Below are 57,671 nucleotides of genomic sequence, written 5' to 3' on the forward strand. Positions count from 1 at the left end.
TGCCCTCGCCCATTCGAATATTGCCGGTGGCGGCAATGACGAAGCACTTCGCAGCAACTACAGCGATGCTGCGTTTGCACGGCTGCGTGCCGCGCAGGCAGAGGAGCGAGAATGACAGCTGGAAACAAGCGACCCGTCGCAATCGTCAGGACGCGACCGCTCGGACAGGGAAACTACGGCGGCATCCTGCAGGCCTACGCGCTTCAACAGGCGCTCGAGGAATTGGGCGCGGAACCGCGTACCGACTTGTCACCTGGTGTTGCGCGCGATGCACGTATCTCTAACCTCATCCGGAACATCAAGTCCGCAATCAGGATTGCGCTGACGAGAATGGGCGTGCCCAGGCACGTCAGCCGAGCGTGGGTTGAAGAAGCGATTCGAAAATCGCGTGACCAAGAGTTGATGCGGTTCGTCGCCGAAAATATCTCGACGGTGAGACTATATGGTGCGTCTGGCCGCGTTGACGAAGAGGAGTTGGCACGCGCCGACCTGTTCGTCACTGGAAGCGATCAGGTCTGGCGCGCCCGGTTCGGCAGAGTGCCGACGTACCTGTTCGACTTCCTACGGGACGACGACACGCGCCCGCGCATCGCCTATGCGGCTTCGTTCGGCACGGACGAGAACGAATTCTCAGCGGATTTGGCCTCGCTCACGCGGCCTCTAGCCCAACGGCTCTCGGCGGCTTCAGTTCGCGAGACAGGGGGAATCGAGCTGGCGAGACGGCTATGGAACATTGAAGCTGAACACGTCGTAGATCCGACAATGCTGCTCAACGTCGATCGGTACTCAGCGCTAGCCGACAAGGCAATCGACCCGATCGGTGCGAAGCCACTCGTGACCTATGTCCTCGACAGACATCCCGCAACGCTCCAGTCGGTGACCGCCGTTGCTGCGATATTGGGGTCCCAGCCGATGACATTAGCTCCGTCAGTCCCCGCTAGTTTCCGCGACTATCGCAGCGCGCCGCAACAGTACGCCCGCCCGAGCATCGAAGCCTGGCTCGGCGCCGTGCGTGACTCCGATTTCGTCGTGACGGACTCGTTTCATGGAACGGTCTTCGCATTGCTGTTCAATCGACCCTTTCTTTCGATCGCGAACAAGGAGCGCGGGGCTTCTCGGTTCGAAAGTCTGCTCCGTGTCGTCGGGCTAGAGGACCGCCTGGTGTTGCCCGGGTCGACGCCATCCGTCGCCATAGTTGAGAATCCGATTGACTGGGAGGATGTCAACGCCAGAATTCGCGTCAGACAACAGCAATCCGTCGTCTTCCTGAAGAAGGCGATCGCGTCTGCATCCTTCGCGCGATAGTGTCCTAACCGACGGGATGCTCGCGAGATGTCTGTCTGATCGTGCTCCCGCCCCGCATTGCCCACCCCGGATAGACTCCCCAAAGTGACTGACGCAATGATTCGGGGGGCCCGAGGCGGGGGTGTTGCGCTCGCCGGCCAGGCGGGCAAACTGCTCGTTCAGTTCTCCTCGATCGTCTTACTCTCACGCCTGCTATCACCAGAAGATTTCGGGCTCATTGCGATGGTCACTGCGTTCGTCGCACTCGGCGAGCTGATCCGAGATTTCGGGACAAGCGTCGTAGGTTTACAGCGCCAGAACCTTTCCCACCAGCAGGCATCAAACCTTTTCTGGCTAAGCCTCGGGCTCGGCTCCAGCGCTGCTTTGCTTCTGGTCGCGGCCACCCCGCTAGTTGCCCTTCTGTATGACGAGCCGCGTCTCTTCGCAGTGATGCCAGCGTTGGCCGTCGGGGTGATTTTGAACGCAGCGGCTTCGCAGCTTCAGGTCCAGCTGGCGCGCGCGCAACGCATTCCGCGTCTCGTCGCAGCAGATCTGACTGCGCAGGCGACAGGACTGGGCATAGCCATCGTCGGTGCGGTCATCGGGTGGGACTATTGGGCCCTCGTCGCCCAGGTGCTGACAGTGGCGTTGGTCGGTCTCGCATTGAGGTGGGTAGCGGCGCGCTGGGCGCCGAGTCGCCCGCGGGGCGGCAACGACAATCGCGCCATGATCGGAGACAGCTTCGCGTTCGGCCTCGCCCAGTTCCTCACGTACATCTCGCAGAACCTCGATACCGTGTCGATTGGCGCGCGGTGGGACGCGGCGAGCCTGGGAGGCTACACCCGCGCGTTTCAGCTACTCACTGCGCCGCTCAACTCCATCATCGGTCCGCTTACCCAGGTAGTCATCCCTACGGTGAATCACGCGCGCGACGAGGGCAGGTCCGCTGATTCCGTCCTCGTACGCTTGCAGTTCGTGCTCGGGCTCCCGGTCGTCTGGCTTTACGCGATGACCGCAGCTGTCGCAGACTGGCTCATTCCTTTGGCACTCGGCCCCGACTGGGACGCTGCCATCCCGATCTTCCAGATCCTCGCCGTCGGTGGCGTGGTGTGGACCTTCTCTCGCGTGAGCTATTGGGGGTTCATCGCCGCTAACCTGGGGCGCCAGCTTGTGTACTACAACCTCGTCACAAAGACGATCGCGTCGCTCCTGATTCTGGGCGCGTCATTCATCAGCATCGAGGCGATCGCTTGGGCCGTCACGATCGGGTTGATCATCAGCTGGCCCATCAACCTCATCTGGCTCGCCAAGACCGCCCAGCAAGACTCTTGGCGCTATTGGTGGAACGGTGTGCTGCTCGTCGTCGCCGCCGGATTCGGGTTCATCGCGGCAAGTGTCCTGTCGGGCCTTCTCAGCGATTGGCCCGATGGACTCGCATCCCTCTCTGGTGTCGCGGCTGGCACAATCACTTATCTCGGCATCGTTGTGATTCCGAGAACTGGACGAAACGGACTCCGCAGCGCCGTTCGCATGCTGCCGACAATGTTCCGACGCGGCCGCGCCTAGCGTCGGAACGTCCGTCCTATGCGCCGGACGACCACACTCACTAGAGCTATGGGATCCTTCGCCGCGAGCTGCTGAGCTTTCACGATTCGCTGAACCAGCTTGTACCGCCGGGCAAGCGGAGCCATCCGACGGTCGAACGCTGCTAGTTGCGCCACCCGCACCGCTTCGACAAAGGCTGTGTGACTCTCTCGCGAATTCGCGAGCCGAACCCGCTGGGTGAGGCGACGCGCGAGCGATAATTTCGCGGGCAGAATGGTACGACGGACGGTCGGCGTACGCTCGTCGCGACGTCTCAAGTAATCGAAGCGATAGGGAATTTCGGTAACGCTCTGCCTGACCAGCGAAGCCTGAGACGCCACAATGTCACGGAGCGGAATCGTCTCCAGGTGGAGCCGCCCGGTCGTCCGCCCCTCCTCAAACAGCGGCAGCAGCCGCGCGTCGCGCACAAGGACGACGTTCGTCCCTCTTCCATCCGGGGTGTACCGCGGCAACCACGCATCGCCTAGCACGAGGTCAGCAGTCTCATTGAGGGCATCCTGCGTGAAATCGGAGAAGTTGCTCTTGAAGAATCCGAGCCCCCAGTCGGTGCCGAAGAGCTCGGTCTGCGGTACGACCTTCACCTGCTCGACGCCATTGATCACTCCGCAGAGCTCAGTGGAGTAGCGGTTCGCCGGCTCCCCCATGACCTTCTTGCGGAAGTCGATCGATCTCAAGGTGCCGGGCTGCACACCGCCGCGCCACGCGAGATACGCCGCGTAGTTTGCCGACTTCTGATGGCCGCACACCAGGCCGATCGTAAACACGATGCGTTCCTGGAACAGGGGCTCGATTCGCTGCAGGAGACGCAGCTCATAGATGAAGCTCGGAATTCCGACGACCGCGTATCGACCAGGTACTTCACGAATCTCCCGCAGAACGGCGCTCAGCTCGCCTGGGTAATACCGAGTCTTCGCCCCCGACCGCACCTGGTCGATCGTCCTCGAAACCTGATAGGTGAAGAGTTGCCCATCCGGGCCGCCGTCTCGTAGGTGGATGACACCATCGATGTCACCACGATCCATCAACTCGCACAACACCCATGTAGCGAGACCACCCGAGCTGCCCTCAGAACGAGTATCGGCCTCGGCGACCCAGCCCGCAAATGTGCCTACGTGGTAGCCGGCGATCGAATCGTGCTGGACGCCGTCCTGGTCCCCATAGCGCTCACGTGCGACCTCATCCTCGTTCGGAGCAACCCCACCGAACGCCGATACTTGCAACAACTCGCTGGAGGGACCGCGATAGTGCTCATCAAGGCCCACATACTCGTACTCACCGCGCTCATTGAGGCGCATCGACAAGCTGGGGTCAATCCCCGCGTAAACGCCACTGTTCGTCGACAGGCCTGCACCGATCACGCCGTCTAGCAACTGCCGCAGGTGTGTATCGTTCACTCGTGATCTCAACCTTGTCGAATCGCGGCCCCGCTCCGCGATCGGAGAGGAAGCAACCCCATGTCAACGCAGGTGCGCAACGATCCTTAGCCTAGATCCGGAAAGCCGCCGCGTTCGATTCAGGTCACTGCTCGGTCGACTCGGCCAGCTATCGTGGCATGGTGACTTCCGCCTCAGCCCTCCGCCGACGTAAAGCGGGGCGCGTTACGGCATGGATCCTCGCCGGAGTTCTGCTCATCGCTGTGTGCGCGATCGCATGGATCGGCGTGCGCGGCTATCTCGCTTACCAGCACCTGACGAACGCCCGCAGCGCTGCCAGCGACGCGGCATCCGTACTCTCCGACCCGGCTAAAGCTTCGGACCTCATCTCCACGATCTCCGCTGAAACGTCTGCGGCCCGAGAACTCACCAGCGACGTCGTCTGGCAGGCGGGCGAGCGCCTCCCCTGGGTTGGGCCACAGCTCGCCGCCGTATCCACCGTCGCCGACGCCCTCGACGACGTCGCGTCTCAAGCGCTGACGCCGCTCGCCTCGGTCGCGGCATCCTTCTCGCTCGACAGCATCCGTCCGAAGGACGGCGCAATCGACCTCACCATCTTCGATGGTTTGCGTGAAGCCGCCAGCGCGAGCGCTTCGGGTCTGGGAACAGCGCGTTCGGCGATCGAGGGTATCCAGACCGCGCCTCTCGTCGGGCCGCTCCGAGAGGCGATTGACGAGGTCTCAGGCCTGCTCGCACAGGTGAGCGCCGGTGCGGACACCCTGAACCGCACGACGCAGTTGCTTCCGGCCATGCTCGGCGCCGATGGGCCGCGCGACTACCTCGTCGTCTTCCAGAACAATGCCGAATGGCGCTCGCTCGGAGGCATCGTCGGGGCGATGGTGCTCGTCCACACTGATGGCGGCAAGATGACGATCGGCGCACAGGCGTCGTCATCCGATTTCTCGAGGTACGACGACCCGGTCGTGCCGCTCACGGATGACGAACTGCGGCTCTTCGGCAAGCAGCCGGCCACATTCGTGCAGAACGTCACCCAGATTCCCGATTTCACGCGCGACGCACCGATCATCCAGGCCATGTGGGAGCGTGAGCGAGGCGCCACCGTCGACGGCGTGCTCTCACTCGACCCCGTCGCGCTCTCTTATCTGCTCAACGCGACGGGGCCCGTCGAACTGCCGACAGGCGACGAGCTCACCAGCGAAAATGCCGTGCAGCTGCTGCTCAACGAGGTGTACCTGCGCTACGAGAATTCCGCACACCAGGACGCGTTCTTCGCCGCTGCGGCGGCCGCGGTGTTCTCGTCACTGACAGCCGGCGCCACCGAGCCAGCCGCTCTCGTCTCAGCGCTCGGCCGCGCCGGCGACGAGGACCGCCTGATGATCTGGAACGCCGCCGCCGAAGAGCAGAGCATCCTCGACGGGACGACGCTGCAGGGATCGCTCGCCTCGACCGATCCATCCTCAACGGAGTTCGGCGTCTACTTGAACGACGGCACGGCGTCGAAGATGGATTACTACATGGAAGCCGGCAGCGAGGCCGGCTGGTGCCATTCCGGCGAAGCGGCGCTGTCGGTCACGTTGCGTAACGCTGCCCCGCAGGATGCAGCGTCGCTGCCCTCCTACCTCACAGGCGGTGGGCTGCACGGTGTCCCGCCCGGGAACGTCGAGACCGTGAGCTACATCTATCTTCCCGAGGGTGCCACTCTGATCTCCACCGCCGCTGCGGATGCCGTCGAAAGCCCACGGCTCGGCGGCGGGACCGACGCCGACAGGCAGGTGCTGGTGTGGACGACGCGACTCGCCCCCGGGGAGGAAGCGAGCCTCGTCGTGCGTGTGAGCGCGCCGCGAACGGAGCAGATCGTTACACGGATGACACCGACTGTTCACGCTCAAAACGGAGATACGGTTGCGAGTCTCTGTGAAATGGCTGAATAATGGCTAAGGAAATCCGTGGTCGCCAGGGGATGAATCTGTGCCCAGGCGAGTTTCGGAATACAGATAATCCGGAGGGGACCTCATGAAGCACACCATCACCAAGGCGGCGGCCGTCGCCGCGATCGTCGCCGGTGCGATGCTCGCCGTTCCGGCTGCAGCATCCGCATACACTCCCACCCCGAGCGGTACGGTCAGCACGTCGACCGTAGCCCCGGGCGGCACCTTCACCTTCGCGGTCGAGGCTGACGCGTTCGTCGCCGGCGAGACCGTGACGATCACCATCACGGGTGAGAACGCCAGTGCAGCTGAGCTCGCGTTCGTGAAGTTCGTCGTTCAGACGGAGACCCTCGGCACCGCCACGGCGAACGCGGAGGGCGGCCTGGATGGCGTTCAGATCACGTTGCCGGCCAACGCCACGGGCACGTACACGATCACCGCTACGTCGGCTTCGAACCCGGTCGGCGCTTCGGCGACCGTCACGGCCGCAGCCGCAGCAGCTCCCGGTGACGACGACGACCTCGCCACGACCGGTGCAGACAGCGAAGCGCTGCTCACCCTGTGGATCGGCGGCGGAGCCCTGCTCCTTGTCGGTGGTGGCATCGCGGTTGCCGGCGCTGTCCGCCGCAACAGGCAGCACGCCGACGCAGCAGCCTGACACACAGTTCCAAGACGAAGGCCGCAGCTCCGAGCGGAGTTGCGGCCTTCGTCGTCTGTGTCGGCTTCGTCCGCTCCTCCGCGCTCAATTGCCCCGCGAAGGGCCGCTCCATGGCCCGCGATGGGCGCTCGATGGCCCTTGGAACGGGCCACTCAACGAACATTCAGAAATCTGTCGCTTTTCTCTACCCATCACGTTCGGGTTCCGCTAGTGTGAGCGATATCCGAACTGCCTGGCAGTGAGCGTCGACTGGGAACGACGCGCACATCGTGATTTGGGATCACGGGTCAAGCGACATCACAAGGGGTTGTGATGACGGATGCCCCGCACGTATGGGACGTGCGGTACTGGGGATGAAACTGGGGAAGCAATGTCGCACTGGGGTATGCGTACATGCGCCGCTCGGGGTGTTCGGGCATGACGTCCGTAGAGAACGCTCTGAGCATTACGCGCGAGGAATCGGCCGTGATCTCGGCGACCGTTCCGCGCGTCCGGGTCGAGACGACCACGGCGTCAATGCCGCGCGTCTCGGCGACGCTGGAGCACCGTCTGCACTGGGAACGGGCGCACCGCGTCCACCTCGGTCTTACGGACGCTACCGTGATCGTGATCGCCATAGGCATCACGGCCGGCATCCAGCTTCATCTAGGTGAACCGCCCGCGAATGTCGCGACGCGAAGTGCCCTTCTCGCAGCTGCCTGGTTCGCCATGCTGCTCGTGATGCGCACTCACGACGCGGCACTTTTTCGTTCGAGCGCAGACGAGTACAGAGGCATCGTGCATGCCTCCGGCCTCGCCATCGGAATGATGGCGGTCGTTGCCGTTCTTCTCGACTGGGACTCGACGCGGCTCACCGTGCTCATCACCCTCCCCTCCGGCCTGCTCGGCCTGCTGATGAGTCGGTGGTCGTGGCGGCGTTGGCTGAGCAACCAACGCCGCCATGGCCGACTCACATCGCGCACCCTCGTGGTCGGCAACCGCGACGAAGTCGAGTATGTGGCCGCAGCTCTCGAGCCGATCGGCATGGCCGGTTATCAGGTGGTGGGCGCCACTCTGCTCGACGGAAACGCCCGTGAACTCGACCTCGGCGGCACGACGGTACCGGTACTGGGCAACCTCGAGACCGTCGCGCAGGTCGCGGCCGAACTCAAGGCCGACACGATCGTCGTCGCCGGTCATCCAGAGTGCGACCCGGACTTCGTCAAACGGCTCGGCTGGGAACTCGAAGGAACCGCCGCGGAGCTGGTGCTCTCGAATCGCCTCGCTGATGTCGCAGGGCCCAGGCTGTCATTCTCGCCAGTCGAGGGACTGCCGCTGATCAAGGTTCAGATACCGACCTACGAAGGTGGCCGGCACGTCCTCAAGCGCGCCCTCGACATCGTCGTGTCAGCTCTTGCGCTGATTCCGATCATCGCGGTGACACCGGTGCTCGCGCTGCTGATCAAATTGGATTCTCCCGGTCCCGTGTTCTTCTTCCAAGAACGCGTGGGCCGGGATGGGAAGCCCTTCCAGATGGTGAAGTTCCGGTCCATGCACGCGGATGCCGAGCAGAAGCTCGCCGCACTGCAGGCGGCGAATGAAGGGGCCGGACTGCTATTCAAGATGAAGGACGATCCACGCGTCACCCGCATCGGGAGGGTGCTGCGCAAGCTGTCACTCGACGAGCTGCCACAGTTCTGGAACGTCTTCGCCGGTGAGATGAGTGTCGTCGGACCTCGCCCGCCGCTGCCGAGCGAAGTCAGCGACTACGACGGCACTGTCTCGCGTCGTCTGTACATCAAGCCGGGCATCACCGGCCTCTGGCAGATCTCGGGCCGCAGCGACCTGAGCTGGGATGAGAGCATCCGCCTCGACCTGCGCTATGTGGAGAACTGGTCGGTCATCACCGACCTGCAGATCATGTGGCGCACGGCCAGGGTGATGGTCGCGCCGAAGGGGGCCTATTGATCATCGCTTCAACACGCTGAAGATCGCGCCATCGGGGCGCCGGCGGATGGGGATCCGCTGCGAGAGACAGAAGATCTGGGGAGTTCATGGGGACACGCATCGGGTATGCCGCGGGAGCGTTCGACCTGTTCCACGTAGGGCATCTGAACATTCTTCGCCATGCCCGAGAGCACTGCGATGTGCTGATCGCCGGCGTCGTGAGTGATGAGATGCTGCGGACCGTCAAGGGCATCGAACCGGTCGTTCCGGCCGCCGAGCGCGCCGAGATCGTACGCCACATCGACTTCGTCGACGATGTCTACATCGAGACGAGACCGGCGAAGACCGATGCATGGCGTGACGTGCATTTCACGCACTTCTTCAAGGGTGATGACTGGCGAGGCACCGAGAAGGGGATGCTCCTCGAGCAGGAGCTGGCACGGGTCGGCGTTGAAGTCGTCTATTTTCCGTACACCGCGCACACGTCGAGCACCGCCCTGCGGCGAGCTCTTGACGCGCTCAACACGCCCGGCACGGCGGTGGCGCGGTGAGACGCCTGTCAACCCGCGCACCGCTGAGGAGCCCGAGCGCATCATTCGGGCCAATTGAAGACTGCGGATGCCGTAGGGGACGCGCATCCGCTCCGTGATCTGGGGGTCACGGCAGGCAGCGCCGAGGGGTCGGCGTTGTCATCACGGTCGGCCGTTGACAACGGCCGACCTGGGGAAATGGGGAGATATGTCGCACTGGGGTTTGGACACATCGAAAATTCGTGGAGCTTCGCAATGACCTCTGCAGGGGGAGTCGCAAAGCAGATCTGCGGCGGCAGGAGAGGCACTGCCGCCGCACCACGAGCCCCGCGCGCGGTGCCCGACACTGTCGTGGTGCCGCGCGCAGCCCCGACACCGAGAGCGCGGTGAGGAAATGACGACCGCGTCGCCGGATCGCTCGGTACTCTTCGTGGGCGTCAACTATGCTCCCGAGCCGACCGGGATCAGTCCTTATACGACGGGCATGGCAGAAGGTCTCGCTCAGCGCGGACATCACGTCCGCGTGATCACGTCGTACCCGCACTACCCGTGGTGGCGGGTGCCTGACGATCACGCCACGCTGCCGCCGGACGGGGACGTCAATGGTGTGCGAGTCACGCGCATGCGGCACTACATCCCGCGGCACCCGAACAGCCTCCGCCGCGCCCGGTTCGAAGTGTCCTTCGGCCTGCGCGCGCTGTTCACCCGCTGGGGCAGGCCGAGCGTGATCGTCGTGGTCTCCCCCGCTCTGCTGGCGTCGCGGGTGGTCGTTTTGCGTGCGCGCCTTCAGCGCATCCCTGTCGTCACCTGGGTCCAGGACATCTACACGCTCGGCGTCGGACAGGCGTCCGACGGACGAGGAAGCCGTGCGATCGCGCGCGTCGAGCGCAGCCTCGCCGACGCCGCCGCGCGCGTCGTGGTGATCCACGATCGGTTCCGCGGCATGTTCCTCGACGGCGTGGGAACATCCACGCCGATCGATGTCGTGCGGAACTGGTCTCACGTGCCCGACGTAGGCGATTCGAATCGCGCCGCGACCCGTGCTCGCCTTGGATGGGCTGACGACGAGATCATCGTGCTGCACGCGGGGGCGATGGGGGCCAAGCAGGGGCTCGAGAACGTCGTGTACGCCGCACGGGAGGCCACCCGCCGCGGGTCACGAGTCCGGTTCGTGCTGCTCGGCGACGGCAACCAGCGGCAGCACCTGGAGTCTCTCGGAGACGACCCGAGTCTGCAGTTCGTGGACCCGCTGCCGGACGACGAGTTCTACGACGCGTTGGCAGCTGCAGATGTGCTCCTCGCGAACGAGCGGCCCGGTCTGACGGAGATGTCCGTGCCGAGCAAGCTCACCACGTACTTCGCAACCGGCCTTCCGGTCGTGGCCGCGGTCGACGCGTCCAGCACGACTCACGATGAGATCGTCGCGTCAGGTGCCGGACCGATCGTGCCCGCCGGAGACCCGGTTGCTCTTGTCGACGCGATCGAGACGCTGGCCGACCAGCCCGCGACCGCGGCCGAACATGGGGCCGCGGGGCGCGCGTACCGAGCCGCCCATCTGACACCGGATGCCGCCGTGGACGCATTCGAACGGACGCTGGCGAGTGCAGCCGGAGCCTGAAGCGCGATAGGTTGCTCGTCGCTAGCTGTTCGCGCTCTCCGGCTCAGGCAGGTGGCTGACGATCGACTTCTGCTTGCCGCGCACGTGCGGGATGACGTCGACGATCTCGGCGGCGACAGGCAGTGAGCCGTGGAACTCCTCGGAGAGGTCGGCGAGGGCGCCGGATAGGTCGTCGAGGGTGACATTCGACCCGCTGGGGACCACCTTCAGCACGAGGGAGAAGTCCTCCATCTGATGGATTTGGTACTGGCGAATCGCCGGATGCTTCGAGAAGGCTGAAGCAAAGCTGTAGATGCTCACCAGCCCCTGCCGCGTGCGGATCACATCGTTGCTCCGCCCCAGCAACGAGAGCAGCACGGGAAACGGACGTCCGCAGGCACACGGCTCCGGATCGATCACACCGACGTCCCCCAGCCGGTAGCGGAGCATCGGCTGCGCTCTGTTGAGCAGATCCGTCACGACGATCTCGCCAGGCTCTCCATCGGGCACGGCGCGCCCTGATTCATCGACCACCTCGAGCAGCTTATGGTCCGCCTGGATGTGCATACCGCGCCGACGCTCGCACTGTCCCGCGATCAGAGAGACTTCCGCCGCACGGTAGGTCTCATAGATCGGCGCACGGAGGATGCGTTCGACATCAGCCGCCTGCGCCCGTGTCAGGGGCGCGGCTGTGGACGAGATGGCGCGCAGCGGCGGCACCTGCCACCCGTTGCGCTCCACCGCCAGCGCGAACTCATGCAGGGAATGCGCGTAGCCCCACAGCATCCTGGGTCTGATCCGTCTGATGGCGTTGGCGAAATAACGCAGGTCGGCTTCGTCCATCGCGCCGGCGTCAACGTTCACCTTGCGGGTCGGCCACCAGAAGGCGGTGTTCGCGGCCTGCCGGATGCCTTTCCACGGCAGGCGTTCGACGCTCGCCGAGTTGTCCGACGGGTCCACACCCCACCACTCCATGAGACGCCAGGTGAGAGTCGCCGGACGCACCGAGAAATCCTTCAGCACCTTCAGCGGCAGACCTGTACTCCCGCCGGTGCGGGCGACCATCGTGCGCCGCACCCCGCTGTCCCTCGCAAGAATCTCGTCGTAGTGGTCGCGTAGGTCCTCCTTCTCGAGGACAGGGATCCGCTCGAACACAGCCGGATCCGTGAGATCCTCGGACAGCAACGCGCCGATCCGCTCGCGATACCACGGTGACTTCGCGGCGGCGTAGCGAGCGAGCTCGGCGGCATCCGCGCGCTGTCGCGTGAGGAGCTCCCCCCGGCTCGACCTGTCCGCCGCGCGAGAGAGGCTGAGAAAGGAGCGGTACGCGGCACCGCCCACGATTCCTACCTTGGCGTCGAATACCCTGCGTCGAAGACTCACGCGGACTCCGTTTCTCTCATGGCGATCTCTCCCCGCGATCACTGCTCTCACTGCGCCGGGGTGAAGGTGAGGACGAGGGTGGGGCGGTACGAGGTGTTGCTGGCCTCGGAGGACCACAACCGCACGTTGTCGGACCCGCTGCTGGAGAACCGCAGCGTCTGCTGAGTGCCCAGCGCACCGGCCAGCGCACCCGCCGACAGCGACGCCGCATACGCGGTGTTCGTCGCCGGTGTCGCGCCCAGAGAACCGAGCACCGCACCCTCCGACGTCGGACGGTTCGACCACGTCACACCCGACTCCGACCACGCGCCCGAGACCAGATGCACCACATGCAGATCCGCCGACGACGCCGTCGGATCCGTCGAGGTCCGCACCTGCAGCTCCGCTCCCGTCAGCACCATCCCCGCCGGAGCATCCGGCAGATCGAACGACAAGAACGACTGAACCGGCGACGTGCCACCCCGCGACGACAACTGCGTGTTCGCACCGTAGTTCGAGTTCGGCATCACCCCGAACACCATCGCATCATCCACCACAGGCACATCCACCGTCACCGGCTCTCCCGAGCCGACCACAGCACCAGACACCTCCGCAGACGCCGCACTGGCATTCCCGGCCGCATCCACAGCCACCACCCGGTAGAACCACGTCCCCACCGGACGACCCGCATCCGTGAACGACAACGCCGTCACATCAGCGACCTTCGACGCCTCCGACACCGCAAACCCGGCCGACGAACCACGGTGCACCTGGTAACCCACCACACCGACATCGTCCGTCGACGCCGACCACGACACCACCACACCCGAACCCACCACCGACGCCGCCACACCAGACGGCACCGACGGCGCCACCACATCCACCACCGGCTCAGAGCCCGGGGTGAAGGTGAGGACGAGGGTGGGGCGGTACGAGGTGTTGCTGGCCTCGGAGGACCACAACCGCACGTTGTCGGACCCGCTGCTGGAGAACCGCAGCGTCTGCTGAGTGCCCAGCGCACCGGCCAGCGCACCCGCCGACAGCGACGCCGCATACGCGGTGTTCGTCGCCGGTGTCGCGCCCAGAGAACCGAGCACCGCACCCTCCGACGTCGGACGGTTCGACCACGTCACACCCGACTCCGACCACGCGCCCGAGACCAGATGCACCACATGCAGATCCGCCGACGACGCCGTCGGATCCGTCGAGGTCCGCACCTGCAGCTCCGCTCCCGTCAGCACCATCCCCGCCGGAGCATCCGGCAGATCGAACGACAAGAACGACTGAACCGGCGACGTGCCACCCCGCGACGACAACTGCGTGTTCGCACCGTAGTTCGAGTTCGGCATCACCCCGAACACCATCGCATCATCCACCACAGGCACATCCACCATCACCGGCTCTCCCGAGCCGACCACAGCACCAGACACCTCCGCAGACGCCGCACTGGCATTCCCGGCCGCATCCACAGCCACCACCCGGTAGAACCACGTCCCCACCGGACGACCCGCATCCGTGAACGACAACGCCGTCACATCAGCGACCTTCGACGCCTCCGACACCGCAAACCCGGCCGACGAACCACGGTGCACCTGGTAACCCACCACACCGACATCGTCCGTCGACGCCGACCACGACACCACCACACCCGAACCCACCACCGACGCCGCCACACCAGACGGCACCGACGGCGCCACCACATCCACCACGGATGCCTGCGCGGCATCCGAGGCCGGACCGGTGTTGCCCGCGGCATCGATCGCGACGACCCGGTAGTACCAGGTTCCACTCGGTGCGGCATCCAGGTAGGACACGTCGGTCACCTGGGCGATCCTGTTCTCCGGTGAGACAACGAAGTCGGCGGAGGTACCGCGGAACACCCAGTACGCCGTGACGGCGACGTCGTCGCTGGCAGGCTGCCAGCCGACGGTCACCCCTGAGGCTCCGGGCAGCGCTGCGACCCCGGCCACGAGCGACGGCGCAGACGTGTCGGCGACGATCGCCTCGGCGGTATCCGACGGGAGGCTGACGTTGCCCGCACCGTCAACCGCCACCACCCGATAGAACCAGGTGCCGGCAGGGACGGATTCCTCGGTGGCGGTGAGCCCGGTGACCTCGTCCACCATGAGCTCTGCCGAGACCTCGAAGTCGGCCGTCGCTCCGCGGTACACGCGGTAGCCCGTGACGCCCACGTCATCGGTGGATGCCGCCCACGACACGTCTGCGGTGGCGCCGTTCACATCCACCGTGACATCGGCGGGCGCGGACGGACCCGACGCATCTGCGATGACCGCTTCGATCGCGGTCGACGGGACACTGACGTTACCCGCCGCATCGACGGCCGTGACTCGGTAGAACCAGTTTCCGGCAGGGCGACCGCCGTCAAGATAGGTCGTCTCCGTCACGGTGGCCAGCAGCGAACCGGCCGTCAGCGGGAAGTCAGCGCTCGAGCCGCGATGCACCTGATAGCCGGTGACCCCGACATCATCGCCTGCCGCGCTCCACGACAGCGACACATCCGTTGCATCGACAGCGGTGGCGAGATCGCCCGGCGTGGACGGAGCGGTGTCGTCGATGTCCAGCACCTCGACGGTCGCTTCGTTGGATGCCGCGCTCGCGTTGCCGGCGGCATCCACTGCGATGACCAGGTAGTGCCACGTTCCGGGTGCGAGACCGGAGTCGGTGAAGCTCGTCTCCGTGGCAGTGCCGACCCGAGTGTCCTCGGATGGGCTGAAGCCCGCTGTCGCACTACGGTGGACCTCGTACCCCGCCACGGCGACGTCATCCGAGGATGCCGACCAGCTGAGTTGCACGTCCTCCCCCGCCGCCGCGGCGGCGAGCCCGGCCGGCGCCGTCGGCGCCGTCGTGTCGGGGATGATGACCTCGGCGGACGCCGAAGGCGCACCGGCGTTTCCTGCGGCATCGACGGCGATCACGCGGTAGTACCACGGACCCGCTGTCGCACTCTCATCGGTGTACGTCGTGCCGGTCGCGTCAGCGATCTTCGTCGCCTCCGAAGCCGAGAAGTCCGCCGACTGCCCCCTATGCACCTGGTAGCCCGTCACCGCCACATCGTCGGTCGCGCCGCTCCAAGACAGATCGACCGATCCGTCCACGAGAAGAGCCGTCACCGCGGGCGCGGTGGGCCCGGTGACGTCGGGTACCGACACCTCCGCCGATTCGGACGCGAGGCTCGCGTTGCCGGTCGGGTCCACCGCGAGAACGCGATAGAACACCGTGCCCGCAGGGCGATCAGCGTCCGTGAACGAGACCGACGTGCTCTCACCGATCTTCGTGGCCGCAGACGTCTCGAATCCCGTGGCCGAGCCTCGATGGATCTCGTAGCGGTCGACGGCGACGTCGTCGCTCGCCGCGGCCCACGTCAGCGAGACGTCATTGCCGGCTGTCGTGGCGGTGAGGTCCACCGGCACGGTCGGCGCGGTCACGTCCGCGATCTCAGCGGATGCCACCTCGGACGGCGGGCTGGTGTTCCCTGTCGCGTCGAGAGCGACGATGCGGTAGTACCAGGTGCCCGGCGTGAGTCCGATGTCGGTGTAAGAGGTTGCGGTCACGCTCGCGATCTTGGCGTCATCGGTGACGGCGAAGTCCGGGCTCGATCCGCGGTAGACGTCGTATCCGGTGACTTCGAGGTCATCGTCGGACGCGGTCCAGGTGAGCGCGATCTCCGGGTCACCGCCCGTGATCGCTGTCACACCCGTAGGGGTGGTCGGAGCCGTCACGTCCGGAACGATGGCCTCCGCGGTCTGTGAGGCGTCGCTCGTGTTGCCGGCGGCATCCACCACCACGATCCGGTAGTACGCCGTCGCAGCGGGGCGGCCGGCGTCGAGATACGACGTCTCCGTGATGGTCGCGATCCGCGTGTCGGCCGACGGCTCGAAGTCATCGGTCTCGCCGCGGTGCACCTCGTAGGCGGTCACGGCGACGTCGTCCGTCGCCGCCGACCACGACAGCGCCACGGAGTTCTCGTCGACCACCGCGACGAGATCGTCGGGCGTGGTCGGCGCCGTCGTGTCGGGTACGTCGATCTCCACCGCATCGGATGGCGCACCGACCTTGTCGCCCGGCCCGACGGCCACGACACGGTAGTAGACCACGCCCGGTGCGACGGACTCGTCCGCGAAGGTGAGCTCTTCGCTGGTTCCGATCAGCGTGTCCTCCGTGACCGCGAAGTCGGCTTCGGTACCGCGGTAGATGCGATACTCCTGCACCCCGAACCCGCTGTCGGCGGCCTCCCACGTGAGCTCCACGCCGCCCGCCGCGGTGGCCGCGTTGACCGCCGCCGGCGCCGCCGGCACATCCGCACCCGTCACGCCCATCTCGTAATGCGAGGCAGCCTTCGCCACGGACATCGACTGTGCGTACACCGCGAACTCATCGATCACACCGTCGAAGTAGTTGCTCGATGGCTGGTTCGGCCAGCCGCCGACGTTCCCGCCTCCCAGGCGCCAGTAGCCGACGCCCGTCTCGGCACCCGTGACACCGCTCTGGGCGACCTGCTGGCCGTCGACGATCAGCTTGCGTCCCGAGCTGTCGATCACTGCGGCGACGTGGTGCCAGACCCCGTCATTATAGGAGTCGGCGGAGGTCACGACGGCTGCAGACCCGATCCAGGATCCCCAGACCAGGCGACCATCGTCGGTCATATAGAGGTGCTTGTCGTAGGCGGAGCCGTCGCCCGTGGGCGTGTTCTCGAAGCCGAAGATCTTGCCACCGGCATCCGTGGTCGTCTTGAACCACGCCTCGGCGGTGAACACGGAGCTGGGCGACAGCGACTGCGAGGTCGCGACCGTTCCCGAGGAATCTCCGGAGGTGCGCACAGCTGCGTTCTCCGGCAGCACGCCGGCGACTCCGCGCTCGGCGTCGGTTCCGTAGTCACCGGGACGGAGCGCGAACAGCGACGAGTCCTCTGCGGGGCCGCTCGTCTCGTCGAACCGCCAGTACAGCTCGGGGTCATCGTTGAAGACGGTCGCGCCGTACTGATCGGTCGGAACGGTGTTGGTTTCCAGCGTCCGTCCCGAGGCCTGGTAGAGCGCGGCGACGTCGACTCGGCCGATCGCCGTCGGATAGATCGCCACCTCGTCGATGAGGCCGGAGAAGAAGTTGCTCGAGGGGCGGCTGGGCCAGGAGCTCAACTGGTCGCCTCCTGCCCGCCAGATGCCCCAGTAGTCCTGCGCGTTCGTCACGCCGTTCGACGCCACGGGCACGCCGTCGACGTACAGCTTCATGCCGCTCGACCCCTGCGTTCCAACGAGATAGTGCCAGTCGCCGTCGTTGAGCCCGGTCTGCGATGAGAGCGTCACGGTCGAGCCGTTGTACACGCCGAAGAGCACCCGACCGTCGTTCGTCATATACAGGTGACGGTCGTAGCTCCCGCTCAGACGCGAGTCGTTCGTGCCCGTGTTCGGACGCCCGTTGCCGAAGCCGACGATCTTTCCGCCCCGGTTCGTGGTGGTCTTCACCCAAGCCGAAACAGTGTAGGTCGAAGGTCCAGGACGGAGGATCTCGCTTCGGATGTAGTCGTTGCTGCCGTCGAAGCTGTACGCCGTCGTGTTGGTCGCATCCGCGCTGTCGCCGAGCACCTGCGAGGCGCCGTCGGTGAGCAGGCCGTTGATGGCATCCGATCTCGTCGATCCTGCCGACTCATCGACCACCCACGAGCCGACAGCGGCGCCCGACCATGCCGCCTCCGGCTGAAGCGCGCGAACGACGCGCCCGTAGTCGTCGGCGGGGGCGACGGCACGAGCCGAGCTCGGCGCCGATTGCCCGGAGGTGTTCGTGCCGTCGGATGCTGTGACGCGATAGGTGTAGTTGGTTCCCGGAGTCACCGCCGAGTCGACGAAGCTGACCTGCGGGCGTTCCCACCACAGCGACTTGGCGGTGCCCTGCCAGATCGGCGCGGAGGCACCCGCCCGGTACACGCTGTAGGTGAGTCGGTCGTCGTCGGGATCCACGACCGTGCGGAAATGCACCTGGATGGTGCCGTCGCTCGTGGCCTCGGCGCTGACGACCGGCGTGGGCGGCGCACCCGTGTCATCGGGGCCGAAGCGGGTGAGCCCCTGCTGCTCGTGCCCGTTGATGCGCGTGAACTCGCCGCCGGACCACAGGTACTCCTTGCCCGTCGTCTTTCCGGTGACGACGGTCAGCCCGCGAGGACCGATCCCCTCGCCGTTGCCGTCGTTGCCCAGCGGCAGCCAGCCGAAGAACTCCATCGTCTCGGTGCTCTGTGCGCCGAAGTATCGGCGGATGCCGTCGGCAAAGGCGTTGATGCCGGCGCAGTCGTGGTGGTGGCTGGCCGAGTAGATCGTTCCTCCGCGGACGAGCAGATCCTGGACGGCACCGAGACACGTGTCCCGCCAGACCTGGTCACCCGTGTCCCACGAGAACGCGGCTTTGCCGTCGAAGACGCCGCCTCCGCTACCCTCGTTGCCGATGTAGAAACGTCCGTCACCGCCGTCGACGATGGTCTTCGTGACCGACGTGTCGGGGATGAACCCGGAGGCGTACGTACGGAGGACGTCTCCACCAGCGCCGTTCGGACCGCTCGCGCCGGAGACCATGGCGATCGAATGCGAGAAGACCCCGTTGATCTCGAACAAGTCACCGCCGACGACGACCTTCGCGCCGTCCGGCGACACTTCGACGGCCCTGGCCTGAGCCACGGAGGACGGCAGGTTGGTGCGGGTGCGGACCGCGTTGGCCGTCCAGTCCAGTAGAGCGCCGGAGGTCGCGTTGAACGCGGCGAACGCTCTGCGCTCCGCGGATCCGACGGAGTTGAACAGGCCGCCGGCGTAGAGACTGTTTCCGTGGACGGCCAGTGCCGTCACTGTGGAGCTGGGCAGCGGTGCGCGGAACGGCAGCACTGTGCAGGTCTCGATGTTCAGGGCCGCGATCCGAGCGACGTTCACGCCGCCGACGTTGGAGAAGTTGCCGCCGATGTACACCACCGACTCGTCCTCGCTCGCCTCCACCGCGCGCACCGTGGGCGTGCCGCCCGAGAGTCCCATGCTGAACTGGCACTGATCCGGCACCCCGGTCTCGCCATTGAGGATCACCAGCGCGTTCTGGGACAGCGGTGTACCGGGCTGTCCTGCGGGTGGTCTCACCTGCGAGAAGGTGCCGCCGGCGACGACCTTCCCGTTGGCTGCTCCGATCGCCCAGACGGTGCCGTTGGTCTGCCAGGTAGGCAGGTCTTCGGCGCTGAAGTCGACGCCCGACGACAACGCTGCTGCCGGTGTCGGTGGCTGCACTACGAGCAGACCCATGACCACTGCCGCGACCGCAAAGGCGGCCGTCAAGTTGCGTGCGCGCACAATTCCCCAGAGTGCTCAGTCGCCGCGGACGGCGTACTCCCCATTTGACCCGCAAACGTTGCGGGGAGACGCTCTCCCACAAGCATCTCGTCGTTAGACTCTCACGCAACATACACCCGAGGCAGTCGTCACCGCCACACCCAAGATCGAAGGTGTCCGATCGACACCACCGAGGAGCAGCCCATGTCGTTCACTGAGGCACTGCAGTCGCTGCGTCTGGCCCAGAAGTCCAGCAGGGGCGTGTCGCTCTACTCGCGCTGGCTGAATCGCCCGCTGGGCAGGGTGTTCGCCGCCGGCGCGGCGACCCTCGGCATCAGCCCCAACGTGGTGACGCTGTTATCTGCGCTCGCCACCGCCGCCGGACTGGTGCTGCTCGTGCTGGCGCCGGTCTCACTCGTGACCGGCATCGGTGTCGCCGCACTGCTGGTGATCGGATTCGCCCTGGACTCGGCGGACGGTCAGGTGGCCCGCCTCACGGGGGCGAGCTCTCCGGCTGGTGAGTGGCTGGACCACGTCGTCGACGCCGGGAAGATGGTCGCCGTGCACGCCGGCGTGCTCATCGCACTGTGGCGGCACGACGCCGAACCGGGCTGGCTCGCCGTCGCGCTCGCATATCAGTTCGTCTCGGTGGCGTTCTTCGCCGCGCTGACGCTCTTCCCGCTGCTGCGCCGTGGCGAGGCGACAGCTCCCGCAGCGGCGCCGTCGACGGTGCGAGCGGTGGCGCTCCTGCCCGCCGATTACGGCATCCTGGCACTCGCCTTCGTCCTGTGGGGAATGCCGTCGGCGTTCCTCGCCGTCTATACGGCGCTGTTCGCCGCGACGACGCTGATCGCGGCGGCGCTCAGCGTGAAGTGGTTCCGGCAGCTGTCGGCTTCACCGCGCTGAACTCCGCCTCGCCTCAGAAACCGGCCGGGATCGTGCGGTCTTCATGCGGAACGTAGACGTCCCTGGTCGCGCCGACCGTGCGATCGAACCACCGCCCCTCGACCGCGGTCTTGAAGCGTGCGGGCACTCCCGCCCACAGTCCTTGATCGGAGCGTTCCGCATCGGTGAGAACGGAGCCTGCCGCCAGCACCGACCGGGACGGCAATCGGGCGCCGCCCAGCAGAAGGCACTTCGCCCCGATGAACGAGCGCTCGCCTATCACCACGGGGTACGCGGTCTGCGCATCCCTGGTCAGATCGATGCTGTGCGTCAGCACCTGCGAGCCGAACCCCGCGACGGCGGAGAACGCGCCGACGATCAGGGATCCTGAACAATCCATACCGTGCCGGCTGGTCACATAGCCGTGCTCGCCGATCTCCAGACGCGCACTCCCGGGTATCCGCGAGTACGCGGCGTGCGCGCTGATGATGTTGTTCCGGCCGATCGAGGCGTGCTCGAACAGCAGAACCTCCCGCATGCCCTTGATGACGTTGAACCGGTTGATGCGCGCATGCGGCGCCATCTCGAACGACCGCACCTTCCAGACGAGGTTCGATCGCGCGGTGGCCTCGCGTGCGATCCGGTGACCGCAGGCAGTCAGCAGGCGGTTCTTGATTCGGGATGCCGGCAGCAGCCAGAGTGCCAGCAGAATCAGATGTCTCATCATGAGCCCTTCACTTCCGTCGTTTCAGCGACATGCCGCGTGCGGACGGCGACGACCAGCTCGTACGCCGCCCGAGCGAGCAGCCCGGTCAGCAGACCGACGAACGCACCGACGAGACCGAACATCAGCGCGCCGATGACCACCAGCGGCAGTCCGACGGTCACGCTGATGAGCGTTCCCCTGGCGACAGCATCCAGCCTGCCGAAGGCCGCGAGCACCGCACGCGCCAGAATCGATTCCCATACGTTCAGACCGACGAACACCGACATGAGAACCATGACGGCGTAATCGGGCTGCACCTGACCGGCGCCCAGCCAGGCGAAGAGCCAGGGGGCCACCATCAGCACCGCCCCGGCGAGCGCCACGCAGAAGACGGCGCCGGCGAGCAGTGCCTGCCGCGCTCGACGCATCGTCACCGAGGGTTCGAGTCGGGGCACGTACCCCTGCACCACCGACACCACTGGACCCAGGGCGATGCTGAGCTGGCGCTGCAGCTTGTCCACGAGCGCATAGGTCGGTTGGATCCCCGGTACCAGAAGCGAGATCAGCACCAACGGCAGGGCGGCATAAGCCGAGGTACCAACGCCGGAACCCACACCGTGGCGCTGCGCGACGATGACCTCACGCACGGAACGCCGACTTGTCGCGACCGCCGGACCCCGGCGAAGCACCCACCATGAGGTCGCAGCGAACCCGATGAGCATCCCGCCGAGCATGCACAGCGGCCCGGCGATCACGGCTGCGCCGTTGACGAGAAACACGATCCCGGCCGCCGTGCCGAGCACCCGCGGCAGAGTCTCGAACGCGAGATAGACCCACGGTGCGCGGCGCCCGACGAAGTACCAGTCGGCGGTGAATCCGACCGCGGCGGCAGACAGGCATCCGGCGACGGCGAGGAGCGGATGAGACGGCGCGACCAGCGCGGCCAGCCCACAGCCGACGGCCGCGACCGGCGCGAAGAGCACGAGCCGCGTTCGCAGCGAATCCACGAACTCCGCACGCGCCGCGGACGCGTCGGCGCGCGCGATCATCGCCGGCCCGGTGTGCCCCCACCCGAAATAGATGAGCACGGCGGCGACAGCGCCGACAGCCTGCCCGACCGCGATGGACCCCCACGCCTGTTGTCCGCCGGACTCGAGCATCGCGGGAATCAGCAGTAGAGACGAGGCCGCGAGCAGCGCGACCGACAGGCCGAAACCGATCAGGCGCCCGCCTCCGCGCAGCACGGCCGCTCCGGAAGATCGCACAGAAACACCCGTCATGCTGTCCCCTCTCGCCGCCCCAGTCCGGCTGTGCCATACACCGTATCCGATTCTCGTTCCGCGAGAGAGAGCGAAAATGTGGTTGCGCCGTGCAGTGATTCCCCTATGATCACACTTGAGAGACGAGCGCCGTCCATGTGGACGTCATTGTGGGGATGACCGCCGGCGCTCGCCCTGGGGACGGAGACGGCCATGCTGGGAATGGCTTCGCGCTCACGCATGCCGCGTGCGCACAGGGCCGTTTTCCGCGCCGATGTGCAGGGCCTGCGGATGGTCGCCGTCGTGGCCGTCATCCTGGATCACCTGCTGCACTGGCCCGCCGGAGGCTTCGTCGGCGTCGACATCTTCTTCGTGATCTCCGGTTTCCTCATCACCGGCCTACTGCTTCGCGAGCACGAGCGAACCGGCACCATTTCGTTCTCGGGGTTCTACCGACGGAGGATCAAACGCATCCTTCCAGCCGCGACGTTGGTGGTGATCCTGACCGTCGCCGCGAGCTACCTGCTGCTGAGCAGGGTGCGCGCCACGGACACCTTCTGGGACGGCGTATGGGCATCGCTCTTCTCAGCGAACTGGAACTACGCCGCGGAGGGCACCGACTACTTCCAGCCCGATGTCGCTGTCTCACCCCTGCAGCACTACTGGTCGCTGTCGGTCGAGGAGCAGTTCTACTTCGTCTGGCCGTGGCTGATGCTGCTGATCCTGTGGCTCGGCGCCAAGGCCCGTGCAGGCAGCTCGTCCCGGTCCTCCGTCTCGGTGCAGCTGGCGATCATTGCGATCATCGTCGGCTCATTCGTCTGGTCGATGTGGGAAACGGCCGCCTCACCCACTTGGGCTTACTTCTCCACGTTCTCCCGAGCGTGGGAACTGGGCATCGGCGCCGCCATCGCCGTGTTCGCGAAGTCGTGCGCGCGCATTCCTGACGAGTGGCGGCCGGCGCTCGGGTGGCTGGGTCTGGTGGGAATCGGCATCTCCCTCTTCGTCGTCACCCCCGAGAGAACCTTCCCCGCTCCGTGGGGGCTCCTGCCCGTTCTGGCGACGGCGCTGGTCATCATCGCCGGGACCGGAGGCGAGCAGCGATTCCTCTGGCCGCTCACCAACCGTGTCTCCACGTATGTCGGCGATGTCTCCTATTCACTGTACCTGTGGCATTGGCCGGTCATCGTTCTGATGTCGACGTACCTTCCGCTCGACACGGTGCCCAATCAGGCGATCGCGATAGCGGTCATCATCGGATGCTCCATCGGCTCCTACCATCTCGTCGAGAACCCGATCCGCAACTCAAGCTGGCTGGACGGACGCGTGAAGGCCACCTTCCGCAACCCCCGCGGATGGCGGCATCGTGGGCCGGTTCCGAAGCTCGTCGCCCTTTCGCTGACGTCGGTGGTCACGGTCGGCACGGTGGCATGGGCGCTGATTCCGCAGGAGCCCCGCACTCCGATCAGCCCTCCGGAAGTCGTTTTCCTCGGGGATTCCTACACGGCCGGCATCGGCAGTGACGGCCCCGACTGGCCGACTTCGGTCTCGGAGGAACTCGGCTGGAACGCCGTCAACCTCGCCGCCGGCGGCACGGGCTACGTCACCGAGGCCGGGGTCGAGGGGTGCGGAAAGGAGCACTGCGGCGCATATCTCGAGCAGTCGGAGGCGATCACCGACGAGCCCGACATCATCGTCGTCGCGGGCGGCCGCAACGACCCCGCGGAGAGCATCGAGGCCGCCGCGCTGAAGCTGTTCACGTCCCTGCGGGACGCGCACCCGGACGCTACCGTCATCGCGCTTTCTCCCTGGGCGGATGACGACCCTCTGAACGAGGCGTTCACGGCGAAGTCTGCGGCGGTGCAGAAAGCCGCCGCAGGCGCGGATGTCATCTATGTCGACACGGGGCAGCCTTTCGTCGGGCACGCAGATCTCATCTCGTCAGACGGGGTCCATCCCAACGCCGCCGGGTACACGAAACTATCCCTCCTCCTCGCCCCGATGCTGGCCGAGGCGACAGGTCACTCCCCCACCGGAGTCGGGTCGCCGTCCGCGACCTCGGCGACCGAACGGCAGGATCAGGTGCGTGAAGCGCTGCGCGCGAAGGAATGGCCCGAGCTCACTCCGGCGGTCGACGAACTCGGTGACGACGCGCGAGTGCCGGAGTGGGTGACCGATCACTGCCTCGACGTCGATGACAGCAACGCCGACGGCTGCGCGTACGGCGACGAGGGAGCCGAGCTCATCGCGCTTCTGGGCGATTCACACGCCATCAGCTACATGCCGACGCTGCGTGAAGCGTTTCCCGATCAGCGCATCCAGTCGCTGACATTGCAGCAGTGCCCCGCCGCGCCGGTCGCGGTCCAAGTGCGCACGTCCCAGGGCTCGTCGCCCTACCCGGAATGCGATGATCATCGGGCCTGGACGATGAAGTGGATCGGGACGCACAAGCCCCAGACGGTCGTGATCGTCGACACCTGGGATACTCCTACGCGGATGCCGGGCGAAGACACGGTCGACAAACTGCGCGAATACAAGTCTGCGCTGACCGATCTCGTCGGCCGTCTCACCGAGATGGGGTCGCAGGTCGTCGTCCTCGCATCCCCGCCTCCCGGGGAGAACCTCGTGGACTGCAAGACGCCGGCGAGCACACCGGGGGACTGCCTGCGGACGATGCCACGCAGCTATTCCGAGTGGACCAAGGCCACAGAGGACGCCGTCGCCGAAAGCGACGCCGCAGACGCCCACTTCGTCAGAACCGACGCCTGGTTCTGCGCGACCGGAAGCTGCCCGGCCTTCGTCGCCGGCGTCGCGACCTTCGCTGACGGCAACCATCTGACCGACGCCGCAGCCCGTGCGCTCGGCCCCCTTCTCGTACAGGCACTTTCCACGCAATAAATCCACGTCGACAAAGGAGACACATTGACCAAGCGCGCGCTGATCACCGGCATCACAGGGCAGGACGGTTCGTACCTCGCCGAGCTTCTGCTGTCCAAAGGCTACGAGGTGCACGGAGTCATCCGTCGAGCCTCGACGTTCAACACCGCCAGGATCGACCATCTGTACGTCGACCCGCACGAACCGAGCGCTCGTCTCTTCCTGCACTACGGGGACCTCAGCGACGGCACGAGGCTCGCAACCCTGCTCGCGAGCATCGACCCCGACGAGGTCTACAACCTCGGTGCACAGTCGCATGTGCGGGTCTCGTTCGACGAGCCGGAGCACACCGCCGACACGACGGGCACCGGCACGATCCGGATGCTCGAGGCCGTGCGCCTGTCCGGCATCAAGACCCGGTTCTATCAGGCGTCGTCTTCCGAGCTCTACGGCGCGACCCCGCCACCCCAGAACGAGAACACGCCGTTCTATCCTCGGTCTCCGTACGGCGCGGCGAAACTGTATAGCTACTGGATCACCAAGAACTATCGGGAGGCATACGGGATCTTCGCCGTCAACGGCATCCTCTTCAACCATGAGTCGCCCCGCCGCGGTGAGACTTTCGTGACCAGGAAGATCACTCGCGCGGTCGCACGCATCCAGGCCGGGCTGCAGGACGACCTCTATCTCGGCAACCTGGACTCGGTCCGTGACTGGGGATACGCTCCGGAGTATGTGGAGGGCATGTGGCGCATGCTGCAGGTGGACGAACCCACCGACTACGTTCTCGCCACCGGCGTTGGCTATACGATCAGGGACTTCCTGGACGCGTCCTTCGGCCACGTCGGCTTGGATTGGCAGAAGTACGTGAAGTTCGACGAGCGCTACCTCCGCCCGACCGAGGTCGATGCGCTCATCGGTGACTCGTCGAAGGCCCGAGAACGCCTGGGGTGGACGCCGACGGTCGACGGCGCCGCGCTGGCGCGGATCATGGTCGACGCGGACGTCGAAGCGCTCACCTGTGAGGGACGACCATGGATCGACAAAGTGTCGGCGATCCCGTCGTGGGAGATGGTATGAGCTCCGACACGCTGTCCTACACTCCGGCATCCCTTGATCGCGATGCTCCGTTCTATGTCGCCGGTCACCGTGGGCTCGTCGGATCGGCGATCTGGCGCCGGCTGCAGGCGGGCGGGTTCACGAACGTCTTCGGTGCGACGTCGTCCGAGCTCGATCTCAAGGACCGGGATGCCGTCTTCGCATACCTCGGCGAGACGAAGCCGCGCTACCTCGTCCTCGCAGCAGCGAAGGTGGGCGGCATCCTGGCCAACAGCACGTACCCGGTCGATTTCCTGAGCGACAACGTGCGCATCCAGACCAACGTCCTCGACGCGGCGCTGGCGAACGACGTGGAACGGGTGATGTTCCTCGGTTCGTCATGCATCTATCCCAAGCATGCCGAGCAGCCCATACGGGAGGACTCGCTTCTCACCGGTCACCTCGAGCCGACCAACGACGCGTACGCCATTGCCAAGATCACGGGCATCCTGCACGTGCAGGCGGTGCGCCGGCAGTACGGTCTGCCGTGGATCTCTGCGATGCCGACCAATCTCTACGGTCCGAACGACAACTTCTCCAAGAACGGCTCGCACGTGCTGCCGGCGCTCATCCGGCGATATGACGAAGCCACCTCATCCGGCGCCGAGCTGGTGACGAACTGGGGCAGCGGGATGCCGCGACGTGAGTTCCTGCACTCCGACGATATGGCGGATGCTGTTCTGCACCTGCTCGAGAACTACGACGGCCCCGACCAGGTCAACGTCGGCACCGGAGCAGACATCACCATCAGGGAGATCGCCGCGGTCATCGCCGATGCCGTCGGGTTCACGGGTGAGACGGCGTGGGACACGAGTAAGCCCGACGGCACGCCCCAGAAGCTGCTGGACGTATCGAAACTGGCCGAGACGGGCTGGTCTGCGCGCATTGGCTTGAGCGAAGGCATCGATCGGACGGTGGCTTGGTATCGCGATCACAAAGACGAGGTTCGGGAGTAATCGGGCGGTGACGCATCCCGATCGCGTCCCGCGATCAGAGCGATCGACACGATCGTGATCGCGAGGGCGCCCGTCGCCTGCAGCAGCGAGCCGCGCATCAGGATCGTCATGTACACCGGCAGGATGGCACCGGCGATGGCCCACACGCCGCCCGTCGCGAACGCGGGGATCATCCGCGTGTCCATCGCCCGCAGCGCGACGCCCAGAGCGACGAACACGATCACAACTGCGATGATCCCGCCGTTCACGAGCGCCTCCGCCCACATCGGCGCCGAGAGGTTGTCGAAGGAGTAGCCCCGGTACTCGGCGAGCATGATGCCCGTGTCGGTGGGTTTGTCCGGCCAGATCGCGCGGGGAACGAAGAAGAGCAGGCTGCCCATCGCCTGACGAGCCGGCTGCACGAGTCCGTCGATCCAGTACGACAGCGCATTCGCGATCTGCCAGAACGCGTCGTAGTCGGGATTGGACAGGTACTCCTCGAAGAAGCCCGCGCGCGACACCGTGCCGTTCTCGCTGCGGAACACATCGGCGATGGGAAAGAGGGCGAGGAAGCCCGCGATGCCGGCGAGCATCGTGACCCTGGCACGCATAGGAGTGGCCACCGCTCCCGCGAACACTGCGAGGGCGAAGGCGACCGTTCCGAACGTGTACCGAGCGCTCGCCACCGGGTTCACGATCATCAACAGCAGCACGGCCGCCACGATCGCCCCTCCGAGCGCCCACCGCCTGTTCGCGAGTGTCCGGGCGGTGCGGCTCAGCTGGGCCAAGCCGCCGGTCGCCACCAGCAGCGGGTATATCGCCCCCGCATAGAAGATCGAACGCATGGCGGGGTCTGGCCAGGCCGCCGACCGTGCGGCCTGCGCGCCTTCACGGCTGCCGAGCGAACCGGCCAGCCCCACTCTCGAGACGAAATAGGCGCCGATCAGGACGCCGGCGAGCGCGAGCGCGAGCGTGCGAGCCGGGTGGACGGGGCGCACCTTGAGCGGGGCCTCCCGCGCATTCCGTCCCTCGCGGAGGATCCAGAGGAACCGCCCCACCTCGTAGCAGACCAGCCCGAGGGCGACGATCGATGCGGTCGGGAGGTCCATGCCGGGGTCGACCCCCGGGGTCGTGGTCGAGGTCAGACCGGAGAGGATCTGCGCGGTTGGAGCGATGCCCATGAAGATGTACGCGAACACCCACAGGAAGTAGTCGAACAGCCGGGGGATGCCGCTCACCCACAGGAGCGAGACGCGCACTCCCGCCCACACCATGATGATCAGGGTGACGATCCATCCATCACTCCGCGGCGCGGACGGGACGTACACGAGAAGCGTCGCGGGCAGGGCGACCGACAGCACCGCGATCGACGTGACGAGCAGAACCCAGCGGACCTCCGGACGAAGATCCGACCGCCCGGGACGCTGCGATGCGTCATCCTCGGCTGGTTGCTGTCCGGAGGAGATCGTCCTGGGGTGACTCATGTGTGAATCCGATCGAACAGCATCCGCTGGAAGAGACCTCTGCCGCTGTTACTATCATATCCGGAGTGGGGCGCACGACTGGGCAATGGGGACCCTTCTTCACGATCGGGGAGGGTCATGCAGTCCAACAATCTGCTGAAGCTGATTCGCTACCACTGGGCCGCGATTCTCATCTGCGTCCAGCTCGGAGTGCTTCTCGGCGCGGCCATGGCCATTGTCACTCCGCGCGAGTACACCGCTCATGCCGACGTCTTCGTCCAGGTCTCCGGTGGAAGCAGCACCAGCGATGTCGCTGCGGCGACGAATTACTCCCAGCAGCAGGCGCGCAATTTCAGCGCCGTCGCGACGCGTGAGATCGTTCTGCAGTCGGTCATCGACGACCTCGGACTCGATACCACAGTCCCGCAGCTGCGCACGCAGGTGAGCACAGTGGTGCCGCTGAATTCGACGATGATCACCATCTCAGGAACCGACCAATCTGCCGACACGGCGGCCGACATCGCCAATTCCGTGGCCGCGGCGCTGACCGCGGTCGTCCCGCAGCTGACACCGGAGGTCGTCGGGGAATCCACCGTGCGCATGCAGATCATCGAGAGCGCGAATCCGCCGTCGAACCCATCCTCCCCCAACGTTCCTCTGATGCTCGCGCTCGGGCTGCTTGCCGGGCTGGTGGCCGCAGCGATCGTCGTAGCGATCCGCGCGGCCGTTGGAACCCGCGTCCACTCTGCGGAGCAGGTGGCCGCGATCACCGGCGCCGCGATCATCGGCACGATCGCCTTCGATAAGACGGCCCGCGACGAGACGGTCCCCGTCGCCGAAGGCGCCTGGTCGCGACGCGCAGAGGAGTATCGACAGCTGCGAACGAACCTGCGCTATCTGCAGCCCGATACCGAACACAAGGTCTTCGTGGTCACGTCATCGGTTCCCGGCGAGGGCAAGAGCACGACCACCGTCAACATGGCCGCCGCGTTGGCGGCGTCCGGTCTGCGAGTTGGGCTCATCGAAGCCGATCTGCGTCGGCCGTCGCTCGCAGATCTACTGGACATGACCCCCGGGGCGGGGTTCGCCGGCGTCCTCACCGATGAAGTCTCGCTCGATGAGGCCTTTCAGAGTTGGGGCTCCGATGGTCTGCAGGTTCTGCTGGCCGGTGACACACCGCCCAACCCGAGCGAGCTCATCGAATCGGCGCGGGGAGCCGAGATCCTCCAGCAGATACGTCAGTCGTTCGATGTGACGATCATCGACAGCCCGCCGCTGACTGCCGTCTCCGATGCGGCTGCACTGACGCGGCAGCTCGGCGGTGCGGTGCTCGTCGTCGGCTCCCGGCGTGTGCGCGTCCGCGAACTGCGCCGAGCGGTGGAGCGGCTATCCACCATCGGCGTTCAGATCGAGGGAATCGTGATGAACTTCGCCGCAGTCTCCCGGGCCGACCGGTACGAGTACGGGTACATTCCGTCGACGAAGACGGAGCCTGCCAGGGGCACACCTGCGCCGTCAGCGACGACCGAGGCGGAGACCGAGACCGAGACCGAGGCTCCGTCGACGCGAACCGGCAACGACCGACCGGCGCACGACGCTACGCGGCGGCCCGTCAACCCCGGGCGCAGCGCTGAGCCGCCGCGGCACATCTTTCCCGGTCGTGCCGCCGGGGCGATGAATGCGAACGAGAACCCGGCCTAGTGGCCGTCGCAGCGCTCTCCGCACCGGAGATTCTGTTCGTCTGCACGGCCAACGTCTGCCGTTCTCCCTACATGGAGTACAAACTTCGCGCCATGCTCGCCGCGCGCAGTTCGGCAGAAGTGTCCATCGGCTCGGCGGGCACGCGCGCGCTCCAAGGGCACGAGATGGCGGCGCCCTTGTCGCAACGGCTGCGCGACCGCGGGACCGATCCGTCGGGCTTCCGAGCTGTGCCCCTGCGCCGAGAGATGCTGGAGAGCGCCGCCATCGTAGTGACCGCCACGCGTGAGCATCGCCGCCAGGTGGTGCAGCACAGTCACGCGGCCGCGGATCGTACTTTCACACTGGCTCAGCTGGCGCGACTGCTCGGCGCCGCACCCGCAGATGCGTCCGCCTCGGGGTCGGTGGCGGAGCTTGTGATCGCTGCGCACGGCGCCCGCGGAAAAGCGTCAGAGACGTCGCCCGCTTTCGACGACCTGGATGATCCGTGGCGTCGTTCCCCGCGAATCTACCGCCGGGTCGCGGATCGTATCGATGACCTGCTGATCCCGATGGCGGCCCGCCTGGCCGGTCGACGCTGAGCTCGAACGACCAGGCGGGTGCCGCCGTCACTTGCCGGTGACGGCGTAGTACTGCAGGTCCTGCACCTTCGGGGTGTCGACGACTTCATACGGCGAATCGGCGGTCCTCACCGCCGCGCCTGCGCGAATGATCTTCGCCTGAACCGATCCCACCTTCAGCGGGGCCGTGAACGCGGATACCCCGGCGGGGGCGTCGAACCTCGTGGTCGAACCGCCGACGGTGATCTCGACGGTCGCCGGCGCGGTGAGGAACACGAGCGCCTCGGCGGTGTCGCGCACGTCGCCCTTGCTGCCGCTCAGGCTCGGCTGGATCGGTTCGTGCTCCACCGACGACACCGCGCTCGCGAACTGCACGCGATGGGTGAGGAACAGCTGATCCTCCGTGATCCTCGGAGCCGTCCCGGTGTGGTACCAGTCGGAGTAGTAGCGACTGATCTCCAGGTACGCGCTGCCGTGCGCCATGGACGGCGCGAACTGGGTGGACTCGCTGTAGTCGTTCCAGGTGACCATCTGGACGTACTCGACGTCGTCGCGGATGGCTTTGCTCCATGCGGCGCGGAGAGCTTCGGTATTTCCTGCTTCGGCGTAGGCGCCGAGACGGGGCCGCATGTCCTGCGGTGCAACCGGTTCCATCCAGTCCTTGCCGTACTCCTCCGCCTGGTCGTCGTACACCGGAAGCTTGTTGATGACGCGAGGGTTGCGTTCGCCCCAGTTGCCGAAGCTGTCCGAGAACGGCGCGAACGCCGTCATGTTCGCGTCGCTAGCCGCGAGGAACACGGCCTGGAACGATACCGGCACGTCGTACTTCGTCTCGAGCAGGCTGATGATCTCCTTCCACCACGCTGCACCGGGACCCTCTGCCTTGAAGGAGGAGAGCAGGTAATCGGCGCCGACCTTCATAGCCGCGGGACTCTCGTAGAGGGTTGCCAACGACGACGCCACCTGCGCGGGACTCAGTCGTGAGATGCTCGTCGTTCCGTCGACCATCGGAATGATGTCGAAGTTCTCGAGCTCCCCGGCGGCGAACAGGTTCACCGTCGTCTCCCAGTTCAGGCCGGAGACGCTCATGACGTTGACGAAGAAGCCGTCGATGCCCGCGGACTTCGCCTGACGGATCTCGGTACGCAGATTGTCAACCTGCCACGTCGGCGATGTCGATGCCCCGACCGGAACCGGTCGGTCGCGGAGGAGACCGCCGTATGCCGCGTGAGCACCGCCCTCACCGTCGACGGTGAGATAGTTGCGCGTGTAGTAATCGGTCTCGGTGGGCTTGTTATCCAGCGACAGCGGGTACGGCGGGAAGTAGACGGCCAGCACCTTCTTGTCGCCCGACGAAGAGGTGGCCGGCGGCGTCGGCTCCGGCTTGGTCGGCTGCGGCTCGCTCGGCTGCGAGGGAACCGATGCAGGATCACCGCCCTCGACCTGGAGAACGAGCTGAGGAGCGCGTGGGCCGGCCCCCACATAGGTCGTGCCGACGGCTCCCTGTGAATACTGCAGGCGGAAGGCGAATGGGGCGTCGGTGGACAGCGCGCTGAGGTCGCGCAGCGGGACGGTGATGGTCTCGCCGGCACGCGCCTGCGGCGTCGTGCTGTTGAGCTGAGCCGTGCTGTCAGCCGGCCGATTCTCATGCGTGAGAGTCTGCTCCTGCCACGAAGTGGATGCCGCGTGCACGGTCACGCCGGGCTCGGTCGCGGCACTGGTCGCCACACGCAACACGAGCTTGGCGCTGACGATGGATTGGCCTTTCAGCGCAGCGCCGTCGAACTTCAGGTATGTCCGGTCCTGCTTCGCGGTCATGCTGAGGTACGGCAGCATCTCGTGCGTGGCCGTGGGCTTGCGAGACGTCGTCCACGTCGATTCAGTGGCCGTGAGCGTGACTTCGCTCGTCGCCGCGTTCGCCTCAGCGGCGTCCGCCAGAGGAGATGCGGGGAGGATGACGCCCAGAACGAGGGCGAATGCTGCCAGCACGGCGAGATGTACGGCGCGCGGCTTTCGTGAGATGGGATCGTGCGTGTGGGTACGGGGAGGGGTATCCATGGGGCCTTTCGGGTCCGCGTTCGGCGATCTCCGATGCTCGCGCACCGGTACTCTCCCCCAAGAAGCTTACCGAGTATAACGTTTTGGCTACGCATAGGCCAATCCCCGCGTTCAGGGGTGCGCCGAATACAGCTTCTCCAGTTCGTCGACGACAGTCGACATACTCCTGTACTGCAAAACGGCATCTCGCCCTCGACGGCCCGCTTCGCGGGCCGCGACCGGGTCCGCGAGGAGAGCGGCGATGGCGGACTTCAGCGACTCCGGATGAGGGTCGACGACAGCGCCGGCACGATGCTCGGCGATGAAGCCAGCCAATCCGCACGACTTTGTGACGACCACCGGCAGTCCGACGGACATGGCTTCCAGAACCGACATCGGATACGGCTCATTCACGCTCGGGAGCACGTAGATAGCGGCCTCCCTCATGCGCGCCAGCGTGGCATCCGGCGCGAGAGCGCCCTCCCACTTGACCTGATCACCGACCGCGGCCGTTTCGATGAGACGCGATACGTCCTCGCCGACTCCCTCGTCGGGGCCCACGAGACGGAACCGCGTTGCAGGGAAGTCAGCGGCCAGTTCGATCGCCACCTGCGCGAACATCAGGGGGTTCTTGCGCGGCGCCAGCCTGGCGAGGTAGAGCACCTCGCTCCGTTCCGGCCGCACGCGATCCTCGTCGGCATCGCCGGTCGTCGGCACGCCGTTCGTCAACGGCGCGAGTCGCGCGCCGCCGCGGCTGACCACCTCGAGAGATCGCCGCTCTTCCGGAGTGAGATACGTGACCGCAGTCGCGTCGCGCAACGCCTGCCGCGTCACAGCCGCGTCCAGCGGAGCGGCGAGCGGATTCGACGACTCGTCGATCATTCCGTGCGTCTGCAACACGGTACGCACGCCCGCTCGCTGCGCCAGGCGCGCCGCGGGCAACGTGACCATGTCCCGCGCCGCGTGCACATGAACGATGTCGAACTCGCCCAGGTGCGATCGCAGCCCGCGCAGCAGCCCGGGCGACCACAGTCCGGCGAACCCAGCGCCGGGCAGGACGGTGCGAGCGGGGAAGAGGCGGGCGGGAATGCCTTCGATCTCCGCGGGAGGCGTGCCGTCATAACCGCGGAATCCACCCGCGAGCACGACATCGTGGCCGCGTGCGGCGAGCGCTCGGAGCTGGTTTACCGCGACACGAACCGGACCGCCGTACTCCCCGTGCGGGCTGACCAGCGTCACCACGCCAAGTATCTTCACGGTGCCACCGACACCTGCGCCCGCGGCGCGAGAACGATCGCACCGGCATCGACGTCCCTCGTGACGAGCGCCGTGGCGCCAACGATCGCATCGGCTCCGACGGTGACACCGCGCAGGACCGTCGCTCTCGCGGCGATCCACGCTCCGTCTTCGACGTGGATCGGTGCGTTGTCGAATTCGAACGACGGGGAACGGTGGTCGTGGCTTCCCGTGCAGAGGAATGCCGCCTGTGAGACGCAGACGTCGCTGCCGATGCTGATCGGCTCGAGGTTGAGCAGCCAGACCCGTTCGCCGATCCAAGAGTCGTCACCGATCTCGAGCTTCCAAGGCCAGTGAACGCGCACCCCAGCACGGAGATTGACGCCCGTGCCGATCGTGGCGCCGAAGCTCCTCAGCACGGCGACCCGAACACGAGGAGGAACGAACCACGGCATCACCAGCAGGCTCGAAGCCAGTTGCCATGCCGCCTGCCACAGCAGGTTGCGCCCCTTGTCGTAGCCTGTGCCTTCAAACTTCCCCAGCCTGCGCCTCGTCCCCATATTGGGCATACTACTGGACCCCGTGATCTGCGACACTGGCTCCATGATCACGTCACGAGCGGCAGGAAGACTGCTGTTGATCGCCGCCGCATCATTGGTGCTGAGCGGTTGTTTCGGCGACGCGACGCCTGCCCCGCAGGAGTCGGCGTCGACGGTCAAGACCATCGATGAACTGCAGGACTCAGAGGTTCAGCTCGCCGTGGGAGAGACACTCGGTGTCGACACGCTGGGACAGGACTCGTCCGTGTACGACGCAATGATCCTCGACGGCAGCATCGCCGCGTATCAACCCTCGCGAGACGGAACCCAGATCCGAATCGAGGCCGTTGCCGCCGGAACGACCGATGTGCTGCTCGGCGACCCTGACGAAAGCGTCGACGAGGTGTCGTTCACACTCACAGTCACTAAGTAGCCGTACGCACCGACGTCGATCTGCGCCGGAGACCGTGAGCAGCTGGCCGGAGGCGCCTCGATCGCCGTGATGACATCTCGGCACCCGGTGCCGTGATCTCGGTGATGCTTCCTCCTCGACCGCTGGTGCTGATGGATCGCGGGAGCTGCGTTCAGACCGATCGCATCCTGCTAGCCAACAGCGTCCGGCCAGCGGCCGACCGCGGCGACGCGCGCCTCGCGCGAAGCCAACAAACCCACGTCTTTTCTCCCCCAGGGTCCCCAAACCCTGCCCTCTGGAACGCCGAAGAGACCCCCCTAGCCAAGGTCCAACGACGTTTCAGTCGAACCTGCCTCGAACGCTCGGATCACGCTCGGAACAAGTGCGGTAAGCATAAGCGCGCGTTCGAGTTCCGTACAAGATTCTGTCAGCGGTTCGTTATCGTTCCGTGACGTTGCGTTCACGGCACAGACAGCGCCTTGTGGCCTACGCTACGCGATTCGCCTGGTCAGCTCGGGTTAAAGCGCGAGTCGCTCCTTGACGACGCCCGCGAGCTTCTCGGCGTAGGACTGCGCCGACTCAGCATCCGCCGCCTCGACCATGACTCGCACGAGCTGCTCGGTACCCGACTTGCGCAGCAGCACCCGCCCGGTGGTTCCGAGCTCGGCCTCCACAGCGGCGACGGCGTCCTGCACGCCCTCGTCGTCGGCGCAGCGATCCTTGTCGACGTCGCGCACGTTGATCAGCACCTGCGGGTACACCGTCATCACCGACGCCAGCTCGGCGAGCGACTTCTTCTTGTGCGCCATCTCGGCGACCAGGTGAAGGCCGGTGAGCACGCCGTCGCCGGTGGTCGCGAACTCGCTCATGATCACATGGCCCGACTGCTCGCCGCCCAGCGCGAAGCCGTTCGCGCTCATGTCCTCGAGCACGTAGCGGTCGCCGACGGCGGTCTGGCGGACCGTGATCCCGTGGTCGCGCATCGCCTTGTGCAGCCCGAGGTTGCTCATGACGGTCGCGACCAGGGTGTCCTCCGTGAGGTGGCCGCGCTCCTTCATGGCCACTGCGAGGATCGCCATGATCTGGTCGCCGTCGACGACGTTTCCGTCGGCGTCGACGGCGAGGCAGCGATCGGCGTCGCCGTCATGCGCGATTCCCACATCCGCACCGAGACGCACGACGGCATCTGCGAGGTTGTCCAGGTGCGTCGACCCGACGCCGTCATTGATGTTGACGCCGTCCGGATCTGCGCCGATCACGGTGACGGTGGCGCCGGCATCCTTGAAGGTCTCCGGAGACACGCCGGACGCCGCGCCATGCGCGCAGTCGAGGACGACGTGGATGCCGTCGAGCTGGTGCGGCAACGAGCCCAGCAGGTGCAGCTTGTAGCGGTCCTCGGCGTCGGAGAAGCGCTGGATGCGTCCGACTCCGGAACCGGTGGGGAGGAACTTCTCCCCCGACATCGCGGCTTCGATGCGCTGCTCGACCACGTCGGGGAGCTTCACGCCGCCGCGGGCGAAGATCTTGATCCCGTTGTCCGGTGCCGGGTTGTGCGATGCAGACACCATGACGCCGAAGTCGGCGTCGTGGTCACCGACGAGGAACGCCAGGGCCGGAGTGGGGATGACACCGGCGTCGAGGACGTCGACGCCGGACGCTGCGAGGCCCGCCGAGACGGCGGCCACGAGGAACTCACCGGAGAGGCGCGGGTCACGGGCGACGACTGCGGACGGTCGCTTGCCCTCGGCCCTGCGAGCCTCTGCGGTACGGCCCTGGCCCAGGACGACGGCAGTCGCCTGGGCCAGGGTGAGCGCGAGATCGGCGGTGAGGATGCCGTTGGCAAGCCCTCGCACGCCGTCCGTGCCGAAAAGCGGCATCGGGGCCTGAGCCCTTAGCGCTTCGAGTACTGAGGCGCCTTGCGGGCCTTCTTGAGACCGGCCTTCTTGCGCTCGATGACGCGGGCGTCACGGGAGAGGAAGCCAGCCTTCTTGAGCGTCGCGCGGTTGTTCTCGACGTCGATGCCGTTGAGAGCGCGAGCGATGCCGAGACGCAGCGCGCCGGCCTGGCCCGAGTCGCCGCCACCGGAGATGCGCGCGATGACGTCGTACGCACCCTCGAGGTTCAGCACCTTGAACGGGTCGTTGATCAGCTGCTGGTGCAGCTTGTTCGGGAAGTAGTCCTCGAGCGCACGGCCGTTGACCGTGATGGTGCCCGAGCCGGGGACCACGCGCACGCGGGCGATGGCCTGCTTGCGGCGACCGACGGCCGCACCGGAGACGTTCAGCACCGGACGGGGAGCCGTCTCGGTCGCTGCTGCGCCCTCGGGGGTGGAGGTCGAGTAGTTCTGCGGGGTTTCGGTGGTTTCGATGTCAGCCACGAGTATGTCCTTAGTCGTTGCGGCGCTTACTGGGCGACCTGGTCGAGGGTGTACGGCTGCGGCTGCTGAGCGGCGTGCGGGTGTTCGGCACCGACGTACACCTTGAGCTTGGACAGCTGCTGACGGCCCAGGCTGTTCTTGGGGAGCATGCCGCGGACGGCCTTCTCGACAGCGCGGATGGGGTTCTTCTCGAGGAGCTCCTCGTAGGAGACCTTCGACAGGCCGCCCGGGTAGCCGGAGTGACGGTAGGCCATCTTCTTCTGGAGCTTCTGGCCGGTCAGGGCAACCTTGTCGGCGTTGACGATGACGACGAAGTCGCCGGTGTCGACGTGGTTCGCGAAGGTCGGCTTGTGCTTGCCACGGAGGATCGCGGCGGCGTGCGAGGCCAGGCGACCGAGCACGACGTCAGTGGCGTCGATGACGATCCAGTCACGCTGGACCTCACCGGTCTTCGGGGTGTATGTGCGCGTCACAATAGTGCTGCTTTCTTGATCGAACGGAGAGGTTCGTGAATCCCACTCCGGGGTGGTTCTTCGTCTATCGACTCGAACACGCCAGTGGAGGGCTCACGTTCGCGGCACTCGGCAGTCGAGTACCAAAGAGACAGCCTACGGCATCCCGGGCGCGTGCGCGAATCGGCGGGCTACTCCGGGAACGGGACGTGCGGGGCACGGCCCGTCGGCGCCTTCTCGAAGTCCTTCTCCGCGCGGATACGGTCCTTCTCGATGCGCTCGAGCGCGGACTCGACGGATGCCGCGAAGACCTCTCCCCCGGCCTCGCCGGGATGGATGCCGTCACCGGCGAGCAGGTCCTGATGAGGTGCGATGGCGCCAGACCAGTCCGCGACCCACACATGACGGTGGCTGTCGGCGAATGCCTCGAGGTCGGCGTTCACCCCGGGGATCCAGTCGCGTGGGGCATGCGCATTGACGAGGATGAGATTGCGGTTCTTGCCCGCAATCTGCGACATCTGGTCGAGCACCTCCCGGTCGACCGGGCCGTTGGTGCCGAGCCCCACGACGACGTTCTTGCGCAGCTGGCCGTTCGCCTCGAGCGCGCTGAGGATGTCGGGACCCGCCCAGATCGACCGCGACACTTCCGCGTCGACGGCTATGCCGGGGAAATCCTCGAGCAGCGAGGGCGCCGAGGCGAGCATCACCGAGTCGCCGACCGCGGTGATCTCGGAGCCGTCGGGAATCGTGATCGCCTCGGTGGTCGGCTCGGGACTCGGGCTCGGAGGCGGCGTCTTCGCGGCTTCGAGCGCGTCCTCGCCTCGGTTGATCGCCGCGACCGCGGTCGTCGTGTGGGGAGCATTCACCACGGCCGCCGCCGTGCCTCCGATCGCCACCGCCGCGACGGCCAGGGCCGTGATGCCGGCGAACCTGCTGACGGGCCCGCCGGCGATCCGCCGGCCGAGCGCGCGCAGCGCATGGCGGAACCCGTACCTGCGGAACGGCAGCTCGACGAGGCGATACGACACGGCCGCCGCGCCCACCGAGATCACCAGCGAAAGGCCACCGGCCCACACCGGGACACCGGCCTCCGGCCCGAATCCCTGCGTGCCGACGAGCACCAGCACGAGCACCGGCCAGTGCCACAGATAAATGCCGTACGAGCGGTCCCCGATCCACTTCACGGGCGCGACGTCCATGCCGCGCCCGAACCACGACCCCGGCCACACGCCGGCGAAGACGGCGAGCACCGAGCCGAAGGTGGCCAGCAGCAGCATTCCGGGGAAGGTCGCGGCATCCGCGGTCTCCGGGAAAGACGCTGCCACCACGATCGCCGCGATGCCCGCCACGCCGGCAAGCAGCGTCCCGACCTGCATCGACCGCGACCGCATCCATGCCCTGTCCGGCATATTCGCGACGGCGAACGCCAGCGCGATGCCAAGCAGGATGCCGAACGCGTGCGCATCGGTGCCGAAGTAGGCTCGCGTCACCTCGCCGCCGGCGACGAGCTGCGCCATCCACCATGCCGAACCGCCCGCCGCGACCAGTATGAGGGCGACGCGCGTCCAGCGTCCGGGGATCAGCAGCACGAGCGGCAGCAGCAGCGGCCAGAGCACGTAGAACTGCTCCTCGACGGCGAGCGACCAGAAGTTGCGGAACAGCTCGGGAGCCGTCGCGGCGAAGTAGTCGGTTCCATCGGCGACCGCGAGCCAGTTGTAGCTGAATGTCGCAGCGCCCAGCACCTGTCGTCCCATGCCGACCAGCAGGTCGCCGCCGAGCAGCCAGGCGACCGTCGCGCACACCGTGACAACCACGGCGAGCGCGGGCAGCAGACGACGCGCGCGCCGCCGCCAGAAGTCGACGAGACGGCGCGGCGAACCGAGCCGTCCGAGCCGCGACGGCCGCATGAGCAGCGAGGTGATGAGGAATCCGCTGATCACGAAGAACACGTCGACGCCGACGAATCCGCCGAGCAGCGGAGAGCCGGGGAACAGGTGGTAGACGACCACGAGGGTGACCGCGATCGCTCGCAGACCGTCGAGGCCCGCGAACCGCGTGGGAGTCGTCTGATTCAGCATCTTGGAGAAATCGCGCACCGGCACCCGTCGGCAGGTCACTGCCCGGAAGCCGGGAGAAGTCAAAGCTCCAGCTTAGGCTGGTCGGGTGAGAATCCGCCTGGACATCGCCTATGACGGCACCCACTTCCGCGGCTGGGCGAAACAGCCAGGTCTGCGCACTGTGCAGGGCACCCTCGAGGCCGCCCTGGCGCGGATCGTCGGCTCGGACGTGCAGTTCGTCGTCGCCGGCAGAACGGATGCCGGGGTCCACGCCGCAGGCCAGGTCGCGCACGTCGACCTCGACGATGCGCAGTGGGCCCGGATCCAGGCGCGCCACGGTCGCGCTGCATCCGACCCCGCGGGGTCGATCGCCGCACGGATGCGCGGAGTGCTCGGCGCCTACCCCGACGTCACAGTGCACCGCTCTTCCCTCGCGGCGGAGGGCTTCGACGCGCGATTCTCGGCCATCTGGCGGCGTTACCGATACCGTCTCGCCGATGACGTGGCCGGCTTCGATCCGGCGCGCAGGCTCGACACCACCAGCATCCGCGGCGAACTCGACGTCCTGGCGATGGATGCCGCGGCGCAATCCCTGATCGGCCTGCATGACTTCGCCGCCTACTGCAAGGCGCGCGAGGAGGCCACCACGATCCGCACCCTGCTCGATTACCGGTGGCAGCGGGATGCCGACGGCGTCCTCGTCGCCCAGGTCAAGGCCGATGCGTTCTGCCACAGCATGGTCCGCGCGCTCGTCGGTGCGTGCGCTGCTGTCGGCGAGCAGCGGCTCGACGTCGCAGACCTCGTCGTGCTGCGAGACGCCCTGCGGCGCACCAGCGAGTTCAAGGTGCTCGCCGCGCGCGGGCTGACGCTCACCGAGGTCGGCTATCCGGCCGACGAGCTGCTCGCGCAGCGTGCCGAGCAGACCAGGGCGCGCCGCGACTCGGAGTAGCGCGTTCACCCGCTCCTCGCAGTTTCGTCACCCACGACTCAGGTGTGCGCAGTAGCGTTGCGATGATGAAGGTCATCTCGTACAACCTGCGCAAGCATCGTGCTGCGACGGAGCTCGAGGAGCTCGTCGACGAGCACGAGCCCGACCTGCTGTGCCTGCAGGAATGCGACGTGGCGGCGCTGCCCGACGAGATCAGCGGGCTGGCGCTGGCGGATGCCACGCAGGGCAACCGGCTCGGGCTCGCGGTGTACTACCGGACCAACACGTTCCGTCTGAAGGACATCCGCACCATCGGGCTCAAGAAGTCCCTGCACGACATCATGCTCAGGCCCGCGCACGAGCGCGTGCTCGGTGTGCGACTGCAGGACATCGACAACGGCCAGGAGCTGATCGTGGCATCCTTCCACGCCGCGCCGCTGACAGCGCTGAATTCGCTGCGGCGCAACCAGATCCGGGCGGCACTGACCGAACTCGAGTCGATGGGTCCGGGTTTGCCCGTGCTCATGGTCGGCGACTACAACTACCCCGTCTTCAAGGAGAACCTCGGTCAGAACGTGCGCGACCATGGCTACACGCTGACCCTCAGCGACGAGCGCACGTACACGCGGTACCGGGTCTTCAAGGGGCACTACGACTTCGCGACGTCGGACGGGTTCCGGATCGACCGCATCCAGACGCTGCCGCAGCGTTCCAGCGATCATCGCCCGATCCTCGTGACCGCGGCGATCGACTGAGACCGCCGAGCAGCAGAGGCCCGTCTACCGTCGCAGGATGCGCTGGGCGAGCCAGTTGCCGAAGATTTGGCCGACCTGCACGATCACGATGATAATCGCCACCGTGACCCAGGTGGCCTCCTGGTTGAACTGCTGGTAGCCGTAGATGATGGCGAAGTTGCCGAGCCCGCCGCCGCCGATGTAGCCGGCCATGGCCGACATGTCGACGACCGCGATGAACATGAACGTGTAGCCGAGGATCAGGGGCGCGAGCGCCTCCGGGATCACGACGCCGAACAGGATCGACAGCCGCTTCGCGCCGATCGCGAGCGCGGCCTCGACGATCCCCGGATCGACGGCCACAAGGTTCTGCTCGACGACCCGCCCGATCACGACGGCGGCCATGATCGTCATCGGCACGATCGCCGCCTCAGTGCCGAGCGTCGTGCCGGCGATGGCTTTCGTGACGGGGCCTACGGCGGTAAGGAAGATGATGAACGGAATCGGCCGGATGACGTTGATCACCAGGTTCAGCACGTTGAACACGACCCGGTTCGCGAACAGGTTGCCGGGGCGCGTCGCGTACAGCGCGGCGCCGATCAGCAGACCGGCGACCCCGCCGATCAGCAGCGTGACCGCCACCATATAGACGGTCTCCTGGACCGACTCCCACAGCACCGGTGCCAGCGACGCCCAGTCGGTGGCCGTGCGCACGCCGATCATGCCAGCACCTCCGTCTTCGTGCGGGCCGAGAGTTCGCCGACGACCTCCGCGACGGCATCCGCCTCTGCCTGCACCCGGTAGGTGAGCGTCCCGAGCTGGCGCCCCCGGATGTCCGTGACGCCGCCGAAGACGACAGCCCTGCGCACACCGTGGCGCTCGAAGACCTCATCGACGTTCTCACTCGTGAACTCGTTCACGTCGACGCTGATGAGCGTGCCGCCGCCGGTGCGGAGAGCATCCAGGGTCTCGCCCGTCGGCACGCCCTGCGTGACGGCGGCGACGAAGCGCTCGGTGAGCTCGGCGCGCGGATGCGCGAAGACCCGGTAGGTGTCGCCGCTGTCGACGACGCGGCCGCCGTCCATGACGACGACCTGGTCGCACAGCTCGTGGACGACGGAGATCTGGTGTGTGATGACGACGATCGTGATGCCGAGCTCGCGGTTGATCCGCTTGAGGAGGGCGAGCACCTCGCCGGTGGTCTGCGGGTCGAGGGCGCTGGTGGCCTCGTCGGCGAGGAGGAGCTCGGGGTTCGCGGCGATGGCGCGGGCGATGCCGACGCGCTGCTTCTGCCCTCCGGACAGCGAACGCGGGAACCGGGCGGCCTTGTCGCCGATACCGACGAAGTCGAGCAGCTCGGCGACACGAGGGCCGATGTCGGCCTTCTTCCAGCCCGCGACCTTCAGCGGGTACGCGACGTTGCCGCGCACGGTGCGCGAGGTGAACAGATTGAACTGCTGGAAGATCATGCCGATCCGGCCTCGGAGCGCGCGCAGCTGACCCTCCGAGGCCCTCCCGACGTCCGTTCCGAGGACGGTCACGGTGCCGCCGGAGGGCTTCTCGAGCCCGTTGATCAGTCGGACCAGGGTGGACTTCCCCGCTCCCGAGTATCCGATGACGCCGACGATGGAGCCCTGCCGGACTTCCAGGTCGACGTCTTCGAGGGCGTCGACGACGGGTCCCCTGCGCGTTCCGGGGAACGCCTTGGAGACGTGATCGAACGAGATGATGCTGTTCGGTCCGCTCGCGCGGGACCCGTCGTCGTGCATCACTGCTTCAGGTGCTTCAGTTCTGCGCGCGCAGCTGATCTTCGAGATCAGTCAGCTCGGCCTGCAGGTCCTCGGCGGTCCAGTCGCCCTTGAACTGCAGGTTGCCCTGATTCAGCTCGGTGACGGCCGCTTCGACCTCGGTGGAGTGATAAGCGTCGATGATCTTCTGCCAGCGCGGGTCGTCCTGGTTCTCTTCCTTCACGACGAAGGCGTTGATGTAGGGCGCGAGCTCGGGGTTGTCGAGGTCTTCCTTGAAGATGATCAGGTCGTCGCCGAGGCCGCCCTTCTGCGCCTGGGTGTTGTTGACGACCGCGGCCTGGGCGCTGCCGTCCTTGAGCGCTGCGACGGTCTGGTTCGTGTCGACGGCGAGGATCTCGACCTTACTGGAGGTGATGTCCGCCTCGGACGAGAACGCGTTGCCGCCGTCCTCGAGCTCGAGGAGCCCTGCGCTCTGCAGGTTCAGCAGTGCGCGGGCGAGGTTGGTGGGGTTGTTCGGGATCGCGACGGTCGTGCCGTCGGGGATGCTGTCGGTGTCGGTGAACTCCTCCGAGTACAGCGCGAGCGGGTAGACGGCGGTGGCGCCGACCGGCACGAGGGTGCCGCCGTTGTTGACGTTGAAGTCGGAGAGGAAGATCAGGTGCTGGAACAGGTTGATGTCGGCTTCGCCGTCCTGCACGGCCTGGTTCAGTTGCACGCCGTCGGTGATGGTGCGGACTTCGAGGTCGATGCCTTCGTCGGCGAGCTTGTCCTTGAGGATCGTCCAGTGCGCTTCGGTGCCGTCATCCGCGACCAGGACGAGCTTGCTGTCATCGCCGCCGGTCTCGTTGTCACCGCCGCCAGCGCAGGCCGCCATCGACAGGGTCATGGCACCGGCGGCCAGGATGCCGAGGACGGACAGGAGCTTCTTCTTCGCAGGGGAGGTGTTCTTCACGAAAGCGAGTGAATCACGTGCGGCGCGAGCGGCCGATTCGAGCGGTAACGGCGCGTAACTTCCGCCGGCTCAGCGCTCCCGCCGGGTCAGCGTTCGACGAGGATGCCGTCCTCGTCGGCGTACAGGTGCTGGCCGACCCGGAACACCACTCCCCCGAACTCGACGTCGACATCGACCTCCCCGGCACCGAGCTTGGCGCTCTTGCGCGGGTTGGTGCCGAGCGCCTTGACGCCGAGCTCGAGCCCGCCGATCGCAACGCTGTCGCGGATCGCGCCGTGGATCACGACACCCGCCCAGCCATTGGCGACGGCCGATTCGGCGATCAGGTCGCCCATCAGCGCGGTGTTCAGGGACCCGTCGCCGTCGATCACGAGCACGGCGCCGTCGCCGGGGGTGGCGAGCGTGGCCTTGACGAGCGCGTTGTCCTCGAAGCAGCGGACGGTGCGGATCGGACCGTCGAACGCCGAGCGTGCGCCGAACGAGCGGAACTGCAACGACACCGACTGGAGGTCGTCGCCGAATTCGTCGTAGAGGTCCGCGGTGGCTGTGGTCATGCGGCCATCCTGGCATGCGCGCATCGGCTGCCTCCAGCTCGGAGGTGGCGCTTCGTGCCGCTGTCGCCGCCTCCGAGCGGCAGCAGGCGACACCTGCCGAGCAACGGCGACACCGCGAGGAATACCCCTAGGGGGTACTCTGTTATGGTCGAAGCAACACCGAGCGACGACATCCGATCGAAGGGAACGCGAGATGAGCACCACCGAATACCAGGTGACCGGCATGACCTGCGGACACTGCGAGATGTCCGTGCGCGAAGAGGTCGCCCAGATCGCGGGCGTCGACGGCATCGATGTCAGCGCTCAGACCGGCAGGCTCGTCGTGACGGCATCCGCCCCTGTCTCCGACGCCGACGTGCTCGCAGCGGTGGGCGAAGCCGGATACTCGGCCGTCCGCGCCTGAGAGAACCATGACCAGCGTCGAACTCGAGATCGGCGGCATGACGTGCGCGTCGTGCGCCACGCGAATCGAGCGCAAGCTGAACAAGCTCGATGGCATTGCCGCGACCGTCAACTACGCCACTGAGAAGGCGAAGGTCAGCGCGCCGGCGGGGTTCGACGCGAGCCTTCTCATCGCCGAAGTCGAGAAGGCCGGATACTCCGCGCAGTTCCCCGCTTCGGAGAAGACAGCCCCCGAGCACGCCGAAGACCCCGAACTCACGAGCCTGCGCCGGCGCCTGATCATCTCGATCCTCCTCACGGTGCCGGTGGTCCTCATGGCTATGGTCCCGGCACTGCAGTTCACCTACTGGCAGTGGGCATCTCTCACGCTCGCGGCACCGGTGATCGTGTGGGGCGCATGGCCGTTCCACAGGGCGGCGTGGACGAATCTGCGCCACGGTGCGGCCACCATGGACACCCTCATCTCGATGGGCACTCTCGCCGCCTTCGGCTGGTCGCTGTACGCGCTCTTCTTCGGCACGGCAGGGATGCCGGGCATGACGCACCCGTTCGAATTCACGCTGTCGCGCTCCGATGGCGCCGCGAACATCTACCTCGAGGTGGGCGCCGGGGTGACGACCTTCATCCTCGCCGGCCGCTACTTCGAGAAGCGCGCCAAGCGCCAGGCCGGCGCCGCCCTGCGTGCATTGCTCGAGCTCGGCGCGAAGGACGTCTCGGTGCTGCGCGACGGCACCGAGACGAAGATCCCGGTGGAGGATCTTCGGGTCGGCGATGACTTCGTCGTGCGGCCGGGCGAGAAGATCGCGACCGACGGCGTCGTGGTGTCGGGGCATTCCGCGGTCGACGCGTCGATGCTCACCGGGGAGTCCGTGCCCGTCGAAGTCGGCGAAGGGGATGCCGTCACCGGAGCGACCGTGAATGCCAGCGGACGGCTGGTGGTCCGCGCGACCAGGATCGGCTCGGACACGCAGCTCGCGCAGATGGCGAAGCTCGTCGAGGAGGCGCAGACCGGCAAGGCCGATGTCCAGCGCCTCGCCGACCGGATCTCCGGCGTCTTCGTGCCGATCGTGCTCGTGATCGCTCTGGCGGCGCTGGTGGGCTGGCTCGTCGCCGGGTTCCCGGTGTCGGCCGCGTTCACCGCCGCCGTCGCCGTGCTCGTCATCGCCTGCCCGTGCGCGCTGGGCCTGGCGACGCCGACGGCCCTGCTGGTCGGCACGGGCCGAGGCGCGCAACTGGGCATCCTCATCAAGGGCCCCGAAGTCCTGGAGTCGACGCGCAAGGTCGACACGGTCGTGCTCGACAAGACCGGCACTGTCACGACGGGCCGCATGGCACTCGTCGACGTCATCCCCGAGGACGGAGTGGATGCTGCCGAGCTGCTGCGCCTGGCCGGGGCGATCGAGCATGCGTCCGAGCATCCGATCGCCCAGGCGATCGCGTCTCGTGTCGCCGGCGCGATGCCCGCCGTCGAGGATTTCGCGAGCATCGAGGGCAAGGGCGTGCAGGGCATCGTCGAAGGGCACAGCATCGTCGTCGGGCGCGAGACGCTGCTCGCAGACTGGGGCCTCGCGCTGTCGCCCGCGGTTGCCGCCGCCAAGGCTCGCGCCGAGGCAGAGGGCAAGACGGTCGTCGCGGCCGGCTGGGACGGCGCCGCGCGCGGCATCCTCGTCGTGGCCGACACCGTCAAGCCGACCAGCGCCGAGGCGATCCGCGCGCTGCGCGCGCTGGGACTGACGCCGATCCTGCTCACGGGCGACAACGAGGCGGCCGCGCGCCACATCGCGGCCGAAATCGGCATCGACGAGGTGATCGCCGAGGTCCTGCCGCAGGAGAAGGTCGCGGTCGTCAATCGCCTGCAATCCGACGGAAAGGTCGTCGCGATGGTCGGCGACGGCGTGAACGATGCGCCGGCGCTGGCTCAGGCCGACCTGGGGCTGGCGATGGGCACCGGCACGGACGTCGCGATCGAGGCATCCGACATAGCGCTCGTGCGCGGTGATCTGCGCAGCGCGGTCGACGCGATCCGGTTGTCGCGGAAGACGCTCGGCACCATCAGGTCGAACCTGTTCTGGGCGTTCGCGTACAACGTCGCCGCGATCCCGATCGCCGCGCTCGGGATGCTGAACCCGATGCTCGCGGGCGCGGCGATGGCGCTGTCGAGCGTTTTCGTCGTCGGCAACAGTCTGCGGCTGCGGGGGTTCCGGAGCTCGATGGGCTGATCGGTTATGCAGTTCCCGGTCGCCATGTCAAGGCCGGGGACGGCCGTGAGCTCGGCGTTCTAGGTTCACCGGTATGCGCGGTTCCCGACCGTGCGATGCAAAGGGTGATCCATGGAGACGATCGACGAGCTGACAACCGCGGCCCTGCTCGATGGCAGGTACCGGGTCGGGGAGTGCATCGGGCGTGGCGGAACGGCAGTGGTGTACCGCGCGGAGGATGTGGTTCTCGGACGGACGGTCGCTCTCAAGGTGCTGAGGACCGCGGACGACGCACTGACCGATCTGCAGCGCATCCAGAGCGAGACCGCAGTCGTGGCGTCGCTGAACCACCCGACGCTGGTTACGCTGTACGACGCGAGACTGGATCCGGAGCATACCCGGTACATGGCGATGGAATTCATCGACGGGCCGACGCTCGCGACGCGGCTGCAACACGGTCCCCTGCCCGGTACTGAGGCGGCGGACCTCGCCCGAGACCTCGCCGAAGCACTTCACGTGGTGCATCAGGCGGGCATCATCCACCGTGACGTGAAGCCGTCGAATGTGCTGTTGGGGCCACCGCTTCGGCCTGGAAGCACCTGGGCTGCGAAGCTCACGGACTTCGGCATCGCGTGCGGCCTCGACGATGCACGGCGCACGGCACCCGGCATCGCCATCGGAACCGCGGCCTACATGGCTCCGGAGCAGGTCAGGTCGTCCGAACTCACTCCGGCAGCGGATGTGTACTCGCTCGGGCTCGTGCTCCTGGAGGCGCTCACGGGCGAGTCGGCGTTCCCAGTGCGCGGCGGGGTGCAGACCGCGATCCGCCGGCTCTCCGATCCGCCGGTGGTCCCTGATTCGCTCGGCGCGGACTGGGTCGCACTGCTCACCCGGATGACACGGATGACGCCGGAGGAGCGACCTTCGGCGCACGAGGTCGCCTGCGCGGCGTACGCGCTGCGCGACGACCGTTCGCCGAATGATGTGCCCTCTCGAAGGCAGGCGGTTCTCGCCCCGGCGGCCGAGGACGTGACCGGACCTACTCAGGAGATCGACTCTCCCGATGCGCGATCGGCACTCCGAAGGTCAGGACGGCGGATGCGGGTCGGTGCGCTGAGCGTGATGTGCGCGACAGCGGCATCCATGATCGTCCTCGGCGGAGTGTGGGGTTCGGCCGGCCCGGCCGAGTCACCCGGCCGCGCCGTGACGCGTACTCCGATCATCTCCGAATCCGAGCCGCCCGCGGCCGAGACGGACACCTCGGAGGATCCGGCGACCGTGAACGACGAAGACTCGTCGACCGGCGACCGGAGCACGGCCGGCACGCCGGAGTCCGATACGGGCCCAGCGAAGGACAACCCCAACAAGGGACCTGGGAACAATTCGGGGAAAGAGAAGGGTCCGCCGGACGACGGCAAGAAGAATTGACCCGCTGAGGCGCGTCGATGACCAGTCAGGCCGGACGGACGCGGAGCACGACGTTGCCGACCTTGCGGCCGGTGTCGACGTAGCGGTGCGCGTGGACGATATCGGCGAGGTCGTAGCCGCGATCGATCACGGGCCGGAACTGCCCCGCATCGGTGAGTGCAGACAGCTCCGCGAGGTCAGCCGCGGCAGGGCTGCCGACGTTCCCGGTGACGAGCTTGCCCGTCCGGCGACTCTGTCCGCGGGCGCGCAGCATCCCCGGCAGATCGTTGATCACCAGCAGCAGCGTTCCGCCGGGGTTGATGGAGTGTTCGACCCTTGTGAAGGGCGCGTTGCCGACGCAGTCGACGATCACGTCCCATGTGCGGCCGTCGGCGGTGAAGTCCTCGCGGGTGTAGTCGATGGCCTCATCGGCGCCGAGCGCGGTGACCAGGGCAGTGTTCTTCCCGCTGGTCACGGCGCTGACGTGGGCGCCGCGCTGCGCCGCGAGTTGGATGGCTGCTGTGCCGACTGCACCGGATGCTCCGTTGACGAGAACCGTGGTGCCGGGCGTGATGATGACGTTCTTGAAGAAGCCATACGCCGTGAATCCGCCGAAGACCAGCGCGATCGCCTCGTCGAGCGGCAGCGTGCTGGGTGCCAGGGCGATGGGCCCGTCGGCGGGCATGCGGAGGTACTCGGCGTGGCCGCCGAATGCGGCACCCGGAAGCGCGATCACCCTGTCTCCCGGGGCGAACGAACTGACCCCGGGGCCGACGGCGTCGATCACCCCCGCGGCATCCATGCCGAGGACACGGCGGCGCGGCCGGAGGATGCCGAGGCCGGCTGCCGCGAGGAATCCGAGCCCTCGTGGAACATCCCGGGCGCGCGAGCGGTGGTCGGCGATGCTCACGGTGCTGGCGTGCACGCGGATGACGACCTCGCCGGCCTTCGGGACGGGGATCGGGAGCTGCTCCAGGTGCACGACCTCGGGCGGTCCGAAGCGGCGGTGCACGGCGGCTGTCATGGTGGCGTTCGTGGTCACGAGCCCATGCTCGCAGTCCGGGGCGCTCAGGACATCGGCCGATCGGCCGAAAGATCCGAATACGACAAAACCCGCGGAGAACCGAGGGTCTTGATCTGTAGCAGGAGCGGGGCTTGAACCCGCGACCTCACGATTATGAGTCGTGCGCTCTCACCAACTGAGCTACCCTGCCGCACTGCGATCCACTCGCCAGAGCAGATGCTGCGAGCCCCGAGTCAGGATTGAACTGACGACCCCTTCCTTACCATGGAAGTGCTCTGCCACTGAGCTATCGGGGCGTTGTCACCCGTGAAGGCAACCACACGAGAATACCATCACTTCGGCGTTCTCACGAAACCGGGGAGACCCCGTCGTACCTCCCGGCATTGGACTGCAGCCAGGGAAGCGGGTTGATGGTCGAGCCGTTCACGATCAGCTCGAAATGCAGGTGCGCACCGTACGAACGACCGGTGTTGCCGACCTTGCCCACGACGTCGCCGACCTTGACGGTCTGCCCGGTGGAGACCTGCAGCGAGCCGTACTGCATGTGCGAGTAATGGCTCGTGATCAGCTTGCCGTCGATGACGTGATCGATGTAGACGGTGACGCCGTAGTTGCCACCCGACTCGGTGGCGATACGGACGGTTCCGTCGGCGATCGCCTGAACCGGGGCGCCGGCGCCGGGGACGAGGTCGATGCCCTCGTGCATTCCGGTGTCGCGCATGCCGTAGCCCGAGCTCATCGCCACGCCGACGACGAACGGCCACTGGATCGACGCATCGGGATCGTTCGTATACACCGCGTTCGAGTACTTGATGCCCTGCTCGGTGGCGAGATCGATGAGCGATGCCGTCGAGAAGCTCTCCGAGCGGTGCATCGTGTCGTTCTGCACATCGCCTGACGCGACGTAGGCCTGGATCTCCTCGTCGGACACCGGGGACTCCGTCGCCTTGGCGCCTGCCACGAGTGACATCGACGTCTGCGGCTGCACTCCCTGCGCCGCGGCGACGGCTTCGGCGGGGAGCGTCATCGACACGGCGAGCAGACCCGCGATGCCCATGATCCCCACCGTGGCGCCGGTCGCCACCAGCTTGCGGCGCACCCGGCTTCTGCGCGGCGCGGTGTGCACGGCGGTGGCAGCCGTCGGAAGCTTCTGCTCGAAGATCGGGGTGTCCGCCTGCGGGACGGACGGTGCGCCAGCGACGGCGCGGAACGCACGGGATGCTGCGGTGAAGGCATCCGCACCGGACTCGGTCGCGGCCGGCTCGGGCTTGACCTTCTTGCCGGACGAAGGCTCGGCGGCAGCTTCCGCGACCGTCTCCACGACGATCTCGGTGGCCGCGACGACCGTTTTCGCCATGTCGACGACGACGGGATCCGCAGCGATCTCCGGCTCGGCGGTCTCGGTCTCGTCCGCGTTCGGTGCCGCGACGGGCTCAACGGCGCGCTGGCGCTCGCGCAGCGCCCTGCGAGAGAGCGGGGCCGCGGGCACATCCGCGGGAGCTGCGGGAGAGGCGACTTCGATGCTCAGCGGGGTCGCGAAATCCTCGGTCCGGCGACGGCTGGAACGACGCGTGCGCGCGGGCTCAGCCATAGGGGAATCGAAGGGCAAAACGGTATCTCTCGGGTGACTCGTCAAGCGGGGGGCGACTTCATCTTCGGGTGACGAAGGTAACGAACAGATAAACCCTACCCTGCGGGCGCTGAGAATGCCATGTACACGGCCGTCTAAATCTGATCGTCGAGAACGGCCGAGAGCCGAGCGTGCAGGTCGGCTCCGGCAGCGATCAGCATCGGTCGGGCGGATGCGGTGTCGAGCCGTGTCACGACCCCGCCGGCTTCGGCCACGAGAAGAGCGCCGGCGGCGAAGTCCCAGGGCTTCAGTCCCCGTTCGAAATACCCGTCGAGCCGCCCTGCTGCGACGTAGGCGAGGTCGAGGGCCGCCGCCCCCATCCGCCGCAGATCACGGGCGAGCGGCATGACCTGCCGGATCGTCGCGAGGTCGCCGTCGTGTGTGGACGGATCGTATCCGAACCCGGTCGCCAGCAATGCACCGGCCGGGTTGGTAGCCGTGACGGCGAGGCGCTGCGCGCCCAGCCAGGCTCCGCCGCCACGCGACGCGGTGAACAACTCGCCGAGCACCGGGGCGTGGACGGCGCCGGCGAGTCCGACCCAGGTGTCGGGGTCTGCGCTGCCCTGCACCGCCGCGATGCTGACGTTGTACGCCGGAATGCCGTACGCGTAGTTCACGGTGCCGTCGATCGGATCGACCACCCAGGTGATGCCCGTCGACGTCTCCGCGGCGCCGGATTCCTCGCCGAGGAAGCCGTCTCCGGGACGCTCCGCACTCAGCCGCGTCCGGATCAGGTCTTCCACGTCGCGATCCGCCTCGGTGACGATGTCAGCGAGGGTCGTCTTCGTCGCCGCGAGCAGGACTCCTGCGGTCCGACGGCGAAGCGCGAGATCACCTGCCTCGCGGGCGATGTCAGCGGCGAGGTGCCTCAGCTGTTCGGCATCAGCCGTTACGGCCGTCGTCACTGACGCGGTGCCGGAGGCGGAGGCGGGAACGCGCCGGGCGCCGGACGCGTCGGCGCCTGCGGGGCGGCCGGCTCATCGGCCGGAGAGCCGGGACCGCTGGGCACCGGCGGCACATGCGCTGCCGGAGCGGCTGGCTCGGCATCCCCCGCCTCGCCATCCGCTGATCCCGCGGACTCGTCAGGAACGGTCGGCACCTCGGGCGCTGCCGGAGCCTCAGGAGCGTGGGATCCGGACGCGTCGCCGGGGATGCCGTCGTGAGCGGCAGGCGCCCCGGCGGGCGGCACCGGGAATCCGTCCGGCCCGATCGGCGCGTCCGGCGAGGAGATGAGGCCCGTCTGCGGGTGCTGCTGGGCAGCGGCAGACTGTGTGGCTGTCTGCCCCTGCTGAGGCAGCGCCGGGAACGACGACGCCTGGCCGTAGCCCGTCTGCTGCGAGGTGGGAACGCCGGTGTAGTAGGCGTTCCAGTCCGGCGAGCCGTCGGGCATGATCGGCAACGGCGTCACACCGTCGGCGTAGGTCGGCCACTGCTGCGCAGCGGGAGCCGCGGCCACGGCGTAGCCCTGCGGAGCGCCGGCGTGCGCGCGCTTCTTCGGTGCGAACAGCGCGTTCAACAACGGGATCAGGGTCGTGCCGACGGCGGTCAGGATCGCGAGTGCGACGACGATGCGCCAGTAGAGGTCGCCGTAGGTGAACGTGTCGGGGAACGTCAGGTAAAACACGAGCATCGCCACCAGCAGCACGAGCATCACGATCGTGACGTAGAAGATGACCTGCGTGAACGTCGTCACATACCGGCGGGTCGCCGGGACGAACAGGCGCACGTGGAGGAGCGCCAGCTGCAGGACCCCGATGATGACCAGCAGCAGGAAGAACCGCCCCACCCCGCCGGTGTACTCGTACTCGTCATCCGGAAGCCAGATCTTGATGGCGCCCGCGATCAGTGCGACGATCCACGTGATCATGCTCGCCAGCGCCAGCCAGTCCGGACGCCGCGGCGCGAGCCCGGCCTCGAGGATCGCGATGCCGGCGAATGCCGCGAGCAGCAGGATCGTGAGGAACGCACGGCCGATGATGCCGTCCTGATCGCCGACGAGAACCCAGACCACGCAGACCAGGGCGGCCGCGATCAGCGCGCCGATCGCGATCCAGATCGCTCCGCGGATCAGCAGCGATGCGTTCGTCTTCGCTCCTGCTTCATTGACCTCTGACATGGTGTCCCCTCTTCGGCCGTTGATGCTCTCATCCTCGCACGCAGGGACGACTTCGCACCGGGCTTCGCCCGAATTGTGGGGAACTCAGCGAGCCTTCTTCGCGGATGCCGCGGCGAACCCGGCGACTCGGGCCTTGGCATCCGCGGTGTCGAAGGCGGCGCCGATCGACCGTGCCTCCTCGTCGAGCTGTTCAGCGAACGAGCGCGAGGGCTGCGAGCGCACGAGTCGCTTGGCCTGGCCGTAGGCACCCGCGGCGCCGGCGAGCCAGAATCGGGCGACCTCCTCGGCGCGTGCGCGCACGAGGTCGGCCTCGTCCGCGGCATCCTGACCGCCGACGACCTCGGCGACCAGGCCCCACTCGAGAGCCTCCGCGGCGGTGAGCAGGCGGTCCTGCAGCACGAGCTGAAGCGCACGGCGGCTTCCGACGGCACCCGCGAGCTGGGCCGAGACCGACAGATCGGGGGTGAGCCCGATGTTCGCGTAGAGGCTGCCGAGCTTGGAACGGCCGCCGACGACGGCGTAGTCGGTGCTGAGCAGGATGCCGAGACCGCCGCCCGCGGTCGTGCCGTGAGCTGCGGCGACCACCGGGATCGCCGACTCGGTGAGCGAGCGGATGCCTTCATTGATGACGCCTGCGAGTTCGGTGAGCGGCGCTCCGTCCCCCATCGTGGAGGCCATCTCGAGGACGTCTCCGCCCGCACAGAACGAGGGCCCGGCCGCATCCAGGAGGATGGCGCGCACGTCGTCTCGGGAAGTCGCCTCGGCCGTGGCATCCCGCCATGCATGCGCGAGATCCGCGTTGAAGGCGTTCAGGCGGGTCGGGCGGTTCAATGTGAGGCGCGCGAGACCCTCATCGACCGAGAACAGGATGGCATCGCTCATGGGCATCTCCTTCGAAGCGCGGACTTCGCCAGCCTAGCGAGCCCGTGCAGTCAATCCGTGTCCTCTTGTACGCGTGCGACAAAGCGCTCCATGCGGCGACGGGTGCCGTCCAGTCGCATGTCCACCTGCCCGGCGGCGCGCACCTCGTTCGGAGCGAGCGGATGCGCGAGCCGCACGTTCTCGTGGCAGGAGAGGTCGGCGCACATGTAGGTGCCGACGCTGTCGCCGCGATGCCCGGCCGCGCCGGCCTTGCGCGCGGCGAATAGCGCGACCTGGCTGCCGGGCTGCATCGTGTGGCAGATGTTGCACATGCCGTTGCGGCTCCTGCCCGGGTCACTGGCGCGCAGAACGATCCCCACGACGCCGTTATCGGTCTCGACGACGATGCACCCGCGTTTGCTGGATGCCGGATCCCGCCAGGCCAGGAAATCGTGGAAGTCCCAGTCGACGAGGATGAAGTCGTGCGGCATCTCGATCATCCGCAGCTCGTCTTCGCCGGCGTTGATGAACGCCGCGCGGACGTCGGACTCGGTGAGCGCTCGCATCGCGCCAGTCTATGAACTCGTCACGGAGGCGCGCTCGCGGTCGCGGCTCCGATCGCGGATGAGGAAGCCGAAGCCGAACGCGACGAAGAACATCAGCACGCCGTAGACCGCGGCTGGCAGGCTCAGCTCGACCGAGCCGAGGACGGTCTGCGCGATCACGATGGCGAGTGTGGCGTTGTGGATGCCGATCTCGAACGATGACGCGATCGCCTGGCGCCGACCGATCTTCAGCAGCCGCGGCACGGTGTACCCGACCGCGAGGCTGATCAGGCAGAAGACGATCGTGATCAGGGCGAGAGTGGCGAAGTTCTCGATCAGCAGCGCCCAGTTGGATGCCACGGCACCCGCGATCACGATGACGAGGATGATGACGCTCGCGATCCGCACGGGGCGGTCCATGCCGTCAGCGAACTTCGGCCAGAACCGACGGATGAGCATGCCGAGCGCGACCGGCAGCAGCACGATCGCGAAGACCTCGAGGGCCTTCGACCACTGCAGTCCCAACTGATCATCGAACGGGTTGAAATACATGATCGCGAAGTTCGTGATCAGAGGCAGCGTGATCACTGCGATGACGGAGTTCACGGCGGTGAGTGAGATGTTCAGCGCGATGTCGCCGCGGAACAGGTGGCTGTAGAGGTTCGCCGTCGTGCCGCCGGGCGAGGCGGCGAGCATCATCATGCCGACAGCGAGCACGGGCGGAAGCTGGAACAGCAGCACGAGCCCGAAGCAGATCGCCGGCAGCAGCAGAAGCTGGCACGCGAGGGCGACGAGCACGGCTTTCGGCTGCTTGAGCACGCGCGCGAAGTCGGCGAGGGTGAGGCTCAGGCCGAGGCCGAGCATGATGATGCCGAGGGCGACGGGCAATCCGATGGTGGTCAACGCTGATCCCATGGTGCTCAGTGTGGCGGATACCGGGCCGCGGCGTCATGCATGCGAGGTGCGCGTGTCTTCCCGGTTCCCGCGAGACCGGCGAGATCGGCGGAGCACGGTGAACGCACAGATGACCCCCTCGCCGGCCTGGGGGAGCCAAGCGAGGGGGCCACTGAATGCCGTCGCCGCCTAGCGATCTGGGAAATCTACACAGCGGCGGACGGCCCTTTCACGAGACGCAAGGCTGGACGCCCCTCCGCAACCGTGCCCCGTGGAGTTCAACGCTATGGCGGCGAGAACAAGGCCGTCGAGCCATTGCACTCAAGGTCCGAGACGTGCTAGCCCTGCTTGATAACCGTCTGAGGGCCCCCGCTGTGCGGAGGCCCTCAGGACATGTGGTGGCAAGTGAGGGATTCGAACCCCCGAATGCAATGCAGGCTGATTTACAGTCAGCTCCCTTTGGCCGCTTGGGTAACTTGCCAAGTGCACACCCGTCCAGCTTGTACAGCCAACCGGGGGCGCGAGTATCAATCATACCTGCCGAGCGCAGGTGCAAGAAATCGAAACGTCAGCTGCCGTGCACGCCGCGTTCGCCTCTCTCGAGCGACTCCGGGGTGCGCAGCAGGCCGCCCTCCGCACGGCACGTCGCGGCCGCGACCTGCATGGCCCGATCGAGCAGTCGCCGCCACAGCTCCCCGGTCTCCGGGCGGCCCCCGACGAGCCCCTCGGCGACTCCCGCCAGCGTCGCATCCCCGGCGCCGACCGTGTCGACGATGGGCCCGGGAAGCTCCGAGATCGGAGCGGTGAAGACACCGGCATCCGCCTCGAGGGTCGCGCCATCCTTGCCCGCAGTCGCGAGCACGGCCTGGGCGCCGGCTTCGCGAAGATGCGCACGCAGGGCGTCGAGGTCTCCGTCGTACAGGAGCGAGGCATCGTCCGAGCCGACCTTGACGATCGCGGCATCCGCGGCCATCCGCTCGAAGCCGCGCACGAACTCGGCGCGATCGCTGAGCATTCCAGCGCGCGGGTTCGGGTCGATCGCGACCCTGGCGCCCGCGAGGGCGTCGATCACGGCATCCACCTCGACGGGATCGTCGAACGGGAAGCAGCTGATCACCGCCAGATCGGCGTCGGCGATCGCCTGCCGCGCCTCCTCGCCGTATTGGATGCTGCGCCGCTGAGCCGCCTCGTTGAAGACGTACGTGGGCTCGCCGTGCGCGTCGCGCTGCACGATCGCCCGGGAGGATCCGTGCGGCGCCGCACTCGAGATCAGCCGCACGTCGTGATCGGCGAGGTACTCGCGGATGTGCGAGCCGGCCTCGTCGTCGCCGACCATCGCGATCAGGGTGCTCGGGATGCCGAGACGCCGCAGTCCCACCGCGACGTTCAGCGCCGCGCCGCCGACGAGCTCGCGCACACCGCCGGCGTCGTGGATCTCATCGATGAGGGCATCGCCGATGATCACGGCGCGAAGTGTGTGCGGCATCCCCTCATTC

45 protein-coding genes and 3 tRNA genes (1 of these 48 cut by a window edge) are annotated in these 57,671 nt (G+C 66.9%); 20 read left to right on the forward strand and 28 right to left on the reverse strand.

The genetic code is table 11. The features are described 5' to 3' along the window. The 3 genes from IM776_RS12280 to IM776_RS12290 form a co-directional block, all read left to right on the forward strand. Positions 1 to 115: the final stretch of a glycosyltransferase gene (locus IM776_RS12280; RefSeq protein WP_194420375.1), read on the forward strand. It extends 803 nt beyond the left edge of the window; 115 of the gene's 918 nt are visible here — the last part of the coding sequence; the start codon falls outside the window, past its left edge; the stop codon is at positions 113 to 115. Beyond that, on the forward strand, positions 112 to 1,305 hold the full coding sequence (locus tag IM776_RS12285) for a polysaccharide pyruvyl transferase family protein (protein WP_194420376.1): 1,194 nt from the start codon (positions 112 to 114) through the stop codon (positions 1,303 to 1,305). Before IM776_RS12280 ends, IM776_RS12285 begins: the two co-directional genes overlap by 4 nt. Positions 1,306 to 1,389: 84 nt before the next feature. Then, positions 1,390 to 2,850 carry a lipopolysaccharide biosynthesis protein gene (locus IM776_RS12290; RefSeq protein ID WP_194420377.1) on the forward strand — a complete coding sequence of 487 codons (1,461 nt, stop codon included), beginning with the start codon at positions 1,390 to 1,392 and terminating at the stop codon, positions 2,848 to 2,850. Here IM776_RS12290 and IM776_RS12295 read toward each other — a convergent pair. Next, positions 2,847 to 4,283 carry a Coenzyme F420 hydrogenase/dehydrogenase, beta subunit C-terminal domain gene (locus IM776_RS12295; RefSeq protein WP_194420378.1) on the reverse strand — a complete coding sequence of 479 codons (1,437 nt, stop codon included), beginning with the start codon at positions 4,281 to 4,283 and terminating at the stop codon, positions 2,847 to 2,849. The genes IM776_RS12290 and IM776_RS12295 overlap by 4 nt on opposite strands. A gap of 161 nt (positions 4,284 to 4,444) precedes the next feature. On the opposite strand from IM776_RS12295, the gene IM776_RS12300 reads away from it, so the two are divergent. From IM776_RS12300 to IM776_RS12320, 5 genes are all read left to right on the forward strand, one after another. Then, positions 4,445 to 6,214 carry a DUF4012 domain-containing protein gene (locus IM776_RS12300; protein WP_194420379.1) on the forward strand — a complete coding sequence of 590 codons (1,770 nt, stop codon included), beginning with the start codon at positions 4,445 to 4,447 and terminating at the stop codon, positions 6,212 to 6,214. A gap of 82 nt (positions 6,215 to 6,296) precedes the next feature. After that, positions 6,297 to 6,869, forward strand: coding sequence for a hypothetical protein (locus IM776_RS12305; protein WP_194420380.1), 573 nt, complete (start codon positions 6,297 to 6,299; stop codon positions 6,867 to 6,869). Positions 6,870 to 7,286: 417 nt separating this feature from the next. Next, positions 7,287 to 8,816: a sugar transferase gene (locus IM776_RS12310; RefSeq protein ID WP_194420381.1), complete on the forward strand. Its 1,530-nt coding sequence runs from the start codon at positions 7,287 to 7,289 to the stop codon at positions 8,814 to 8,816. Between the two features lie 86 nt (positions 8,817 to 8,902). Further along, positions 8,903 to 9,346, forward strand: a complete 444-nt coding sequence (locus IM776_RS12315; RefSeq protein ID WP_194420382.1) for an FAD synthase family protein — start codon at positions 8,903 to 8,905, stop codon at positions 9,344 to 9,346. A 373-nt stretch (positions 9,347 to 9,719) separates the two neighbouring features. Beyond that, on the forward strand, positions 9,720 to 10,943 hold the full coding sequence (locus IM776_RS12320) for a glycosyltransferase (RefSeq protein ID WP_194420383.1): 1,224 nt from the start codon (positions 9,720 to 9,722) through the stop codon (positions 10,941 to 10,943). A gap of 21 nt (positions 10,944 to 10,964) precedes the next feature. Here the strand turns inward: IM776_RS12320 and IM776_RS12325 are convergent, their stop codons facing one another. Further along, positions 10,965 to 12,305, reverse strand: a complete 1,341-nt coding sequence (locus tag IM776_RS12325) for a phenylacetate--CoA ligase family protein (protein ID WP_194420384.1) — start codon at positions 12,303 to 12,305, stop codon at positions 10,965 to 10,967. A gap of 47 nt (positions 12,306 to 12,352) precedes the next feature. Continuing rightward, a complete protein-coding gene (locus IM776_RS12330) occupies positions 12,353 to 19,567 on the reverse strand; it encodes a CBM96 family carbohydrate-binding protein (RefSeq protein WP_194420385.1) in 7,215 nt (2,404 codons plus the stop codon). Between the two features lie 231 nt (positions 19,568 to 19,798). On the opposite strand from IM776_RS12330, the gene IM776_RS12335 reads away from it, so the two are divergent. After that, complete coding sequence (locus tag IM776_RS12335; RefSeq protein WP_194420386.1) at positions 19,799 to 20,500, forward strand: CDP-alcohol phosphatidyltransferase family protein; 702 nt, start codon at positions 19,799 to 19,801, stop codon at positions 20,498 to 20,500. A 13-nt stretch (positions 20,501 to 20,513) separates the two neighbouring features. Here the strand turns inward: IM776_RS12335 and IM776_RS12340 are convergent, their stop codons facing one another. Further along, entirely contained in the window at positions 20,514 to 21,203 is a 690-nt protein-coding gene (locus IM776_RS12340; RefSeq protein ID WP_194420387.1) for an acyltransferase, read from the reverse strand. Further along, positions 21,203 to 22,465, reverse strand: a complete 1,263-nt coding sequence (locus tag IM776_RS12345; RefSeq protein ID WP_194420388.1) for a polysaccharide biosynthesis protein — start codon at positions 22,463 to 22,465, stop codon at positions 21,203 to 21,205. Before IM776_RS12345 ends, IM776_RS12340 begins: the two co-directional genes overlap by 1 nt. 192 nt (positions 22,466 to 22,657) lie before the next feature. Here IM776_RS12345 and IM776_RS12350 point away from each other — a divergent pair, with 192 nt between their 5' ends. The 3 genes from IM776_RS12350 to IM776_RS12360 are packed head-to-tail and all read left to right on the forward strand — an operon-like array spanning position 22,658 to position 27,372. Then, positions 22,658 to 25,339, forward strand: a complete 2,682-nt coding sequence (locus tag IM776_RS12350; RefSeq protein WP_194420389.1) for an SGNH hydrolase domain-containing protein — start codon at positions 22,658 to 22,660, stop codon at positions 25,337 to 25,339. Positions 25,340 to 25,363: 24 nt separating this feature from the next. Further along, positions 25,364 to 26,398, forward strand: a complete 1,035-nt coding sequence (gmd, locus tag IM776_RS12355) for a GDP-mannose 4,6-dehydratase (protein WP_194420390.1) — start codon at positions 25,364 to 25,366, stop codon at positions 26,396 to 26,398. Beyond that, complete coding sequence (locus IM776_RS12360; protein WP_194420391.1) at positions 26,395 to 27,372, forward strand: GDP-L-fucose synthase family protein; 978 nt, start codon at positions 26,395 to 26,397, stop codon at positions 27,370 to 27,372. The genes gmd and IM776_RS12360 overlap by 4 nt, the downstream gene beginning before the upstream one ends. Here IM776_RS12360 and IM776_RS12365 read toward each other — a convergent pair. Further along, complete coding sequence (locus IM776_RS12365) at positions 27,348 to 28,835, reverse strand: hypothetical protein (RefSeq protein ID WP_194420392.1); 1,488 nt, start codon at positions 28,833 to 28,835, stop codon at positions 27,348 to 27,350. The genes IM776_RS12360 and IM776_RS12365 overlap by 25 nt on opposite strands. A gap of 117 nt (positions 28,836 to 28,952) precedes the next feature. Between IM776_RS12365 and IM776_RS12370 the strand changes: the two genes are divergently transcribed. Together IM776_RS12370 and IM776_RS12375 are read left to right on the forward strand one after the other, a co-directional pair. Then, the gene (locus IM776_RS12370) at positions 28,953 to 30,515 is read left to right on the forward strand and encodes a tyrosine-protein kinase domain-containing protein (protein ID WP_194420393.1); all 1,563 of its coding nucleotides are present in this window, start codon (positions 28,953 to 28,955) and stop codon (positions 30,513 to 30,515) included. After that, positions 30,515 to 31,093: an arsenate reductase/protein-tyrosine-phosphatase family protein gene (locus tag IM776_RS12375; RefSeq protein WP_194420394.1), complete on the forward strand. Its 579-nt coding sequence runs from the start codon at positions 30,515 to 30,517 to the stop codon at positions 31,091 to 31,093. The genes IM776_RS12370 and IM776_RS12375 overlap by 1 nt, the downstream gene beginning before the upstream one ends. A gap of 27 nt (positions 31,094 to 31,120) precedes the next feature. Here IM776_RS12375 and IM776_RS12380 read toward each other — a convergent pair whose 3' ends face one another. The 3 genes from IM776_RS12380 to IM776_RS12390 form a co-directional block, all read right to left on the reverse strand. After that, positions 31,121 to 33,130 carry an endo-1,3-alpha-glucanase family glycosylhydrolase gene (locus IM776_RS12380; protein ID WP_194420395.1) on the reverse strand — a complete coding sequence of 670 codons (2,010 nt, stop codon included), beginning with the start codon at positions 33,128 to 33,130 and terminating at the stop codon, positions 31,121 to 31,123. A 111-nt stretch (positions 33,131 to 33,241) separates the two neighbouring features. Then, positions 33,242 to 34,351 carry a glycosyltransferase gene (locus IM776_RS12385; protein WP_228479750.1) on the reverse strand — a complete coding sequence of 370 codons (1,110 nt, stop codon included), beginning with the start codon at positions 34,349 to 34,351 and terminating at the stop codon, positions 33,242 to 33,244. Between the two features lie 11 nt (positions 34,352 to 34,362). After that, positions 34,363 to 34,905: an LbetaH domain-containing protein gene (locus IM776_RS12390; protein WP_194420397.1), complete on the reverse strand. Its 543-nt coding sequence runs from the start codon at positions 34,903 to 34,905 to the stop codon at positions 34,363 to 34,365. A 43-nt stretch (positions 34,906 to 34,948) separates the two neighbouring features. Between IM776_RS12390 and IM776_RS12395 the strand changes: the two genes are divergently transcribed. After that, complete coding sequence (locus IM776_RS12395; protein ID WP_194420398.1) at positions 34,949 to 35,317, forward strand: hypothetical protein; 369 nt, start codon at positions 34,949 to 34,951, stop codon at positions 35,315 to 35,317. A 497-nt stretch (positions 35,318 to 35,814) separates the two neighbouring features. Here IM776_RS12395 and glmM read toward each other — a convergent pair whose 3' ends face one another. The 4 genes from glmM to IM776_RS12415 form a co-directional block, all read right to left on the reverse strand. Beyond that, positions 35,815 to 37,173 (reverse strand): phosphoglucosamine mutase, encoded by a 1,359-nt coding sequence (gene glmM, locus IM776_RS12400; RefSeq protein WP_194420399.1) that lies wholly within the window; start codon positions 37,171 to 37,173, stop codon positions 35,815 to 35,817. A 14-nt stretch (positions 37,174 to 37,187) separates the two neighbouring features. Beyond that, a complete protein-coding gene (gene rpsI, locus IM776_RS12405) occupies positions 37,188 to 37,673 on the reverse strand; it encodes a 30S ribosomal protein S9 (protein WP_194420400.1) in 486 nt (161 codons plus the stop codon). A gap of 26 nt (positions 37,674 to 37,699) precedes the next feature. Continuing rightward, positions 37,700 to 38,146, reverse strand: a complete 447-nt coding sequence (gene rplM, locus IM776_RS12410) for a 50S ribosomal protein L13 (RefSeq protein ID WP_194420401.1) — start codon at positions 38,144 to 38,146, stop codon at positions 37,700 to 37,702. Positions 38,147 to 38,316: 170 nt separating this feature from the next. Continuing rightward, complete coding sequence (locus IM776_RS12415; protein WP_228479751.1) at positions 38,317 to 40,266, reverse strand: acyltransferase family protein; 1,950 nt, start codon at positions 40,264 to 40,266, stop codon at positions 38,317 to 38,319. A gap of 22 nt (positions 40,267 to 40,288) precedes the next feature. Between IM776_RS12415 and truA the strand changes: the two genes are divergently transcribed. Together truA and IM776_RS12425 are read left to right on the forward strand one after the other, a co-directional pair. After that, the gene (truA, locus tag IM776_RS12420) at positions 40,289 to 41,131 is read left to right on the forward strand and encodes a tRNA pseudouridine(38-40) synthase TruA (RefSeq protein ID WP_194420402.1); all 843 of its coding nucleotides are present in this window, start codon (positions 40,289 to 40,291) and stop codon (positions 41,129 to 41,131) included. Between the two features lie 65 nt (positions 41,132 to 41,196). Then, on the forward strand, positions 41,197 to 41,865 hold the full coding sequence (locus tag IM776_RS12425; RefSeq protein WP_194420403.1) for an endonuclease/exonuclease/phosphatase family protein: 669 nt from the start codon (positions 41,197 to 41,199) through the stop codon (positions 41,863 to 41,865). Positions 41,866 to 41,889: 24 nt separating this feature from the next. Here IM776_RS12425 and IM776_RS12430 read toward each other — a convergent pair whose 3' ends face one another. From IM776_RS12430 to rraA, 4 genes are all read right to left on the reverse strand, one after another. After that, positions 41,890 to 42,567, reverse strand: coding sequence for a methionine ABC transporter permease (locus IM776_RS12430; RefSeq protein WP_194420404.1), 678 nt, complete (start codon positions 42,565 to 42,567; stop codon positions 41,890 to 41,892). Then, entirely contained in the window at positions 42,564 to 43,613 is a 1,050-nt protein-coding gene (locus tag IM776_RS12435; protein ID WP_194420405.1) for a methionine ABC transporter ATP-binding protein, read from the reverse strand. Before IM776_RS12435 ends, IM776_RS12430 begins: the two co-directional genes overlap by 4 nt. A 16-nt stretch (positions 43,614 to 43,629) precedes the next feature. After that, complete coding sequence (locus IM776_RS12440) at positions 43,630 to 44,544, reverse strand: MetQ/NlpA family ABC transporter substrate-binding protein (RefSeq protein ID WP_228479752.1); 915 nt, start codon at positions 44,542 to 44,544, stop codon at positions 43,630 to 43,632. A gap of 86 nt (positions 44,545 to 44,630) precedes the next feature. Next, positions 44,631 to 45,098, reverse strand: coding sequence for a ribonuclease E activity regulator RraA (rraA, locus tag IM776_RS12445; RefSeq protein WP_194420406.1), 468 nt, complete (start codon positions 45,096 to 45,098; stop codon positions 44,631 to 44,633). Between the two features lie 193 nt (positions 45,099 to 45,291). Between rraA and IM776_RS12450 the strand changes: the two genes are divergently transcribed. The 3 genes from IM776_RS12450 (at position 45,292) to IM776_RS12460 (ending at position 49,126) form a co-directional block, all read left to right on the forward strand. Beyond that, positions 45,292 to 45,501, forward strand: a complete 210-nt coding sequence (locus IM776_RS12450; protein ID WP_194420407.1) for a heavy-metal-associated domain-containing protein — start codon at positions 45,292 to 45,294, stop codon at positions 45,499 to 45,501. A 7-nt stretch (positions 45,502 to 45,508) separates the two neighbouring features. After that, positions 45,509 to 47,719, forward strand: coding sequence for a heavy metal translocating P-type ATPase (locus tag IM776_RS12455; RefSeq protein ID WP_194420408.1), 2,211 nt, complete (start codon positions 45,509 to 45,511; stop codon positions 47,717 to 47,719). A gap of 111 nt (positions 47,720 to 47,830) precedes the next feature. Further along, on the forward strand, positions 47,831 to 49,126 hold the full coding sequence (locus tag IM776_RS12460) for a serine/threonine-protein kinase (protein WP_194420409.1): 1,296 nt from the start codon (positions 47,831 to 47,833) through the stop codon (positions 49,124 to 49,126). Positions 49,127 to 49,151: 25 nt separating this feature from the next. Here IM776_RS12460 and IM776_RS12465 read toward each other — a convergent pair whose 3' ends face one another. The 11 genes from IM776_RS12465 to IM776_RS12515 all read right to left on the reverse strand — a co-directional run bounded on the left by IM776_RS12465 (position 49,152) and on the right by IM776_RS12515 (position 57,661). After that, positions 49,152 to 50,147, reverse strand: a complete 996-nt coding sequence (locus tag IM776_RS12465; RefSeq protein WP_194420410.1) for an NAD(P)-dependent alcohol dehydrogenase — start codon at positions 50,145 to 50,147, stop codon at positions 49,152 to 49,154. Positions 50,148 to 50,245: 98 nt separating this feature from the next. Then, a tRNA-Met gene (locus IM776_RS12470) sits at positions 50,246 to 50,319 on the reverse strand. A 34-nt stretch (positions 50,320 to 50,353) separates the two neighbouring features. Continuing rightward, a tRNA-Thr gene (locus tag IM776_RS12475) sits at positions 50,354 to 50,425 on the reverse strand. A gap of 50 nt (positions 50,426 to 50,475) precedes the next feature. Further along, a complete protein-coding gene (locus IM776_RS12480; RefSeq protein WP_228479753.1) occupies positions 50,476 to 51,720 on the reverse strand; it encodes a M23 family metallopeptidase in 1,245 nt (414 codons plus the stop codon). Positions 51,721 to 51,854: 134 nt separating this feature from the next. Continuing rightward, entirely contained in the window at positions 51,855 to 52,664 is an 810-nt protein-coding gene (locus tag IM776_RS12485) for an inositol monophosphatase family protein (protein WP_194420412.1), read from the reverse strand. Further along, positions 52,661 to 53,875, reverse strand: a complete 1,215-nt coding sequence (locus IM776_RS12490) for a hypothetical protein (protein ID WP_194420413.1) — start codon at positions 53,873 to 53,875, stop codon at positions 52,661 to 52,663. Before IM776_RS12490 ends, IM776_RS12485 begins: the two co-directional genes overlap by 4 nt. Positions 53,876 to 53,959: 84 nt before the next feature. Further along, positions 53,960 to 54,757, reverse strand: a complete 798-nt coding sequence (locus IM776_RS12495) for an enoyl-CoA hydratase/isomerase family protein (protein WP_194420414.1) — start codon at positions 54,755 to 54,757, stop codon at positions 53,960 to 53,962. Between the two features lie 50 nt (positions 54,758 to 54,807). Then, positions 54,808 to 55,302 (reverse strand): FBP domain-containing protein, encoded by a 495-nt coding sequence (locus IM776_RS12500; protein WP_194420415.1) that lies wholly within the window; start codon positions 55,300 to 55,302, stop codon positions 54,808 to 54,810. Positions 55,303 to 55,311: 9 nt separating this feature from the next. Beyond that, the gene (locus IM776_RS12505; protein ID WP_194420416.1) at positions 55,312 to 56,196 is read right to left on the reverse strand and encodes a bile acid:sodium symporter family protein; all 885 of its coding nucleotides are present in this window, start codon (positions 56,194 to 56,196) and stop codon (positions 55,312 to 55,314) included. Between the two features lie 375 nt (positions 56,197 to 56,571). Further along, positions 56,572 to 56,656 (reverse strand) — tRNA-Tyr (locus IM776_RS12510). An 87-nt stretch (positions 56,657 to 56,743) separates the two neighbouring features. Then, on the reverse strand, positions 56,744 to 57,661 hold the full coding sequence (locus IM776_RS12515) for a carbohydrate kinase family protein (protein ID WP_194420417.1): 918 nt from the start codon (positions 57,659 to 57,661) through the stop codon (positions 56,744 to 56,746). Positions 57,662 to 57,671: the final 10 nt, after the last annotated feature.

This window comes from Microbacterium abyssi, from assembly GCF_015277895.1.
Classification (GTDB): Bacteria; Actinomycetota; Actinomycetes; order Actinomycetales; family Microbacteriaceae; genus Microbacterium; species Microbacterium abyssi.

What these genes read in the sequence shown, in the direction of transcription:
- IM776_RS12285 (WP_194420376.1), top strand. Translation starts at nt 112, where the DNA reads ATGACAGCTGGAAACAAGCGACCCGTCGCAATCGTCAGGACGCGACCG.
- IM776_RS12305 (WP_194420380.1), top strand. Translation starts at nt 6,297, where the DNA reads ATGAAGCACACCATCACCAAGGCGGCGGCCGTCGCCGCGATCGTCGCC.
- IM776_RS12310 (WP_194420381.1), top strand. Translation starts at nt 7,287, where the DNA reads ATGACGTCCGTAGAGAACGCTCTGAGCATTACGCGCGAGGAATCGGCC.
- IM776_RS12315 (WP_194420382.1), top strand. Translation starts at nt 8,903, where the DNA reads ATGGGGACACGCATCGGGTATGCCGCGGGAGCGTTCGACCTGTTCCAC.
- IM776_RS12320 (WP_194420383.1), top strand. Translation starts at nt 9,720, where the DNA reads ATGACGACCGCGTCGCCGGATCGCTCGGTACTCTTCGTGGGCGTCAAC.
- IM776_RS12330 (WP_194420385.1), bottom strand. Translation starts at nt 19,567, where the DNA reads ATGGGTCTGCTCGTAGTGCAGCCACCGACACCGGCAGCAGCGTTGTCG.
- IM776_RS12335 (WP_194420386.1), top strand. Translation starts at nt 19,799, where the DNA reads ATGTCGTTCACTGAGGCACTGCAGTCGCTGCGTCTGGCCCAGAAGTCC.
- IM776_RS12340 (WP_194420387.1), bottom strand. Translation starts at nt 21,203, where the DNA reads ATGAGACATCTGATTCTGCTGGCACTCTGGCTGCTGCCGGCATCCCGA.
- IM776_RS12345 (WP_194420388.1), bottom strand. Translation starts at nt 22,465, where the DNA reads ATGACGGGTGTTTCTGTGCGATCTTCCGGAGCGGCCGTGCTGCGCGGA.
- IM776_RS12350 (WP_194420389.1), top strand. Translation starts at nt 22,658, where the DNA reads ATGCTGGGAATGGCTTCGCGCTCACGCATGCCGCGTGCGCACAGGGCC.
- IM776_RS12360 (WP_194420391.1), top strand. Translation starts at nt 26,395, where the DNA reads ATGAGCTCCGACACGCTGTCCTACACTCCGGCATCCCTTGATCGCGAT.
- IM776_RS12365 (WP_194420392.1), bottom strand. Translation starts at nt 28,835, where the DNA reads ATGAGTCACCCCAGGACGATCTCCTCCGGACAGCAACCAGCCGAGGAT.
- IM776_RS12370 (WP_194420393.1), top strand. Translation starts at nt 28,953, where the DNA reads ATGCAGTCCAACAATCTGCTGAAGCTGATTCGCTACCACTGGGCCGCG.
- IM776_RS12380 (WP_194420395.1), bottom strand. Translation starts at nt 33,130, where the DNA reads ATGGATACCCCTCCCCGTACCCACACGCACGATCCCATCTCACGAAAG.
- IM776_RS12390 (WP_194420397.1), bottom strand. Translation starts at nt 34,905, where the DNA reads ATGGGGACGAGGCGCAGGCTGGGGAAGTTTGAAGGCACAGGCTACGAC.
- IM776_RS12395 (WP_194420398.1), top strand. Translation starts at nt 34,949, where the DNA reads ATGATCACGTCACGAGCGGCAGGAAGACTGCTGTTGATCGCCGCCGCA.
- glmM (WP_194420399.1), bottom strand. Translation starts at nt 37,173, where the DNA reads ATGCCGCTTTTCGGCACGGACGGCGTGCGAGGGCTTGCCAACGGCATC.
- IM776_RS12425 (WP_194420403.1), top strand. Translation starts at nt 41,197, where the DNA reads ATGAAGGTCATCTCGTACAACCTGCGCAAGCATCGTGCTGCGACGGAG.
- IM776_RS12430 (WP_194420404.1), bottom strand. Translation starts at nt 42,567, where the DNA reads ATGATCGGCGTGCGCACGGCCACCGACTGGGCGTCGCTGGCACCGGTG.
- IM776_RS12435 (WP_194420405.1), bottom strand. Translation starts at nt 43,613, where the DNA reads ATGCACGACGACGGGTCCCGCGCGAGCGGACCGAACAGCATCATCTCG.
- rraA (WP_194420406.1), bottom strand. Translation starts at nt 45,098, where the DNA reads ATGACCACAGCCACCGCGGACCTCTACGACGAATTCGGCGACGACCTC.
- IM776_RS12450 (WP_194420407.1), top strand. Translation starts at nt 45,292, where the DNA reads ATGAGCACCACCGAATACCAGGTGACCGGCATGACCTGCGGACACTGC.
- IM776_RS12455 (WP_194420408.1), top strand. Translation starts at nt 45,509, where the DNA reads ATGACCAGCGTCGAACTCGAGATCGGCGGCATGACGTGCGCGTCGTGC.
- IM776_RS12460 (WP_194420409.1), top strand. Translation starts at nt 47,831, where the DNA reads ATGGAGACGATCGACGAGCTGACAACCGCGGCCCTGCTCGATGGCAGG.
- IM776_RS12480 (WP_228479753.1), bottom strand. Translation starts at nt 51,720, where the DNA reads ATGGCTGAGCCCGCGCGCACGCGTCGTTCCAGCCGTCGCCGGACCGAG.
- IM776_RS12490 (WP_194420413.1), bottom strand. Translation starts at nt 53,875, where the DNA reads ATGTCAGAGGTCAATGAAGCAGGAGCGAAGACGAACGCATCGCTGCTG.
- IM776_RS12495 (WP_194420414.1), bottom strand. Translation starts at nt 54,757, where the DNA reads ATGAGCGATGCCATCCTGTTCTCGGTCGATGAGGGTCTCGCGCGCCTC.
- IM776_RS12500 (WP_194420415.1), bottom strand. Translation starts at nt 55,302, where the DNA reads ATGCGAGCGCTCACCGAGTCCGACGTCCGCGCGGCGTTCATCAACGCC.
- IM776_RS12505 (WP_194420416.1), bottom strand. Translation starts at nt 56,196, where the DNA reads ATGGGATCAGCGTTGACCACCATCGGATTGCCCGTCGCCCTCGGCATC.
- IM776_RS12515 (WP_194420417.1), bottom strand. Translation starts at nt 57,661, where the DNA reads ATGCCGCACACACTTCGCGCCGTGATCATCGGCGATGCCCTCATCGAT.